This window comes from Jeotgalibacillus salarius (genome assembly GCF_004405125.1).
GTDB lineage: Bacteria > Bacillota > Bacilli > Bacillales > Jeotgalibacillaceae > Jeotgalibacillus > Jeotgalibacillus salarius.
Genome location: NZ_SORX01000001.1, coordinates 181,560 through 239,230, shown reverse-complemented (window position 1 = coordinate 239,230; position 57,671 = coordinate 181,560). Strand labels below are relative to the sequence as shown.

Sequence of the window (57,671 nt, the reverse complement as noted above, 5' to 3'; positions counted from 1 at the left end):
ACACTCATTGATAAAGCGGATATTGCAATGTATGAAGCGAAGAAAAAGCAGTCAGCTAAAGCGGTTATGTACGACCCTGTTATGCATGAAAGTGTATCAAGAGATATGATCATCCAGCAGGAGCTGAAAAAAGTTATTGAACGCGGAGAACTGCAATTTGTGTATCAGCCTCAGATAGATGCAACGAAAAACTGGATTACCGGCGTTGAAGTCCTGACACGCTGGACGCACCCCGTACTCGGTCCTGTTTCACCAGCTGAGTTTATTCCAATTGCAGAAACTTCAGGCATGATGGAAAAGCTGACGCGTCATCAGCTGGACTGGTGCCTTAAAAAGTTTACCGAATGGCGTAAAAGATTCAGCTTTACCGGTGTGATCGCATTTAACATTTCATCCGGTCTGTTTCGTAACAAGAATTTCATTGCATACCTGGAACAGGTCATACGTGATCATCACATTCCATTTAACCAGATTGAACTCGAGATTACTGAAAATATTCAGCTGTTTTCTCACAGGGAAAGTGTTCAGACACTTGAAAGACTGCGCGAGCTCGGTATCAGAGTGGCGATTGATGATTTTGGAACGGGGTATTCGACACTTTCGTATTTAAATCAGTTTCCGGTCGATAAAATTAAAGTCGATAAGCACTTTACCGATCAGATTCACCATGATGCAAAAGGAGAAGCAATCCTGGTTTCAATTATTAAACTCGCGAACAGCCTGGACCTTGATGTACTGGCAGAAGGCGTTGAGACACTGTCTCAGAGCGAATATCTGCAGAGAAACGGCTGTGATTATATGCAGGGATATTATTATTTTAAACCGATGACGCTTGAAGAGTGCGAGCAGTTTTATTATGAGAAGGTTTTGAAGCAGAGAGTGCCTGAGTAGGCGCTCTTTTTTTGGTTGTGGCGTAGAAGCGGGTCTGTCCCGGGTCTACGTGTCCGGACGGTGGAGAAGGTAGACCCGGGACAGACCCGGGTCTACCTTTTAAGCCTTCCAAATAACCGATTTTGGAATCCCTAAAATTCGGGATAGTTGTGTGGCATTAAGGCAATTAATTTGTTTAAGGTTTCTGATAATCATGTTTCGTTGTTTGCATGGGAGTTTTTTTATTTGTGGAATGCTAATGTGTGAGATGTGCTGCTGGATGAGGTTTACAGCCTGGGTGTCAGGGAGTTCTTTTAGTTTTGAGGGGTTCTTCCAGGGTAGTTCATAAACGGATTCGGTGTACTGGATGAAGTGTTGTATAGATTTTTCGGGATGAGTACTGAATAACTTCAGAATACTTGCGATGTTTGTTAATGCTGAAAAATTAGTAGGCATATCATAGTATTTCTGGCAACTGCTCCATTTGTATTCTGAAGGTGTTGAAACGATGGAGCTTCTTACCGGATTTTGATGTGTATAGCGGATTACGGTGCGGAGATAGGAAATCGTTTCGATCGGTGTACTGTAAAAACGTCCATCATAAATTGTGCCACTTCCATCATACTTTTTATTCATATAAATCGTGTAACTGGCATTTAATCGCTGCATTATTTTTGAAACAGAGACTTCCTTTTCTTTTATAACGAGATGAATATGATTGCCCATGAGGCACCAGGCATATAAACTAAACCCTGTTTCTGACTTAAGCCGTAACATTCGGTTCAACAAAAACATCCGATCTGCATCATCATAAAACATCAGCTGTCTGTTCACACCTCTGATCGTGACATGGTAAATACCTGATTTACTAACTTTTCTGGGGGTCCTTGGCATAGCATTGCTCCTTTCATTTTTATATATTGTAGACCTGGGACAGGCCCGTGTCTACTTGGACAGGCCCGTGTCTACTTTCTTCACCACTGGGGCAGGTAGAAGCGGGACAGACCCGGGTCTACGCAAAAACTATTTCTCAAATTAGATGCACTTACCCGACAAGTAAGATAAAATAGAACATGACAAGTGTCATATATAAGGATCCATTTTGATGGAAATGTAAAAATAGATAGGATGATTCAATGAGAACGGCTGTGGTTACAGATAGTACGGCTTATTTGCCGAAGGAGTTGCGCGAGTTGTACGATATTCACATGGTGCCGCTTTGTGTCATCATGAATGGTGAGACATATGAGGAAGAAGTAGATCTCTCTACTGATGCATTTTACGATGAGGTCCGTAATGGCGGTGATTTGCCGAAGACATCGCAGCCAGCGGTTGGTACGTTCGCTTCTTTATTTGAAGAGCTTGGCGAAGATCATGATGAAGTTGTTACGATTCATTTATCGAGCGGGATCAGCGGTACATATTCGGGTGCGGTGCAGGCTGGTGAGATGGTTGATAATGTAAAAGTTTTTCCGTTTGATTCAGAAATTTCGTGCATGGTGCAGGGCATGTTTGTGATTGAAGCGGCAGTGATGGCGAAGGATGGTGCAACTGCTGAAGAAATCCTTGCACGTCTAAATGATTTGAAAGAAACAACTCGCGCATACTTTATGGTTGATAATTTAGGTCATCTGCAGCGTGGCGGCCGTCTTTCAAATGCACAGGCGATTATTGGCAGTATGCTTCAGGTAAAGCCATTGCTGCATTTTGTGGATACGAAGATTGAGGCTTTTGAAAAGATTCGTACGCGTAAAAAGGCGATGAAGCGCATTGTGGATATGTTAAAAGAAGATGCGGAGAAATACGATGAAGTTCAGGCTGTGATTATCCATGCCAATCGCGAGGAAGATGCGGTTCAGTGGAAGAATGAGATCAGCAGTGAACTCCCGAATGTTTCATTCCGGATCAGCCATTTCGGACCCGTAATCGGCACGCACCTTGGTGAAGGCTCGATGGGGCTTGGGTGGATGAAGAAGTAGATTGAGCACAAAAGCTTGTCCGTTTACCTGCGCTTCAGGCGGATGCTTTCCGGACGGCGGTCGCTAAGCCTACTCGGCTTTGCCTGCGGGGTCTCAGCTATCCCGCTTATCGTCCCGGAGTCCCCGCCATACGCTACGGACAACTGGGCGCAAGTACATAAATATCCTTCCATCTAGTCTATATTTCAATTGCATATAGACTTCCTTTTTATTTTAAGCAACAAACCAATACGATCTTAGTCATTGTTGTTTTAAAATTATAATCCTCACAGTTAATTCGTATTCAAATAAGAAGGCCACTCTTAGAAAACCTAAACCCTCTTCCATTAATTGTTTGCCGTAAACAATGTAGACTCTCATTTCACAAAAGATTTAACTACCTTTTCTTCATTCACTCTGTTAATTATCTCTTCTATTTCAATGGATTTTATGTTTGTGGATTATCGTCATTGCTACTTTTCGATACCGCAACACTAGCTGACTCTTGTAGTGGAGGGCGAAGACTCCCGCCCCGAAAAGGGACAGGTGAGACCCCACAGAGCGAAGCTCGAGGAGGCTCACCGCCCGGGGGCAGGAAAGCGCAGCCCTCCACGGAAAGGGGCAGCGTTTTATATAGATAAATAATTTCATAAAAGGAGACCCCAAATGACTACTCCCCAACAATTCCTCTCTGGAAGACAGTTTTTACTCTCTGAAGTCCTTAATGTATTTGCATTAAAACAATTCGAAAATCAGGTTGAATGTATCCCTGCGGTTGAAAAAAATCATTGTAATCGCTGTGGCAATCGCAAGCGGTATTTGTTTGCGTGGCATGATTGCGGTAGGTGCGGAAAGCATTGTACTTATTGCCGCAATTGTATTCAGATGGGTAAGGCGTCTGAGTGTGGGCAGGTGGTGCTGTGGAAGGGGCCGGCGTTTAATCAATCACCGCCTGCTGATCCGGTGCTGCAGTGGGAAGGCAGTTTGTCTGAGCCGCAGCAGAAAGCTTCTGATTGTCTGGTTGAATCTTTGGCTTCAAAAAAATCCACGCTTGTTCATGCGGTTTGCGGAGCGGGTAAGACGGAAATTTTGTTTAAGGCAGTTGAAGTGGCGCTTTTAAAAGGACTGCGTGTTTGTATTGCAACGCCAAGGCGGGATGTGGTGCAGGAACTGGCTCCCCGTTTTAAAAAAGCGTTCCCGACAACAATAATTGAATCGCTTTATGGCGGCAGTGAAGACAGGCTTCCATTTGCTCACCTGACGATTGCGACGACGCACCAGCTGATCAGATTCAAAGAGGCATTTGATGTGATGGTCATTGATGAGGTCGATGCATTTCCGTTTTCGGCTGATGCTGCGCTTCAACGATCTTCACATAACGCCCGCAAGAAAAACTCCACACTCATTTACCTCAGTGCAACGCCCTCCCGTAAAATCAAAACAGAACAGACGTTTAAAATTCCCGCAAGATTTCACAGGTTTCCGTTGCCCGTTCCTGAAACGAAATGGCTTGGGAATTGGCGCAAAGGTCTCTTAAAAAACAAGATAGATCCTGCGGTTTTAAAATGGCTTGCTGCTCATCCGAAAGCGTTAATTTTTATGCCGGATATTGAATCAATGGAAGCATATTCGAAAATTTTGGATCTGCCTTCTGTCCATTCAGCGGATCCTGACCGTAGTGAAAAGGTGATGCAATTCAGAGAAGGTAAATTCAACGTTTTACTGACGACCACCATTTTAGAAAGAGGGGTGACGTTTTCGGGTGTTGAAGTAGCTATAGTTGGTGCGGATGATTCCGTTTTTACAGAAGGAGCGCTCGTTCAGATTGCGGGGAGAGTCGGGCGGGATCCGAAAAAACATGATGGCAATGTTACCTTTTTTCACAACGGGCTGACCGATGCAATTGTGAGAGCTCAGCGGCATATTGTGCTAATGAACAAGGAAGCGGGAAAGCTTGGATATATCAGGGGTGTGCTGTCATGAGATGCTTGTACTGTCATGCGGTGATTCATGAAGAAATGAGCTGGAGTGATCTGCTTTTTAAACGAATAGAAGATCCATTTTGTGGTATATGTAAGAGTGGTCTTCTTGAAATTAAAAAAGAAAATAGCTGCAGTGTCTGTTCGGGAAAGATGGAGGGATCAGGCACGTGTGGAGATTGCCTGATATGGAATGAGCATCAAATGTATCACGATGTTTTACATTCAAATCGATCGTTATACGAATATAACCAATTGCTGAAGGAAATGATCAAGCGTTTTAAATATAACGGTGACTATGCGGTTGCAGGGTGCTTCCGAAAGAAAATAATAGAAGAGGTTAAAAAACTTCCCCGTCAAACATTGCTCGTGCCTGTGCCGGTGAGTGAAGAGCGGTTACAAACGAGAGGATTTAATCAGACAGAGGCGCTATTAGTGATGGCAGGCTTAAAATTTGAATGCTTACTGACAAGAAAAAATGAAGAGGTCTCCCAGGCTAAGAAATTAAAACATGACAGGCATAGCGGGGAAAATCCATTTAAAGCAATTCAACAATTAAACGGTGAAAATATTTTATTGATGGATGATCTTTATACGACCGGTACGACAATCAGACGGGCAGCTCACATTTTAAAAGAAGCGGGAGCTGGTGAAGTCAGGTCGTTGACTATAGGTAGATAGTGCTTTTGACCAATTTAGACGCATAAAGGCCTATATATTATCTTTCATTTATCTCAGTTTCGTTTTATACTATAGAAAACGACTGAGGAGGACATGGCAAATGGCTGAATTACGAAATTGTCCTAAATGCGATGCGATATTTAACTTTAACGGATTACGGGACGTGTGCCCGAAGTGTCATAAAGAAGAAGAGGAATTATTTGAAGAGGTATACCGCTTTTTAAGAAAAAGAGAAAATAGAGCGGCGTCAATCGAAAGAATCACTGAAGTAACCGGCGCATCAGCGGGACTGCTCCACAAGTGGGTTCGCAAGCGCAGACTGCACCCGGCACAGTTCCCTGGTTTAGGTTATCCGTGTGACAACTGTGGCTCGCTTATAGTACAGGGAAAGATTTGCCGTAGCTGCACAGAAAATATCCAAAGTGACTTGAAACAGCATGAATCCAACATGGAATTCCGCAAAGCAGTTTCAGATCAAAACAAGAAAACCTATCTCTCATCCAGAGACAGATAACATACAGACGCATGGGACTTTTATTCTAAATTTCCCTTGCGTCTTTAATTTTTGTTCGGACTGCCGATATAATGGGTAATACAATAATATCGCATGAAGAAAGCAGGTGAGAGCTTTGAAAATTAATCCTATTCAACAAAATCCCATCAATCCTTATAAACGGCAGGAAGCGAAAGTGGAACAGACAGAACTTCAAAAGCAGAAAACCGCTGATAAGGTAGAGATTTCATCAGAAGCAAAGGAAATGCAGAGCTTGAATAAGCTGCAGGAAGGCCGACAGGAGAGAATTGATCAGCTGAAAGCAGCGGTAGAAAACGGAACGTATAAACCGGACGCTACTCAAACAGCCGATAATCTGTTGAAATTCTATCGTCAATCCTGATAAAAAATTGCTCATTTGATGGGCAATTTTTTGTGTATAAATGGGAGGTGCAAGACAAGTGCAAATTAAAATGGATCCGTCAGTCAGCAGTCAGCCAAACAGTCAAAAGGAAGTTTCTCTGAAGCAGGGAGATTTATTTTCAGCCACTGTCAAAAGTAAAAATGGCAGCGAGGCAACGCTCCAGGTCAGAGGGCAGGAAGTCAAGGTGAAAACGGATGGAACGCTTCCTGCTTCTGGACGAGTCCAGCTTGAGGTTTCAGGTACGAAAGATGGTCTTCCTGTTGTCAGGCAAGCTCAGCAAAACAACTCTGCTCAGGCACCTGACTATGTGAAAATGAATAATGGTAAGCCTGTGTCACCGGAGTTAAAAACCGCTTTACAGCATTTATCAGATAAAGGTGTAAAAGTGGATCCAGCCTTAGTGAAGGAATTGAATCAATTTTTAACTAAAACAGATGGTTCTCCCAATCAGAAAATGGAAACCATTCAGGCGGCTGTATCAAAAAACCTTGAATTGACTGCAAATAAACTGACGGCCATACATTCCGCATTGCACGGACCTCCGATTAGTAAGGCAGTTACAGATCTTTTGAAATCTGCAGGGGTAGATGTTTCTTCCGGTCAAAAGCATTCGGCAAGTCAGATTCACCAGGCGTCAAAAAACCAGCTTATGCAGGCATTAAATATGCTCGCGAAAGATGCTCCTGCTGAAGTAAAAGAAATGATCAAACAGCTTGAGTCAACAGGTGATGTGAAATCAGTTGCTTCAGAGGTTCAAAGAGTTCTTAGTTCATTGCTGAAAGAGAATCCTGAGGCATCTAAACTGATTCAAAATGCAATGAAGCTTGATTCACTTGTTCAGCCGTTTGTACAGTCACGGACGATTGATCAGTCAAAAGCATTGCTCGTGCAGGAGGTTAAATCTTCCATTCAGAAGATGCCGGACATTTCAAAAGTGATGGATCAGTTTTCAGCTCTGGCTAACAATTCTGCGTTGAATGATGAGATCAGACAGGCACTTCAGCAAGCTGCAGTGAAAGCAGATCAGTTTGTGCAAAACGGACAGGAACTGCAGGCGCGTCAGGCAATGATGCAGGGAATCTACCAGGCTACAGCTGCTTATCCGTTAAAAGCTGCTTCAGAGCAGTATTTACTTTCAGAAGAACTGACTTCACAAATTCCGATGCAGTCAAGAGACGTGATTGTGACGCGGATCAGCGAAAAAATGTCGCAGGCAGCCATCGATTTTAAAGGCATTCAGAAAGATATGACAAGAAATCTGAGTCAGATCGAATCTGCCACAAATCGCCAACAGTCGGTTCAGCAGGCAAAGCCTTTACTTGAATCGACAATCAGAATGCTGGATAAAGCCATTTTAAAAGGTGATTTCATGCTCTATACGAATATGGAGACAGAGAAAAACCTATTGAAAGCAAGCGGTCAGCTGGCTGAAGCTTCAAAACTTTTGGCAAAAGGTGAGGTCGCGCAGGCAGCCCGTATTACTTCTGAAGTAAAAGCGATGATGGAGAAAATAGAATTTAAACCGTCTGATGTCAAAGTGCAGCACTTTGTTTCAAAGGAAGTGATGCAGCTTGAACAGCCTTCAATCCAGAAAACAACAGCGCAAAACCTGCAGCACTCTATGCAGCTTTTACGTAATGAACCTTCAGCGCGTCACGCGTTCGAACACGTGCGGGCGATGGGCATGACGTTTGAAAATGATCAGGCACATTCATTGCTGAATAAAAGTCAGGAGCAGGCTGCGTCTTTAAAAGCGATGCTCATGAAAATGTCAGCTGGCGAAGGAAAATCTGATCAGACACTTTCCCAGCTGACGGGTCAACAATTACTGAGCAAAACGGATTCTGGCGGATTGCAAAGCATGGTCATGACGCTTCCGTTTATTCTTCAGGAGAAGGTTGAAAACTTTAAAGTATATATGCAGTCTAAAAATGGCAGTCAAAAAGTAGACTGGGAAAACTGTAATCTGTATTTTCTTTTTGATACGAAAAAGATGGGTGAAATCGGCGTCTCGTTGAATGTTTCAGAACGAAATCTTTCTATTAAAATGAAGAATGACCAGCCTGATTTTGAAAATAAAATGGAACCAATTACCTCACTTGCGAAAGACCGACTCGAACAGATTGGTTACAGTGTTCAGCAGCTACAGTTTGACAGACTGAATGTTGAGGAGCAGGCTGCGTCTGCTGATGAGCCGAAACAGGCTGTGCCTATCATGACGGAGAAAGGGTATGATTTTTCGATATGAGACCGAATTATTTTAACCCTGGTGCCAGAAGGAAACTGAATGGGCCAACTGCCACTGTGATCCGCTATGATGACAAAGATGATTCACCTCACGTAGTGGCGCAGGGGAGCGGTGCGCTTGCTGAAAAGATTCTGGAACTCGCCAAGCAGCATAATGTTCATCTTGAAGAAGATAACAGTCTACTCGCTGATCTGTTGGATATTGATCTCGGAGATACGATTCCGCCGCAGCTTTATGCGGTGATTGCAGAGATTTTGCTTCTGATTGAGGAGATGGAGAAGACGTATTAGGTTGTGTGCAATTAATAACGCTGATGATTTCCGCTCCGGATGAGACGCTTTTCGCAGGGCGGGCGCCAAGCCTCCTCGACACTTCGTGTCTGCGGGGTCTCGCCTAACCCGCTTCTCCTGCTGGAGTCGCCCATCCTACGCTCCAATCATCAGCTGAGTGTTTTCTTAAGTAATTGGGGTCAGATCCTGCACTTCGCTTATGCCTGAAGGTGTTTCTATACACTTTCGGGCATTTTTTATATATAAATGAGGATTTACCTATTAATCATTTTCTATTTTCCCCGATAAAGATAGTAGCAGGAGGGGAAAAAATGGACTTTTTATCAAAAGAACTGTTATATCAGAAATCACCTCAGGAGCTGACTTCTTTATTGTACGAAGCAGCGATTACGAAACTAGAAAAAGCAATTCAGGAGACAAAGGAAGAAAATTATATAGAAGCAAATCAATCTTACCAGCGTGTGAACGACATTTTTCACCGCCTTGGTGCCGGATTGAATTATGACAGTGGGATTATCGCGGATCAGTTGGATGTGGTGTATAACTTTATGGCAGATGAAATTCTGATGGCGAATTTGAAAAAAGATGTTTCGCGTGCTGAGGAAGTACTCTCGATGTTAAAAGACATCAGCAGCTCGTGGAGTCAAGCAATGAAGAATCACCCAGTTAAACGACCTTCAAAAGCAAACGCGTATGAACAGCACATCAAAGTAGAAAATAGTGAAGTCAATTCAAACAAAATGGAAGCGGGGAAATAGACAATGAGAATTAACCATAATATTCAGGCGCTAAATGCCTACCGTAACTTAAATCAGACAATGAATGATACATCGAAGAGTCTTGAAAAACTTTCTTCAGGTTTACGTATCAACCGTGCTGCCGATGACGCAGCTGGCCTTGCGATTTCAGAAAAAATGCGATCACAAATCCGCGGACTTGATATGGCTGAACGTAATGCGCTGGATGGAATTTCACTCATACAGACAGCTGAAGGAGCATTGGCTTCTACACACGACATTTTACAACGGATGAGAGAGCTTTCAGTTCAGGCTTCAAATGGAACACTTGAAGATTCGGACAGAGAAGCAGTGCAGGAGGAAGTTGATGCACTGATCAGTGAAATTGATAGAATTGCAGAAAATACACAATTTAATAGTAAAGAATTATTGAATGGAGAATCTGGTGCTACTGGAACTAGCTTAAGTTTAATGCTGCAAATTGGAGCTAACGAAGACGAAGATATTAATTTTGATATTAGTTTGATGAATTCAGAAGCATTGGGAATAGAAGGTCTGTCAGTCTCTAATGAAGATGACGCAAAAGATGCAATTACCGCTATTTCTGATGCAATAAACACTGTCTCCAAAGAACGAAGTAACCTAGGAGCCTTCCAAAATCGCCTCGAGCACACAGTTACTAACCTTCAGTCAGCAAATGAAAACCTGACTGCGGCTGAATCTAGAATCCGTGACCTTGACATGGCTAAAGAAATGTCACAGTTCACTAGAAACAATATCCTGAACCAGGCAGGTCAGGCAATGTTAGCACAGGCAAACCAACTGCCTCAGGGCATTCTGCAGCTGCTTCAATAATGTTACAATCAATGGAGGAGTAGATTATCTGCTCCTCCATTTAATATATTTTGAACTATTAACTATTCACAACCCAAGTTTCCCGGAGCGTAAGTCGGCGACTCAAGCAGGAGAAGACTCATGGCCGTTTCAGCGTAAAGCGACCGCCTGAAGCACAGGGAAACGATTCCAATAATAATCAACCTTATGGAGGGAATCTGTATGGACGTACAACGCGTAGGCAGAGCAACTGAAACAAATAAATCTCAGAAGAAAGAACAGATCGCAAAAGAATCTGTTTCTTTTCAGGACGTCATGTCAAAAAAACGTTCAACTACATTAATTGATAAACTCACAGCAATGAGCGCAGAAATCGAGGATCAAGGTAAGAAGCTTGGAGATTCCCGAACAGTGGAAGACCTGCGGAAATACAAAGGTCTTGTAAAGAAATTCATGGAAGAAGCTATAAACAATGGCCTTCAGCTCGAAGACCAGCGAGGATTCAACCGCAGAGGCCGTACGAAAGTATACAAAATCGTAAAAGAAATCGATTCGAAACTGATTGACCTCACAAACCAGGTGCTCGATAAAGAAAAGAAAGGCCTCGATATCTTGGGTACAATTGGGGAGATTCAGGGTCTCATCATAAATGTGTACTCTTAAGTCTTTATAAATGTACAAACCATCCGATATATAATATGACGATTATTGAAGCAGAGGGTCTGACCCTTTTCTTCACAAAAATTGGGGGATTCAAATGCCCGAGCAATCAATTGAAACAATACTAAACCAGCAAATCACTTTGCATAAAAGCCTTCTCGAACTGGCAAAGCGCAAAACGGCTGTAATTAAAGAAAATAACCTTGAACAGCTGAATCAGCTGATTAAAGATGAGCAGAAGCATATTCAGGGAATTAATGCTTTAGAAATCAAACGACAGCAGGTTACGGCTGATGAAGATATCCAGTCAGTAAAAAAAGAGCTGCTGCAGGTCATACTAGAGCTGAAAGCAGTGAATGAACTGAATCAGGATTTGTTAACGCAATCCATGCAGTTCGTATCACTCAACCTCGACCTGCTGATGCCACAGTCTGATTCAATGAATTATTCAAAAGAAGATAGTGAAGACGATCAGCCTGTCAGATCAATGTTTGATTCACAGGCGTAAAGCAGGGAGGAACAAAGATGGGTTCTACATTTATGGGGCTGGAAACAGCAAAACGCGCGCTCTTTACGCAGCAAAGCGCATTACACACTACCGGACACAATATTGCGAATGCAAACACACCAGGCTATTCAAGACAACGGGTGAATTTTGGTACAACCACACCTTTCGCACCAGCTGCAATGAACCAACCGCAAATTCCTGGTCAAATGGGAACAGGTGTTGAAGCAAGTTCAATTCAGCGTGTAAGGGATTCATTTCTTGATATCCAGTATCGCCAGGAAACGAATAAGCTTGGATACTGGGATGCGAAATCAAATGCGATCAGTGAAATGGAAAATATCATTAATGAGCCAACAACAAATGGTCTTAGCGCAGTAATGGGTGAATTTTGGCAGTCACTTCAGGATTTATCTGTCTATCCGGAAAATGATGGCGCGCGTAATGTCGTACTTGAGCGCGGACAATCTGTAGTGGATACATTCCATTATCTGAATGACTCCCTGAATCAAATCAACGATAATATTGGAAATGAAATCGGTGTATCACTGGATAGTGTGAATTCACTGCTGCAGCAAATTTCAAGCGTGAACAGTCAAATCAGTGATGTAGAACCGCATGGCAATATTCCAAATGACCTTTACGACCGCCGTGACAACCTGGTTGATGAACTGTCAGGCTATATTGATATTCGTGTGACAGCTACAAAATCAGAAGGTGATCCTGCCCCGGAAGCTGAAGGTCTTTACAACATCAGCATTATTGGTGCAAATGGCAAAGAAGAAATTCTTGTTTCTAAAGATAATCACTATCAGCTCGGCTTTTCAAATGGTAGTGGAAATCTTTCTACAACAACACCGGATGACATCAGCCAGCTTGCTATTTTCTCAAGTGAAGGAAAAGAAATCGTATCTAAAAAACTTCCTATAGCAGATGAAAATGGCAATCCGCTATTTTCACAGGGTGGACTCAGAGGATTGATTGAGTCTTACGGATACAGTTATGAGGATGATGCAGGAAATACTCAGGAAAAAGGTACCTTCCCTGAGATGCTGGACAACCTTGACCGTCTTGCATTTTCATTCTCCCAGACTTTTAATTCAGTACATGAAAAGGGGATTGACCTTCAGGGGGATACAGGACAGTCATTCTTTACAAATCTCGGTGGGAATCATCAAAATGCTTCAAAACTCATCTCGATGAGTGATATTACATCAAAAGAAATTGCTGCATCAACCACTACAAATGCTGACGGTGATGTAAACGCTGGTGATGGGAAAAATGCTGTAAATCTATCAAACATTCAAAACTGGCTGATGAATGACACTGCTGTTGACCTTGAAGGTTACGATGGAGACGAAACATTAGACGTTACGGGATTTAACCGTTTGGGATCAGCTTCCATGAACTCTTTCTATGAAGGTGTCATTGGTAAACTCGGTGTTCAAGGCCTTCAGGCAAACCGTCTGGCAGGAAATAGCGAAGTGCTCCAGCAGTCAGTTGACGAAAAGAGAATGTCAGTCAGTTCAGTTTCGCTGGACGAAGAAATGACTAACATGATTCAGTTCCAGCATGCATATAACGCAGCTGCAAGAAACATTACAATGGTCGATGAAATGCTAGATAAAATCATTAACGGCATGGGCTTAGTCGGCAGATAAGGAGTGAACTAAATGCGTGTAACACAATCAATGCTTTCAAGTAACATGCTGCGCAACCTGACGCAGAGCTATGACAAAATGGGCAAGCAGCAGGAACAGATCGCGACGCAGAAAAAGATTTCACGTCCTTCTGACGACCCTGTTGTCGCAATGAAAGGTGTTCTCTACCGCAGAAACCTGACAGAAGTAGAACAGTATAAACGTAACTTCTCAGAAGCTTATAATTGGGTAGAAAATGCAGACTCATCACTTGATAAAGCAAACCAGGCAATGCAACGTCTGCGTGAACTGCTCGTTCAAACTTCTAACGATACCTACGATGCTGATCAGAGAAAAACGACACGTGCCGAAATTGAGCAGTTAAAAGAACATATTGAAGAAATTGGAAATACGAAATTTGGTGACAAATATTTATTCAATGGTACAGATACAACGTCTAAGCCGCTAGACGTGGCGAATGGTGAGTATCCAGTTAATAATGAAGCGGTTGAAATTGAATTATCAAAAGGTGTTCATATTAAAGTGAATATTGACGGGCCCGCTGTTTTTTCTCAGGAAATGTTTGATGACATTGACAACATTCTTGCAACATTAGATGATGAAAACTCCACTGGTGACGATATCAATGATTATTTAACAAACATGGACACACATATGACGAACCTATCGAACGAGCGTTCATCACTAGGTGCGAGATACAACCGTATCGAACTGATGGACTCACGTGTAAGCGAGCAGGAAGTGATTGCAACACGAGTCATGTCTGATAATGAAGATATTGATTTTGAGAAAGTTATCACTGATATGAAAGTTCAGGAAAGCGTGCACCGTGCAGCGCTCTCAGTTGGATCACGTATTATCCAGCCTTCGTTAATGGATTTTCTACGTTAAATTTACGCTATTTGGATGCAACTTGAATTACAAAAGTTTGTCAGTTTATTAGTAAGTAAATACAATTGTTTCATTATTGCATTATTATGGGATATTCAAAGCTTTATACAAAGCGGTAGATCGGAGTGGAAGGCGGAGCCTCCAGCGTGAGAAGCCGGACAGGTGAGACCCCGCAGACACGAAGCGTTGGGGAGGCTCCCCGCCGTCCACGCGGAAAGCATCCGCCTGCAACAGAGATCGGACGCCAAGCTAATAAGTAAATCAACAGCGATTCCCAGAACGATGGAGGGGGAATAACCAATGCAAATTCCTCAAATACAAATAGATCAAACCCAAGCGAAGATCGGAATGACGTCTTCGCAGGGACAGCAACAAATAGAGCAGCCACAGGCAGTGCTAAACCTGAAGCAGACTCCTTCAAAAATGAGCATCTCTACAACAAAAGGCTGGCTCTCAATTGACCAGACGGAAGCTTGGGCATCAATGGATATCAAACCGATTTCCCGACGCATCCGTGAATGGGCCGCTGAAGGGAATCAGGAAGTGCTAAAAGGGATGCAGCGCGTTGCTTCAGAAGGTGATGCACTGATGAGAATTGAAAATGGCGGTGATCCGATTAAGTCAATCGCCAAAAGTAACTATGAAGGTCCACCACCATCATTCAATATCGGCTTCGTCCCTCCGCCTTTCAGTGTGAAAATGGATTATCGTCCAGGCACAACTGATATTCAGTTTTCAAAAGGCGGCGTAGAAAACAATTCTCGTGTACAAAAACCAAGAATCAGTTATACGCCACAGGAAGTAAAATTTCATATGCAACAACTGAACTCAATCAGATTCAGCGTTGTAAATCAGGAAATCTAAACTAGGAGCTGTTCGTTCCATGAAGATTGAAACGAAATACCATGGTCAGATCGAAATTGACGAAAATAGTATATGGCATTTTGAAAAAGGAATTCCCGGATTTGAGGATGAAAAACATTTCACGCTTCTTTCATTTAAAGACAACGACATCTTTTTCGTCCTTCAGTCCACATTGACCCCTTCACTTGGATTTATTATCAGTAATCCATTTTCATTTTTCCAAGAGTACGAAATTAAACTTGATGAAGCAGTTACTCATGCACTTGAGCTTGAAAAACCTGAAGATTCGATTGTCTATGTTATTTTGACAGTCAGAGAGCATTTCAGTGACTCAACTGCTAACCTGCAGGCACCACTTGTGTTTAACCTGAAAAATAAAAAAGCCAAGCAAATTATTCTTCAGGACTACTCCAGAAAACAGCCAGTCACAGCGGCTGCTGTGAAGGAGTGATCAGATGTTAGTGCTAACAAGAAAAACAGGCGAAGCAATCAGAATTGGTGATGACATCGAAATCACAGTGCTTTCAGTTCAAGGAGATCAGGTGAAACTCGGAATTGATGCACCGAAGCATGTTGAGATACATAGAAAAGAAATCTTTATCGCTATCAAGGAAGAGAATGAAGCGGCCAACAGAACAATTGATTTATCAAAACTATTTACAAAAGACTAATTCGCTAAATAAAGCGGATTAGTCTTTTGTAATGCCAGGGGAGTTTACCAACTTGACGGTGAAAGTCCGTTATAGCCGTTGAGATAGGCGAACGATTAGTCAAAGGGAAGGGGTATTCCTTGTGACTGGTGACGTGAAAACTGAAGGAAGCCACAGAATAATAGTAGTTAGGAGGTTAACGAATCAAATCCGAGGTTTATAACTTAGGACGATTTTGCAAAAAATAAAGTCCATAATATCTCCGGATGGGATAGGAATAAGTATGACGGATAGATTAAGGGAAAGAATCTCATGAAATTACACCTGACATCAGTTATAAATTGAAGAAATTAATTTTGCTAAAAGTGAAAGAATGTAAGAAAGTAATGATCAAGTACTACAGAAAATTGAAGGTGTAAAAGTTCTATAGTATATCATGGATAATGCCAATATCCGTAATGGCCACGTGCTTCTATTGAAAACCGCTATTATTCATTTAGTGTTATACAATAAATACTTGCAACTAATAGGGTTAAAAAACATATCCGTTGTAATCTTATAAAATTTTGAACGTCCTTATATGGCTTCGTCCTTACGGTGGTGTAAGAGAAGAAAGTTATTCCCCCCTCCTACTCGATTACCAAACAGTTAAAGTACACCAAATAAATATTTTTTAAAAGATTTTTTAATAAACTATAAACATCTACTGGACACCACCGATATAACTAGTAAGCAAGTTAAGAAGCGGCGCCGCTTCTCTCTTGCCCAAAATACTCATCGCAAACAAGGACGTTTGCGACACATTCAGGGAGGAAATATAAAATGATTATCAATAATAACATTCCAGCAATGAACACACACCGACAAATGGGAATTAACCAAGGAAATATGCAATCTTCTATGGAGAAGCTATCTTCTGGTATGCGTATCAATAAAGCTGGGGACGATGCAGCAGGTCTTGCAATTTCTGAAAAAATGCGTGCTCAAATCAGTGGTCTTGATCAAGCAAGCCGTAACTCTCAAGATGGTATTTCAATGATCCAAACTGCAGAGGGTGCTCTTGATGAGACTCATAGCATTCTTCAACGTATGCGTGAACTAGCTGTTCAATCTTCAAATGATACTAACGTAACTCAAGATCGTGATGCATTACAAAATGAATTTGAAGAACTAGGTAATGAACTTGAAAGAATCAAAGACAATACACAGTTCAACAAACAAACCCTCTTAGACGGTACTGCAGGTCAAAGTGGAACTGTGAGCATACAGGTAGGTGCAAATGCAACAGAATTAACAGAAATTGATTTCGGAACTGCAGGTGTTGATTTGACAACGATTGTTTCTGGTGCTCAAGGTGAAGATATTTCTACATTTAGTGGAGCGCAGTCTGCTATTACAGAAATTGAATCGCAAATCAAAACAGTGTCTGAAGGACGTTCTTATCTTGGTGCGATGCAAAATCGTTTAGAGCACACAATATCTAACCTAGACAATGCTTCTGAGAACCTTTCAGCTGCAGAATCACGTGTAAGAGATGTTGACATGGCAAAAGAAATGATGGAGATGACAAAGTCAAATATACTTTCTCAAGCTTCTCAATCAATGCTAGCGCAAGCTAATCAACAACCTCAATCTGTTTTACAATTACTAGGATAAGCATAATTAAAAAGGCTCTAGCCCTGCTAGAGCCTTTTTAATTAAATTTTCCACTAAATTTATTATGATATTATCAGTTTTTTTATATTTAAAAATAACAAATAGATGGGTGTTGAAAAATGAGACATTTAATTATTGATACTAAAGTATCCTTGATAGAATATATTCCAAGATTAATACAAGCTTCTGAAAAAATAGGGGAGTATCTACAAGCTGGTGAACAATATCGAGGAATGAAGCTATTACCGGACTTATTCGAAGGAATTCAATGGGTCACAAATGCTATAAAAGGCATAGAAAAAAATCATATTTCACTTGATCTAAACACTGAAGATATAAATAAATATTTAATTGAAATCGAACAAACACTTAAAAATCAAGACTTTGTATTACTCGCTGATCTATTAGAATATGAAATCTCACCGATATTAGAAAGTTGGTTAAATAAAATAGAGTCATTTGAGGTGTAAAATAGTAATATGAAGTGGAATTTATGTGAAACAAAAAATGGACAAATTTCCGTTGAAATTGATAATGGTCAAAAAGTTCAGTTACATAGCTGTTATAATCCAGTGAAAGAATCAAAACGCTGGGTGGAAGGGTTAGCAATTAATATAGTTATCACTAAACTTATTGTGGTTGGAATGGGGATGGGATACCATATACTTGCATTAAGAGAAAGGTATCCTCATATTGAGATTGAAGTATGGGAATTTAATAACGAGTATAAAAATTGGATTGAAGCCAACTTAGAAAATAAGATATTAAATGATAAAAAAATTTATTACTATTCTTCTGAATCTGTTGAAGAGATTAAGAAAAACTTTCTTGCAAAACTAGAACAGAATGAGGTGGAATTATTAATTCATTTGCCATCTTTAAATGTAATTTCAGACTCGCTTGATCCTTTACGTGAAAAATTAGTAGATATAGACTATATGAATCGTTCGTACCTATCTAAAAAAGAAACCTTAGAAGAAAATTTCAACTGTAATCTCACTCTAAACGATACTGGTATCAATAACTTTATTAATAACTATATAAAAAGACCATTTATTTTAGTATCTGCTGGACCATCTTTGACAAAGCAGTTACCCCTTTTAAAAAAAATTAAGCAAAATACAAACGTGATTCTAGGGTGCGTTGGAACAGCACTTAAACCTTTATTAGAAAATGAAATTAAACCCGATTTTTTAATGGTTTCAGATCCTAATGACCAAATTTCCGCACAAACAGATGGTGTATTTACGAATAATTTAACACTTTTTTATCTTTCAACTGCCAATCATAAGATGATATCTGCATTTAATGGTAAAAGATATATTGTTTGGCAAAATGGATATAAATACGCTGAAGAACAAAGCAAATATAAAAATGAACCTTTGATTAATACTGGAGGTTCAGTCGCTACATGCCTACTAGATTTAATGGTCAAGATGGGAGCTTCAAGAATTGCGCTTGTTGGTCAAGATTTGGCTTTTACAGATGGTAAAAGTCATGCAATATCAACTTCAGACTTAAGAACAGTGAATACAGAATACACAACTATTGAAGTGGATAATTTTCACTTAACAAATAAGGTTTCAACATCTAGAAATTTATCTATTTATTTAAAATGGTTTGAATCATATGTGAAGAAAAATGATTCAAAAGTGGATTTGTGGAATTGCACAGAGGGCGGAGCTTATATTAAAGGATGGTTTCACCAATCTCTCAAAACTTATTATGAAACAATTAAATGATAAGAAAGATGGTGATGAAATGCTCATACAGAATATTAATTTTTTAAGGAAGAGTAACCGGAATTTAAGAGATATCTTGAAACAATATGAACAAGAAGAAAATAGAGACTCCTCTGTGGAAGTACTTTTATCAAAAAAAGGTTTACCCACAATTAAATATCATGATGGACATACTTCACTCTTTTTACATAGTAAGTATGACCCGTTAAAAGAAAGCGATCAGATATTTAATAAATATAATTCAAGTATTAATGAGTGTAAGAATATTATATTCTTTGGAGTAGGAATGGGATATCATATTAAATTAATCATGGAAAAATATCCAGATCGTAATTATTTTTTATATGAGCCGAACCCAACTATCTTGTATCATTTTTTATCTGTTCATGCTTTAAATGATACATTTTCCGCAAAAAGATATAAGTTATACACTGCGGAAAATAAAGGTGAACTTAAAAATGTAATTAAGGAAATCACTAAGTATATTAGTGGTAGCGTATTTTTAATTTCGCATCCTAGTTATGAACGGGTTTTTAAAGAAGAGCATAACTCTTTTCTAGCAAGTTACAATGAAGAGTTAAAAGCTGAGATTACAAATGTTAAAGTTAGTCTATCTTTTCAAAGACAATGGTTATTGAACAGTATTAAAAACTTTAAACATACTTTAAATACTCCGAATATCTTGGATATAGACAATAACTTCTTTAAAGAAAAACCTGTTATAATAGTATCAGCTGGGCCGTCACTATCGGATGAAATAGAATCACTTCAGAAGATAAAAAGGGAGGGCTTAGGATATATTTTTGCTGTTGGTTCAGCTAATAAAGTGTTAATTAATAATAACATTGAGCCAGATGCAGTTTGTACTTATGATCCACAAATGCACAATCACGAAGTTTTTAAAGAAATGATAGATAATAATATTGAGCATATTCCAATGATTTATGGGACAACTGTTGGTTATCCAACCTTAGAGAAATATAAGGGACCAAAACTTCATATGGTTATTTCTCAAGATAATGTAACCCCATATTTATTGAACAACCCACGAGAAAAAGTTGGGGGCGTAGATGATGCCCCTTCTATTGCTATTGTAATACTTCAGTTACTTAACAAAATTGAAGCATCCCCAATTATATTAGCGGGACAAAATTTTGCTTATAGAGATCAAGATTTTTATGCAAAAGGGATTGAATACAATAATCGAGCACAAAAATTGTCTCAAAATGACTATGAAAAAATGGTCACGGTAAAGAGTGTTTCAGGACAAGATATTTACACTAGTGAGGGTTTTTTACGTATGAAAGAGACAATGGAAAAATATTTAAGACTCTGGAATAGAACGGATGTAATAAATACTACCGTGGGTGGAGCAAATATCGAAGGTACCACATATATCCCATTTGAAGATGTTATCACTGAATTCTTAACGGAGTCTGTTGTTAATAAAAAATGGAGTACCCAACGAACACAGTCGTCACTAACAGCTTATAATCTACATAGTAAATTTAAGAAGCTAGAAAGATGTCACTCAATTCATGTAAATACAATAAAAGAAATTAAAAGGACTATAAATGAGATTGATATAAATAATGGTAAAAGTTATATTCTACCTGAAAAACAATTTGCGAAATTGGATAATTTAATTACAAAGCTTGAAGGTAACGATTTCCATAAGGTTTTTATAAAGCCTATCGTAAGAGTTGAACATGAACAAATTATCATGTTAAGTAAAGAGATAAGTTATATAAATAATGCAAGGGAAAAATCAACTAAGGTTGTTGAAGGTTTTGGTAAGTTTATTAACTCAGTCGATGTTAATACTTCATTTATTGAGCCTGCATTTTTTGAATTAAAAGCAAATCTCGGGGTGTGAAAAATGGATCTTTCAGGTAAAAGTATTCTGGTGACTGGTGGAACAGGCTCATTCGGAAAAATGTTTGTAAAACGAGCACTACAATATAATGTGAAAAAAATTATTATATTTAGCCGTGATGAACTAAAGCAATATGAAATGGCTCAAGAGTTTACAGATGAAAGAGTACGATTCTTCATTGGAGATGTAAGAGATAAGGAACGATTGTATCGTGCATTTGCAGGAGTCGATATTGTAATACATGCGGCTGCTATGAAACATGTTGGGGCATGTGAATATAACCCATTTGAGGCAGTGAAAACAAATGTTTATGGCGCGCAGAATGTAATTGACGCTGCCATTGATTGTGGTGTTGAAAAAGTTATTGCTCTAAGCACTGATAAAGCAGCGAACCCTGTAAATTTATATGGTGCAACAAAACTTGCATCTGATAAATTATTTGTTGCTGCAAATTCATACGTAGGTGAGAAAAAAACAAAGTTCGCTGTAGTACGCTATGGTAATGTAGTTGGTAGTAGAGGGAGTGTGGTTCCTTTCTTTAAGAAGGTTCGTTCAACAGGTACTCTACCAATTACTGATGAGAGAATGACTCGTTTCTGGATTACCTTAGATAAAGGTGTACAATTTGTTATAGATAAACTAAGTTTAATGAAGGGTGGAGAAATATTTATCCCTAAAATTCCTAGTATGAAGATGACTGACTTAGCGAATGCAATCGCTCCAGAATGTAAAATTGAAATAATAGGGATTCGCCCTGGGGAGAAACTCCATGAGGCAATGATTACTGAAGATGATGCTAGACAAACAATTGAATTTGATAATTACTATATTATTCAACCAGAATTCCCATGGTGGACTAATGATCACGCAACTGATGGAAGAAGACTTGAAAATGGTTTTAAATATACAAGTGACAATAACACTCAGTGGCTTACAGTGGAAGAATTACGCACACTAATTGAAGAAATGTAGCTATTGAGCTACATTTTTTTATTTTAGCAAAGTTTATCTCAAACGAGTGTTTAAAAAATTACTCTATAAGATTGGCTTTGGTTCCGAGTGGTATTTAATGAAGAATAGTAATATTTAGAGGGGTTGCGTAATTTATTTAAAAGTAGTAAAGGTGAGTGAGTCAATAAGATGAAACATCCTTTTATTCCATACGGACGACAATCAATTGATGAAGATGACATAGAAGCAGTTATAGAGGTATTAAAAAGTGATTATTTAACTACAGGACCAACGGTGGAGATCTTTGAAAAAAAAGTTGCAGATTATGTAGAAGCAAAATACGCAGTAGCATTTTCCAATGGAACAGCTGCGTTACATGGTGCTTGTTTTGCAGCAGGAATTGGGAATGGTGATGAAGTAATAACAACACCAATGACTTTTGTTGCTAGTGCTAATTGTGTTCTATACCAAGGTGGGAAGCCAATATTTGCTGATATTGATCCAGAAACTTACAATATAGATCCTCACGAGGTTAGGAAAAGAATCACTAAAAAGACCAAAGCGATAATTCCCGTAGATTTTACAGGGCAACCAGTGAACATGAATGAAATCATGAAAATTGCAAAAGAAAATAATTTATTAGTTATAGAAGATGCCGCTCACGCAATAGGTGCTACTTATAATGATTCAAAAGTTGGTTCTATCGCGGATATGACAATGTTCAGCTTTCATCCTGTAAAACATATTACCACGGGCGAAGGTGGAATTATTACTACAAATAATAAGGTTCTATATGAAAAGTTAATTCAGTTTCGTTCACATGGAATTACACGAGATAGATCCTTGTTAAATAAAAGTGAAGGCCCATGGTATTATGAAATGCAGTATCTTGGATATAATTATCGAATGACTGATATACAAGCTGCATTAGGCACTAGTCAAATTGTGAAATTAGATCAGTTTATTGAAAGACGTAGGGATATTGTTAAGCAGTATAATAACGAGTTTAGTTCTTTGAAAGAATTAATAACCCCTTTTCAGCATCCAGATGGTAACTCTAGTTGGCATTTATATGTAATCAAATTAAAAGAAGAGTTATTAACTATTGACCGAAAACAGTTTTTTATAAAATTAAGAAAAGCTAGGATAGGTGTGAACGTTCATTATATTCCAGTACATTTACAGCCATATTATCAGGAGTTTGGTCATCAAAAAGGTGATTATCCACATGCTGAAAAATTATACGATCGTATTCTTACTCTACCGTTATTTCCCGAAATGACTGATGTCGATATTCAGTATGTAGCTGATACAGTGAAAGCAATAATTAATGAACATAAAGTGAAGTAGGTGGAGAAGTGAAAGTTGTAGCGATTATTCAAGCTCGTATGGGATCTAGTAGACTTCCAGCAAAAGTAATGAAAAGGGTGTTAGATAAGTCTTTGTTAGAATATCAGTTAGAAAGAGTTAAACGGACCATGCTAATTGATGAAATTGTGATTGCGACAACTACAAGAGATTCTGAGCAGCCAATAGTAGATTTATGCGAAAAACTTTCTATAGCTCTTTATAGAGGGTCAGAAGACGATGTGCTCTCACGTTATTATGAAGCAGCCAGAGAATTTAAAGCTGATATCGTTGTGCGACTAACTTCTGATTGCCCTATTATTGACCCTAATATAATTGATAATATCATCGAACAGTTTATAAATAATAAGTGTGACTATGTATCAAATACTCTAAAACGAACATATCCCAGAGGTTACGATACAGAGGTTTTTTCTTTTGAAACTTTAGAGTCTGCTTATTTAAATGGTAAATCCAATTTTGAAAGAGAACATGTTACACCATACATTTACCAAAATCAATCTTCATTCAATATAGAACAAATGTTAGGTGAGACCGATAACAGTCACTATAGGCTAACGGTCGATACAATTGAGGATTTCATATTAATAGAGAAAATAATTTCAACATTATATGTAAAAAACAATAATTTTACTAACGGTGATGTTATGGAACTTTTAAAAAGAAATAAAGATTGGAAACAAATAAATTCAGATATAAATCAAAAGAAAAATTAAGGGTGTAGTTATAATGCTTGAATTCAATAGTTACTTACGCTCCGTTACAGAAGAGGATTTACAATTAATTTATACATGGAGAAATAGTCCTGAAATTCGTCAACTGATGTTTAATAATGAAGAAATTGAGTGGAATTCACATATAAAGTGGTTTGATTATTTGGATTCTGATGAAAACAGTGAAATTAAAATATTTATTGAGGATAAAAAACCAAGAGGTATAGTTCAGATTAATAAAATTAATACTTATCATCAAACTGCAGAATGGGGATTCTATATTGGTGATAGGTACAAAAAAGGATTGGGTTCCTTATTAGCTTACCACGCCTTAAATTATATATTTGATGAATTAAATATTAGAAAATTATCTGCCCAAGTGTTGAGTATTAATGATATATCTCTTAAGTATCATAATAAAATTGGTTTTAAACAAGAAGGGTTATTGTTTCAGCATATTTTAAGAGAAGATAAGTTAATAGATGTTTATTTATTTGCCCAGTTCAAAAAAAATTGGAAATATAATAAGCAAGTATTATTGGAGGCTTTTACAAATGGATAAAGATATACGTATTGCTGATTGTTTAATTGGCCCAGGACATAAACCATTTATAATTGCAGAAATGTCTGGTAATCATAACCAATCACTAGACAGAGCATTAGAGATTGTCGAGGCTGTTGCTAGAACAGGTGCAGATTCTTTAAAGATACAAACTTATACCGCAGATACTTTAACCTTGAAAGTGAAAAGTGGAGATTTTGTAATAAAAGATCCCAATAGTTTGTGGAATGGTGAGTCTTTGTATGAATTATATAGTAAAGCCTATACCCCTTGGGAGTGGCATGAGCCCATATTTACACGTGCAAAAGAGCTTGGACTAATTCCCTTTAGTACACCTTTTGATGAAACGGCAGTTGATTTTCTAGAGGATTTAGATGTACCATTTTATAAGATAGCATCCTTCGAAAATAACGATATACCATTAATTGAAAAAGTAGCATCAACAGGTAAACCTATGATTATTTCTACAGGTATGGCATCTGTAGCAGAGCTTGATGAGACTGTTCGTGCAGCAAGAGGGGCTGGTTGTAATGACATCGTTCTTTTAAAATGTACAAGTACTTATCCTGCTACCCCAGAGAATACTAATATTTCTACAATTCCTCATATGAGAGAATTATTTAATTGTCATGTTGGTTTATCGGATCATACAATGGGAACTGGTGTGTCTGTAGCAAGTGTCGCATTAGGAGCAACTGTTATTGAGAAACATTTTGTGATTGACCGTTCTGAAGGAGGAGTAGATGCTGCGTTTTCTATGGAACCAGGTGAGATGAAGGCGCTTGTAGAAGAAACCGAAAGAGCTTGGAAGTCACTAGGTACTGTGAAATACGGTCCTACAAAAGCTGAAGAGAACTCATTGCAATTTAGACGTTCGATATACGCTGCAAAAGATATCAAAAAGGGTGATAGATATACTCCCGAGAATATTCGTGTAGTTCGACCAGGATTTGGAATGAAGCCTAAATACTACAAAAATCTATTGGGTAAAGAAGCAGAGAAAGATTTTAACTTTGGGGATCCTATTAAATTTTTATAGTTTCAATCAATCACCCGATGAATAAAGTATCATTACTCATCGGGTGTTTTTTATAGAGATAAGTATTTTGAAACTCTTTTTTTTCCATTACCATCTACTATTTTTCTAGCTTTATCACTTAATTTAGTAATGTCGTTTATATTTAAAAAAGATTCTACTGCTGTTTTAATACTATCTGATGATATAGAATCATGTACACCAATGTACTGATCGATTCCCAATTCATGAACATTTTCACAGAGCTCAATTTGGTTGTATGCAACCGCCGTTAAAACGGCAGGGGTTCCAAGGCAATATCTTTCCCATGTTGTACTGCCACCGGCGCATATGGCAAAGTCAGCTAGAAGCATTAACTTTGCCATGTAATTTATATTATAATGAAAAGTCATGTTTTTATTAATGCATAATTCTTCAATCTTTTCTTTATTTTGATTAGTAGGACCTACTACAACGTGTACAGTAAGATCAAAACTCTCTATTGCGTTTATAGCTTTTATAGTATCATTTGTAGGATCACTACCACCATAAAAAATTAAAACAGTTTTATGTTTACTGTTTAACTTAGTTGATTCATGAAGTTTAATAAACTCTTCTCTTAGTAGTGCATATTCTGGCCCTAATAATAATTTACAATTTTTAGGAATTAGACCATAATAACGTTCGTAAGCATTAGAATAATAATTTTGATCTAATAATATGTCACACACATGCTCACGATCCGCAAGGTCATCTATAACCAAAATATTCGGGACAAGTTCTTTTATTTTTTGCTCCCAAGATTTATCGATTGCATAATGATCTATTATCATCCAATCAAATTGTACTTCACAGGAGAGCAATACTTTCTTCGTTTCTAGTGCGTCTTGTTCGATTGAAGTACCTAACCATGATCCATGTTTGATTTGATTAGGGGATATATATTTTTTTTCATAATTTTTAAGCGTGTAAATAAAGAAACCTTTTTCTGCAATTAGATGACTTAAATTCCCATGATGCAATCTGCAAACAAAATATATTGTATGACCACTTTCCCTTAGTTCTTCAGCAAAGGTTAGACAACGCATTATATGACCTGTACCTATATTAGTGGATGCATCAACGCGGAAACATATGTTCATGTATGTACACCTATTTCTATAAAAATTTATTTTATTTCTGTGTTTATACTATTTAATATCTAAATCATTTCTTATTATACAGTACATTGTTTTTAATAATTAAATATAATTAGAATGAGGATATGTTTTTCCACAAGTATGTAAATATAAATTTCTTAATATTTACAACTGCAAAAAAAAAGAGCTTAACTTGTTCATGTTTGGTAGGTTAAAATTCTCTAAGTATTAGTAGAATACACTTTACGACTACACTTAATAAAAAGAACTGTTTAATTGATAATTCGAAATCTACTAGGAATTGGAAATTTAATATTAAAATTATAAAAAAGATTAACCGACAATATCCTTGAACATCCATAGCTACTATTTGATATATAAGTATTTTAATTCATACATTGCCACGTTGATTGTAATTTTTATATTATTTGGATATTAAAAAGTAGCATTCTACTTTTATAACATCGCATTACTAAAAATTTATCTATTCCTATTATTCAGAACCTCTACTGAAAGCCGATATAAAGGGAAATATGTGAAGTGAGGGATGGGTATGAAAATTCAAGTGGCATCTAATGCTTCGATTAATCCAGAATTGTTGAACAAAATTGTGCAGGAAAGAGAACCGTTTAAAGCACCAGGGATTAAAGAGGGTCGTGTGGACCAAGTAGGTGAGGCAATTGAAAGAGGAAAACTGAATAACAATGGTTTGGAAACGGCACAGGAAATTCAACGTAAGGTGGATCAAACGAATAAGTTATTTGAAGTGAATTATACCTCTGTGAAGTTCAGTGTGCATGAAGGTACAGAACGTATGATGATCAGGGTTGTGGATCAACAAACAGATGAGGTCATACGTGAAATTCCTTCTGAAGACTTTCTGGATATGGTTTCTAAAATGGTAGATTATATGGGATTGATGGTAGATAAAAAAATTTAATGGATCAGTCCTTCATTACGGTTCTTTCTAAAGCCGTGTTGGTGGGCTGTATTTTTTATGAGTGATTCTTCACAAGATAATAACATGGAATTATTAACAACTATCAAATTTCACAACTTATTAGGTGTTTCACATGCAATAATTTAACTTTATTACTAACATGCCGATATATATTTAAAGAGGTTAAGTTTGGTAACAGTAGGTAGAAATTAACTTTTTGTAAACTGACGGCCAGAAAAACATATATAATAAAGAAAATTTTCTATGTAATGTTCATAAATAAACTATATTGGATGTGATCTAAATGAGAATTGGTGGATTAGCAAGTGGGATGGATACAGATTCGATGATCAAAGAGATGATGGCAGCGCATCGGATTCCACTCGATAAAATTGTTCAACAAAAACAATATATGGAATATCAAAGAGATGATTACCGTGATCTAAATCGTAAAATGAATGATTTTAGTAACCTAACGTTTGACACGATTTTGAGACCTTCTACGTATTCACAAAAAACGATTTCCAGTAGTTCTAGTGCCTTGTCGATTAAGAGTGTGTCAGCAACTAGTGATGTGAGTGGATCAATCGATGTAACACAAGTTGCTGAAGCTGCGAGTATGAGAAGTAAAAGTGAATTAGCAGGTGTTGATCCAAATGCTAAGCTTGATCCTAACTATGATCATGAAGCCAATGGAGATAAATCAATCACAATTCAAGCAATTCAAGCCGACGGAACACTCGGGGAACCTCAAACGATCGATTATAATCCTGCTGAAGAAACAATGAATACGCTCATTTCGAAAATTAACAAAACAGGTACAGTTGACATGTTCTTTGATTCTTTTACTGGGAAAGTGTCAATGTCTGCTAAACATACTGGTGACGCTGTTGATGCGAACGGTAATGATGTTGCAGAGATCAACCTTATCGGTGACTTCTTTACAAACACGTTAAAACTCGATGAGGATAACGTAACTGCCGCAAATCTTGCAGATCCAGCTAATAGTAATGGTTCAATCGGCAAAAATGCAAAGTTCACTTATAATGGTTTAGAAACCGAACGTTCTTCTAACACATTTCGAATTAATGGTTTCGAGTTTACAGTTAACGATGAAACAAATGGTGATGTGAAATTTAGCTCTTCTCCAAATACAGAGAATATTTTAGAATCCATCGTCAAATTTACGGATGAATACAATAAGTTAATTGCAGAAATAAAAGGAAAAACGTCGGAAACCAAGTATCGTGATTTCCCTCCTTTAACAGACGAACAGCGATCCGAACTAACTGAAAAAGAAGCAGAGTTATGGGATGAAAAAGCGATGAGCGGCACACTCCGTGGAGATTCTACTTTAAATAGAGCTTTAGATACAATGAGACGGGATTTGGGTAGCATGGTAGGAGGGCTAGCAGGGGCCAATCGTCTAGCTGAATTCGGAATAACCACTTCGAAAGATTATCGTGAAAATGGCAAACTAGTTATCGATGAAGCAAAACTTAGAACTGCCATTACTACAGACCCTAATGGGATTTATGAGTTATTTGCCAATGATAGCGACAATCCTGAAGAAAAAGGGCTTGGAAGAAGACTGAGAGAAACAATATCAACAACGAGAGAGCAAATTATTGAACGTGCAGGGAGAGATACAAGTGTTGGAAATACGTTTACACTTGGACGGGGCATCTCGAATAAGGACGACCAGATCGAGCGATTTGAAGATCGTTTAAATATGATGGAAAACCGTTATCATCAGCAGTTTGCTGCTATGGAAGCTGCCATTCAAAAAGCAAACCAGCAATCAACATATCTTATGAATGCTTTTGGTGGCGGGCAACAAATGTAAAGTAAGAAAGTATTAACATAATTAAGGAGTGTTTAAATGGCTGTAAAAAATCCCTACGCTGCCTATCAACAAAATAGTGTTACAACAAAAAGTCCTGGAGAGTTAACTCTTATGCTCTATAACGGTTGTATCAAATTTATCAATCAAGCAAAAGTTGCTATTGATGATCGTAATATTGAAAAAAGAAACGAATTCATTCAAAAAGCTCATAATATTATTCGAGAATTCATGGTGACGTTGAATATGGATATTGCCGTCTCTAAAGACTTGATGGTAATGTATGACTATATTAATAACAGATTAACTGAAGCGAACGTAAAGAATGATGTGGTTATCCTAGATGAAGTTGAAGATTTGGTTACTCAGCTTCGTGATACATGGAAGACTGTTATACAGACCCAACGACAAAAACAATTTGGTGCAGGAAACCAAGCATGAGCGTGGTAGAAAAATGTCTGAACATCACAAAGTCTATTTATAACATCATACTTGATGGGTCAGAGGAAACACGTGACGATTGGACAAGTGAAGTAAATCAATTATTAGATGAACGTGAAAAGATATTGCCTTTGATTAAAGAACCTTTTACGACAGAAGAACGTGAAATGTCAAATCAAATTATGCAAATTAACAATAAGATAGAAGAAGGTTTAGTTAAAAATCGAGCGGTCATTCAAGACAACATTCATGGGCTGCGTGCGAAGAAAACAAACGTAAAAAAATATATTGACCCGTATGATCAGGTAAACCGTGATGGTACTTTTTATGACAAACGAAAATAGTAAAGACATATGTGGTAAAGGATCTGTTCAGCGGAATTAAATCGTTTGAACAGATTTTTTTGAATGATTTTGAAGAAAGTATTACTCAAGAATTTTTAATTCATATATTAAATTGTGATTTAGTAGAAAGGAGAATAAAAGATGGATATTGCTTTATTGTCTATGGCGATGAGTCAGGGGCAACTGCAGCAGGGAGCATCAGTTGCTTTAATGAAAAAGAGTATGGGGAATATGGATCAGCAGGCAGAGGGATTACAGAAATTACTGAGTTCATCAAGCGCAACGGCGATTCAACAGGCAGCACAACCACATCTAGGTGGTTCGATCGATATAAAATTGTAAGAATAGCCTCTAGATTTGTAGTATTTGACTTCAGTAACAGCTGTAACATGATGTGCGGTAGTAAAGTTAGCGATGAGAAGTAATAATATTTAATTAATCACGTTACAATGAGAAAATTGAGGGTGGGGGGGTGTAAGAGTGATGTTGAATTTTTATTCGAGTGGTATGGTTGCACATCGTCATTTTTCTATGCAGTCGATGCTATTAGATCAGTCGATTGAAAAGTTATCGACTGGTCTTCGAATTAATCGAGCCGGAGATGATCCAGCAGGACTTGCTATATCTGAAAAGATGCGTGCTCAAATTCGTGGGTTGGACCAGGCGTCTAGAAACGCACAGGATGGCATTTCTATGATTCAGACCGCTGAAGGTGGATTGAATGAAACACATGCGATTATTCAAAGGATGAGAGAGCTAGCTGTTCAAGCATCTAATGACACGTATATAGTAAGCGATCGAGAAGCGATGCAAAGCGAAATGTATCAATTAGCTGCAGAGATCGATCGTATAGGAAATTCAACTGAATTTAATACAAAAAAATTGCTGAATGGATCAAGTACTAGCGTATCGTTACAAATTGGTGCAAATCAAGGGCAGCAAATGAATATTTCATTTCAAGATATGCGGACTAATGCTTTAGGAGTAGATGCAATTGATCTGACTTCTCATGACAATGCCACGGATGCAATTAATCAATTGGATCAAGCACTGAGCAAAGTTTCATCTGAACGTTCTCGCATGGGTTCCTATCAAAATAGATTAGGTCATACCATTTCAAATTTAACAAACTCTTCACTGAACCTCACCTCTGCAGAGTCACGAATACGAGATGTTGACATGGCAAAAGAAATGATGGAAATGACCAAACGCTCCCTGCTATCGCAGGTCGCATTGGCAATGATCGCTCAAGCCAATCAGCAGTCACAGTTTGTGTTGAGATTGTTGCAGCCATAGAGAGTGGACCAATTATAGAATCTGTCTAACCATTGAGTTTTGAATTGGTTTGACAGTTTTTTTGTAGATTAACAATCTATTATTATAGTCTATTATTTAGTTTGAATCATGCGTAATATAAGATTATAATAACTAAAAAGGGAGGTGAATAAGATGGATCATAAAGTCATGGGTTTTCTTGTTGAGATGAAAGCAGACATTATGATACGCCTTGATGCGATGCAAAATCGCCTTGAAAATGTGGAACTTGATACGAAGGAAATGAATACGCATATGAGTCAGACCAATCAACGTCTTGAATTCATCGACAACAGGCTTGATGGTATTGGGGGACAGTTTGAGATGATGACTTCTCAGAAGATTGAACAGACCCGTAAGACTGAGGAGGACCTGACGTTTGTGATCAGTAAGGTAGCAAACCTTGAAAGGGAAGTTTATCATTTGAAAAAACAACAGTAATTCTCTCTAAAAATAAAAACCTCAATCAGACCACTGAATTTTTCATTTAGTTACTCCACAAATTTATTAACATCAAATCAAATGAAATCTATTTAATCGAAACTTTTACAAATGAGTGGGCTGTTCTATATTGATTGGAATGGCTTTTTAGATTAACATAAGTCACTATGCTAATCGTTAATTTACTAAGAATAATACAGCACCCAGCGCGGGATGGATGGCGCGTTTTATGATAATAAGAAGTAAGCACTCTGCCGGTGGTGGGGTGTTTTCTCTTTTGCTTACTAGTGTAGAACTCTTAGATTCAGTGGTGGATGAACAATATTAGCTTATGAGTGCACTGTTTCGGGAATTGGATGCTCTGAATGCATTTAAGAAACAGTCTTTTAATGTCTTAAAAGCATCAAGAGCGGCCTGTACTGCAACCGAGATGGCGGATAGAACTATCGCAGGCGGTGTCAGGACGGTTGCCGCCGCTTATACTGCAGTCAACCCGGGTGTATCATACCATCAGGGGCGGGAACATGACTTTCGCTGGGCATGATATGACAGTCGCCGAGTAGACCCGAGACAGACCCACTTCTACTTTTTCACACAACTTTATTACCAATATCTATTCACAAATAAGCCTTTATACCCCATAATAAAAATATACATACACAACGTTTGATGGAGGTTAAGGCTTTGAAGATCAAAGGAAAACTGATTGTTTCTTATCTAATAATAGCTGGAATGCTTCTTGTGCTTGGATTTGCCAGTGTGATGGCAGTGGGAAATGTGAATGATAATGGGAAACGGATGTACGAAGAGCGTGTCCGCGCGCTTGATATCGTGTCTGAAATGACGAGACTGTCTGAAAATACGCGTGTGCAGATGACGAGCGCTGTCATTCAGCAGAGTCCGAGACTGACAGATTCAGCTCTAAATAATATTGATGAGGTGGACAGGCTGATTGAAGAATTTCAGTCGACTAACCCCGGTGCGCAGAGTAGCGAATATATGACGAGTTTTGAGGAGAATTGGGCTGTTTATAAGCAATCACTTCAAACAAATATTGAGCAGATTCAAGCAAATGATTATGATGAGGCAGCCGGTGGAATTGGTGCTTCAGGTACGCTTTTTGCGATGGCGCAGGGAGATCTTGCGAATCTAAAAGCACGCGCAGTGGAGATGGCGGATGAATTGAATAATCAGAACGAGTCCACATTTAACACGAGCCGTACTTTGATTTTGGTGATCAGCGCCATCGCTCTGATCGCGGCAGTTGCGATTGGGGTCACGATGGGGCAGGCAATCGGCGGTCCATTGAAGCGCGTGGCTTCACGCATGGAAAGAGTGTCTGACGGTGATTTGACACGCGAACTGCTTGTGTCTAAACGTAAGGACGAAATTGGTACGCTTGTTGCGGCAACGAATAAAATGCAGGATGATCTAAAGGCTGTTGTGAGTAAAATTGCAGTAGCTACGGATCACGTTTCCGCGCAGAGTGAAGAACTGACGCAGTCTGCGAATGAAGTGCGTGAAGGCAGTGAGCAGATTGCGGTGACGATGCAGGAGTTGGCGTCAGGATCAGAAGCGCAAGCAACAAATGCAGGTGCGCTTTCAGAAACGATGGATGGTTTTGCCGTGAAGATTCAGGAAACGAATCAGCAGAGTCAAGACATTTCAACGCGGTCTCGCGATGTGATGAATAGTGCTGAGGAAGGGTCTCAGATGATGGAATCCTCAATCCAGCAAATGATGGTCATTGATCAGGTGATGACTGAAGCGGTAGGTAAAGTGCGTGGACTTGATGAGCAAACGAATGAGATCACAAAACTTGTCGGCGTGATCCGCGAAATTGCCGAGCAGACAAACCTTTTAGCGTTAAATGCAGCAATTGAAGCAGCGCGTGCCGGTGAGCAGGGTAAGGGATTTGCAGTGGTTGCGGATGAAGTGAGGAAGCTTGCTGAACAGGTCGCGAATTCCGTCAATGACATCACCGGTTTTGTAAATGGGATCCAGACTGAATCACGCAGCGTCGTTGGCTCCCTCGAACAGGGGTATGAAGAAGTCAATGAAGGCACAAGACAGATTGCAGTAACAGGTGAACGTTTCAATGAAATCAATGGTTCGATCAGGGATATGATCAAAATGGTCGATCAAATTACCGGCAACCTTCAGGATATTTCACAGGACAGCCAGACGATGAATGCATCAGTCCAGGAAATCGCATCCATTTCACAGGAATCAGCAGCAGGTGTTGAAGAAACAGCCGCATCAAGCGAGCAGTCACTAAGCACCATGGAGACGATTTCGGCGAGTGCAGATGAACTTGCTGGGCTTGCTGAAGAGCTGAGTGGTGAGGTTAGGAAATTTAAATTGAATGTATAATTTGGATCCGGGCCAGGATGTGGCTTCGGATTTTTTGATGGCGTAGACCCGGGACAGACCCGCTTCTACGTGAGTTGTGGCTGTTCTGGCGGGAGTGGTAGCGATTCGTGTGCAGGTCGTAGCGATTCACCCGTGAGCTTGTAGCAATCGTCCGCGTGTCCGGTAGCGATTACGTGTTTTGAATGTCATAACTGTACAAGAAATCACCTTACACGTAGACCCGTCTGCTATTAATGAGTATACATTTAAACATACCCCTCCACCCTAAATGTGACAAAATATAAAACTATTTTATTGAAGCTAAGATAAAATTTTCCTTCTCCTATTAATTGAAGGATTTTTCTCCCGATAATTAACTCAGAAAGATAAAAATCAGGGGGTCTTGGGTTGAAAATCAAGGGGAAATTAATTGTCTCGTATCTTATTATAGCCGCATTATTAGTGGGGTTAGCGGCTGTCAGTCTATTGTCGATGCGTGAAGTAAACAATAATAGTAATGACTTGTATGATCATCGTCTTATTCCGGTATCAATTTTGGTGGAAGTAGGAAGATTGACTGAGAACACAACTGTACAAATTTTAACATCGGTGATTGGTAATGATCCGGAGTTAACAGATATTGCATTGAATAATGTTGATCAGATTGATCAGCTTATAGTGGACATGCGTCAAACTCAGCCGGGTAACAGAACGCTTGAGCTATTAGATGCGTTTGAAGCAGAATGGGATCAATTTTCGGAAGCTGTAACAACAACTTCTGCGCTGATTGAAGATGGAGAATATGAAACGGCTGTGACCAGTTTAGGGGAAGCGGGAGTCGTTTTCGCAAATACACAAGCCCGTTTATCTGAACTAAAAGAACATACACTGGGAGAAGCTGAAAAGCTGAAAGAAGCAAATAATTCTGCCTATCAGATTAATCGTGTGCTGATTTATGGATTTGGTATAGTTGCGCTTCTTGCGGCAATTGGAATCGGCATCGGAATGGGCCAGGCAATCGGTGGTCCGCTGAAACGGGTGGCTTCCCGCATGGGTTTATTAGCAGATGGTGATTTGACCAACGAACCGCTTACATCTAAACGCAAAGATGAAATCGGAACGCTCTTTACAGCTACAAATAAAATGCAGGATGACCTGAAAGTGATCCTCAGTAAAATTGCTGCAGCAACAGATCACGTTTCCACGCAAAGCGAAGAACTGACGCAATCTGCAAATGAGGTGCGTGAAGGCAGCGAGCAGATCGCGGTAACGATGCAGGAGCTGGCTTCTGGGTCTGAGGCGCAGGCGACAAATGCAGGTGCGCTTTCAGAGACGATGGATGAATTCGCGGTAAAAATTCAGGATACAAACCAGCAGAGTCAGGAAATCTCTACCCGTTCACGTCACGTCATGGAAAGTGCAGAAGGCGGTTCTAAAATGATGGAATCTTCCGTTCAGCAAATGATGGTTATTGATCAGGTGATGACGGACGCTGTGAGCAAAGTCCGCGGACTTGATGAACAGACGAATGAAATTTCAAAACTTGTGAATGTGATCAGTGACATCGCAGCACAGACAAATCTTTTAGCATTAAATGCTGCAATTGAAGCAGCGCGTGCCGGCGAACAGGGTAAAGGGTTTGCCGTAGTTGCGGATGAAGTGCGGAAACTTGCTGAACAGGTATCGAACTCAGTTAATGACATTACAGGATTTGTAAATGGTATCCAGACTGAATCACGTACAGTCGTTGATTCACTCGAAAAAGGATACGGGGAAGTAAACGAAGGAACGAAACAGATTTCATTAACCGGTGAAAAGTTTGGTGAAATTAATGGTTTTATTTATGAAATGATTCAAATGGTTGACCGCATTACTGAGAATCTGGAAGATATCTCACGCGGCAGTCAGACAATGAATGCATCCGTTCAGGAAATCGCATCTATTTCCGAGGAGTCAGCAGCAGGTGTTGAAGAAACAGCTGCTTCAAGCGAGCAGTCACTGAGCACGATGGAGACGATTTCAGCAAGTGCTGATGAACTGGCAGGGCTTGCTGAAGAGCTGAGTGGTGAGGTTAGGAAGTTTAAATTGAATGTTTGATTTGGATCCGGAGCCAGGGTGTGGCTCCGGATTTTTTAGTGAGTTGTCGCTATTTTGGCTGAAGTGGTAGCGATTCGCATTAAGGTCGTAGCGATACACCTGGGAACTCGTAGCAATCACCCGGCCAAGTCGTAGCAATCGCACGTTTCTGATGTTGTAAGTGCATACGAAGTTGCAGCCTCCCACACACTTCATGCCCTTGAGAAACTAAGATCCTTTTTCCGAAGGGTATCCAGTGCGGCTTCGCTGTGTTTGAGCGTCGTGTAGACCCGGGACAGACCCGGGTCTACGCAATCCCCTCCTTTTATCACAAAAATTCTGAACTTTCGCACGACAATTCTCCCTATTTTCTAACAAATGGATTATAATGATCATAAGTACAGGAAGGGGGTATCGCGATGGGGTTTTTTGACCGTTTGAAAAAAGGGGATGAATCTGAAGAAGCGGCAGCTGCAACTGAAATGGGTCAGCCATTTAGTATTCATCAAGAGCATATTGATGAGCTTGGTGCTTTTGCAAAAACGGCGCTTTGGGCTATTGATATTCAAACGGGTCTCGTGACCAGCTGTACGAATAGTATTGAAAATATCTCAGGTTATGCTGCAGATGTTTTTTTAGCTGATGAACTGAAATGGGAGCATTTGATTTTAAAAGAATTCCATCATCTATACATAGAAAATCAGAAAGATCTCAAAGCTGGTAAACCCGTTCGAAGTCAGTACCAGATCAGAGATAAGTCAGGCGATCTGCGGTGGATCAGTGATAAGGTTGTGCCGGAGTTGAATGAGCAGGGTGAACTGATCGGCATTTATGGCATGCTAATGGATGTCACGGATGAGAAAAACCGTGAGCTGAAGGATGCATATGATGCTGAACATGAAGAGTTGACGGGCCTTCCGAATCAGAAAAAACTGATGAAGGATCTGAGCCTGAAAATGAAAGAGGATAAACCGTTTACGATTCTCAGTCTGAAACTTGACCGGATGACGCTTGTGTCTGATTTAATCGGGCGGCGTACAGGGAAAAAAGCGGTGCAGAAAATGGCTCAGCTTCTTGAACTGTTGAATCAGGAGAAGGCTGGTATTTATCATGTGAGAAAAAACGAGTTTGTTTATGTATATAATGATAAGCTGAGCGATGAAGAAGCTGTGGCACAGAGCCGCGAGCTGATTGACGGGATTCAGTATCCAATTATTATTGATAAACTGGAGCTGTATTTTACAGGGTTTGTTGGAGCGGCTGCGTTTCCGGAGGATGGAAAATCACCATCAGGACTTCTGCAAAATGTGCATAAAGCGCTTTATTATGCAATTGAATCCGGTGTGAATTCCTATATGATTCACACTGAAGATATTAGTCTGGATACTTACAAACGGATTTCGCTTGATCGTGATCTTTTTAAAGCGATAAACGAAAAGCAATTTGAACTGAAGTTTCAGCCAATTGTGGATCCTGAGCGGAATATGGTTTCTGGTGCTGAGGCACTGATCAGATGGAATCACCCTGACTGGGGGCTTCTGTCACCAGATGAATTCCTGAAAATCGCTGAAAATAATGGTTTGATTTCTGATATTGATAACTGGGTGCTGGAAGAGGTTTGCCGTAACATTGACTTATGGCGGCGTCAAAAAGTACCGCTTGTTCCTGTTGCCGTCAATCGTTCTGCTAAAAGCTTTCTTCAGTATGACACGCTGGAAAAAATGTTTGCGCCTATGCGTACATATAATATAGATCCCTCATTCATTCATTTTGAGCTGACGGAGTCTTCACTTGTTGAGAACTACGACAGGGTGGCTGAGGTGATCGAACATTTGAAGGAAAAAGGCTGCCAAATTTCACTTGATGACTTTGGCACAGGATTCTCATCCCTTTTTCATCTAAAAGAGTTTCCTGTCAATACGTTGAAAATTGACCGTACATTTATCGGCAGCCTGCTGGAAGAACCGGAAAATATGGCCATTACGAATGCAATTATTCAAATGGCTAAAGATTTAAATTTAAAGGTAACAGCAGAAGGCGTGGAGGAGCCGCACACGCTCAGATGGCTGCAGGAACGCGGTTGTGATTATATCCAGGGGTACATTTACAGTAAGCCCGTCTCTGTAGAAAACATGAGAAAAATGTTTGCAAAGCGCATTTTAAAGCCGGTCTATGCTGGAGGTTCACAGGCTGTAGAAAACAGAAGGGTTTACTTCAGAGTCAAGCTGCCATACAAAATGACCGGTGCAATGACCATCACACAGCTTTCAGGCAAGCCGCTGGCGATTGGCAACACACCGATTCTGATCGAAGACATCGGTGGAGGCGGCCTGTCATTCACTGGAAAAATGGAGCTGCCAATCCGTCAGGACGTCATGATGAAATTCTACTTTGAAATCAACGGAAAACAATTTGAAGTCAACGGCCAGTGCAGAAGAAAAGATGAGTTAAAAAATCAGCTGTACAAATACGGCGTCGAGTTCCTCATAAAAGAAAAAGACCGGGACAAACTGATCTCAACACTGAATGACCTGCAGCTTCACCTGAAAGAACACCCGTATAACCCGCTCTATCCTTACTTTGAAGAAGCGGACAGTGAATATTTTTACGCGAGGAAATGACCTGTGGGTTGTTTCTTTTTTTTCAGTTAAAGAGGGGGAGTCGGATGCACCGTTTTTCGAGCTGAGTGCACTGTTTCGGCTGGCGAGTGTACGACACACCCGGGTTGAGTGCACAAAATCCCGCAGCGAGTGCACAACTCGCCGAATCCGATGTCCGATCCGCCCACTTCGGTAGTCCGCCCACCCCACTTCATGCCCTTGAGAAACCAAGACCCTGTTTCCGAAGTACATCTAGAGCTGCTTCGTTGTACCCAGGCACCGGCTGCACTGTTTTTCGTATTGAGTGCACTATTTCGACTGGTGAGTGCACGACACACCCGGATTGAGTGCACAGGATACAGTGGTGAGTGCGCAACCCGCCGAATCGGATGTCCTATCCACTCACTCCGGCACCCACTTCATGCCCTTAAGACATCAAAAGTTCTCGCTTTTCTTCACTGGAATCAATATAATAAATCTAATTTTAGAAAGGGAGTGAATCTTTGTATTCAAACACACGTTTACCATCTGTGAAGCACCAGACATTTCAGGCGTTGGCAAGGCGAACGCATCCTCAGCACCATGCTTATCCACAAATCCTCCAAAAACTCTCCATTGAAGATGCCGGCTACCACGGTGAACAATACTTCGACCAGGTTGCAGCTAAGCTGTTATCCCCTCATTGCTCACAGCTTAAAAACCTTCTCCTATCACAATTTAAAGAAACCTTCCAAATCGACTCCATCATAATTACGCCCAATTTTATATTAATATGTGAAATCAAAAATATGGTTGGTAACCTTCATTTTGATCAAAGAGGTGGAACGCTGACCAGGGTGCTAAATAATCAAAAAGAATATTTCACCTGTCCGATTTTTCAGGTTTCACGCCACAGTGAATGCATCAGCCATCTGTTAAAACAGATGAAAATAAAAGTACCTGTATATGATCTGGTGATTTATACAAATCAAAGAGTTGAATTTTCAGTTAAAGATTCTGAAACAGAGATTTATGAAAAAATTCATCGAATTGAACAGTTTACTTACTATTTTAGAAAAATGCTCCATGCGAACGCTCAACACTATTTATCTTCTCCGCAAATAAAATTTATTTATCAGTTTCTATTAAAAAAAGATGTTTTTCCATTTTGGAGAAGTTATTTAAATGACATTGATATCAGACATACAGATTTTATAAAAGGGTTTATCTGTATAGAATGTAATCGCCCCGCTCAATCGATCAGAGGGGGCTGGCGATGTGATTGTTGTATGAAACGGCGTGATGGTATGTTATATCAGAATATAATAGATTTTTTTCTTCTTCACGGACCAAGTGCGACTGCTGAAGAAATCAGAGCGTTTCTTAACATGTCTAACAAAAGACAGGTCATACATTATCTGAAAAAGTTAGGGTTCGAACCGGTGCAGGCTGGTAATCATTATGTGTTTCACAGTCCAATTCATGAGAGTACTTTAAAGAATAAATAGTCGTAGTTTCCAAAGTGCACCAAGTGCGGCTTCGCTGTGCCCGGACATACGATGCACAGTTTCGGGTGTTGAGTGCACAACATCGGTCAGTGAGTGCACGACACACCCGGGTTGAGTGCACAAGATCCCACCGTGAGTACGCCACCCGCCAAAACGGATGCGCAAGCTCCAAACTTGAGTTCAGCACCCATCCCACTTCATGCTCTTGAGAAACTAAGATCCCGTTTCCAAAGTGCACCAAGTGCGGCTTCGCTGTGCCCAAGCGACGGATGCACAGTTTCGGGTGTTGAGTGCACAACATCGGCCAGTGAGTGCGCGATACACCCGGGTTGAATGCACAAGATCCCGCCGTGAGTGCGCAACCCGCCAAAACGGATGCACAAGCTCCAAACTTGAGTTCAGCACCTATTCCACTTCATGCCCTTGAGAAACCAAGATCCCGTTTCCAAAGTGCATCAATTGCTGCTTCGCTGTGCTGGGCATCGGTTGCACAGTTTCGTGTGTTGAGTGCACAACATCGGCCAGCGAGTGCGCGATACACCCGGGTTGAGTGCACAAGATCCCGCCGTGAGTGCGCAACCTGCCGAATCGGATGCACAACCCTCCAAATCACTTGCATCCTACCTCCGCATACCCTGTAATTTCCAGTTCTCTCCTATTCCTCAATTCCGAGACTTTTGGTACAGTAAATAAAAAATGGTTGGAGGCGGATGCCTTGTTGAATCGTTTGAGGCGTTATAATACGCTGCGGAACCAGATTCTGATCGTGTTTCTTTTGGTGATGACGATCGTGCTGGCGTTTGTGGCAGTATCTACATATCATTTTGGTGGGCAGATTTTAAGGGATAATGCTGAACGTCAGCTGAAGCAGACGGCTGTTCAGGCTTCGGGTAAGACGGATACGCTGTATGGCCAGATCGATCTTTTGACAAATCAGGTAGCGACAAATCAGTCTGTGCAGCAGCTTTTAACGAGGCTGTACGATGGGGAGGAAGCGACCTTTCAGCAGAGACAGTCGCTTTTGACGATTGGTAATACATTTCAGGCATACTCTGACGGCATTCAGTCCTTTGAGATGTACAGTGCTGAAAATCAGCGTCTTTTCCCGCTAGACGATACGTTTTTATATGACAGAATCGCACCTATTTGGGTGGAGAGAGCGGAAGAAGAGAAGGGACGTCAGGTTTGGGTCGGGCAGGATCCGAACTATTTGAATTCATTGCTTGCAATCAGGCGCATCAGTCTGGTGGACCGCAGCTTTGCGAGCGGGGGTTACCTGGTGATCAGAATAGATCCGAATTATTTCAGTTTCTCAGACGGGGATAGGGCAGAAGACCGCGATGTAAAGGTGCTTGCTGACGAAAATAATCGGATTATTACGACAAACACTGAATTTGCCGCTGTTCTAACTGAAAGTAGTGATGAAAAACGCATTATGGTTGATGGTGAAGAGCACATTTTGGTAAAAGAAACGTCTGATGTTACCGGCTGGACAACTTATATTGCAACACCGATGACCGCACTTGCATCAGGTGCAAGCGTGCTTGGACTGATCATACTGCTGTCGGCATTTTTAGGATTAATCATCTTCGGTGCGGCGTCATTCGGTTTCTCAACCGCGATCACGAAGCCGATTTTTAAATTGACTGAAACAATGAAAAAAGCACGTGAAGGACAGCTGCAAAAAAATAAAATAGCTTCATCTTCAATTGAGATTAATGAGCTGAATCAAACGTATAACCAAATGGTTGAACAAACGAACCATCTCATTCAAGTAGTTTATGAAAAAGAAATTATACAGAACCGGGCAGAATTGAAAGCGCTTCAGGCGCAGATTAACCCTCACTTTTTATTTAACACACTGAATGCACTGTACTGGCTTTTAGAAGAAAAAGATGAAAGTGAGCTGGCAGATCACGTGGTGACGATGTCTGAACTGTTCCGCTATACGATATCAAACGGAGAGAAAAAGAATGAGTGGGTTACGCTTCATGAAGAGCTGGAGCACGCAGAGCGATACATGTCTGTCATGAAAATGCGCTTTGGTGACAGGCTGACGTGGAACATTACGCTTCCTGAATCAGCGAAAGATATACAAATTCCTAAACTGATGATCCAGCCGCTCGTTGAAAATGCAATTTTGCATGGTATAGAAAGCAGGGTGAAGCCTGGTGAAATTAAAATTGAAGTTGCACAGACTGAGCCTAATCGTGTCATCGTGATGATCAGCGACGATGGACCGGGGATGTCAAAAAAACTTTTACAACAGGTGACAGAAGCGATGCAGTCAGAAGGCATTTCCTCGAAAAAAGGAAATGGTGTTGCACTAGCGAATGTGCATCACAGACTGCTGCTCCATTTCGCAGGGCATGAAACAGGAGGACTGCAGATCGAAAGCGTGGAAGGTAGAGGAACCATGGCATATTTTGAATTGCCATATTATGAAAATAAGGGTGAGCGTTTTGGATAAAGAGAAAACAATTTTACTTGTTGATGATGAAGAAACAACGCTGCGTGTCCTGACAAAATCGCTCGAAGTCTGGGCGGACGGCAGATACAAAATCCGCTCAGCTGCTTCGGCACAGCAAGCGATCAGGACGGCTCAGAAGGAAAAAGTACATGTGGTCGTGACAGATATTTGCATGCCGGAGATGACCGGTCTTGAACTGATTGAAGAAATGCAGAAAATGGGACAGTTGCCTGTGTCGCTCATTATTTCAGGGCATTCGGAATTCGAATATGCACAGACCGCAATCCGGCTCGGTGTACTGAATTACCTGGTGAAGCCTGTACAGAAACAGAAACTCATTCAGTCCGTTGAAGAGGCGCTTGCTAAAGAATTTACGCAGGAACGTGCAGGTATTATGCAAAAAGCTGCAGATCACTCCCTTACCGAGCTGGAACAGGATCAGAAGCAAATGACTTCACCAGTGCAGGCTGGAAAAGATTTTATTGATCGGCATATTAACAGACAGATGACACTGAAAGAAGTAGCGGAGCATATTCATTTGAACCCGAGTTATTTTAGTGTCATTTTTAAGGATCAGACAGGTCTGACATTTAGTGAATATGTCACGAGAAAGAGAATTCAAAAAGCGAAGCAGCTGCTTTTGACCACGACTATGCCTGTTGCTGAAATTGCAGAAACAGCTGGTTATCAAACGGCAAAATACTTTAATAAAATTTTTAAAGAGTACGAGGGTTTGACACCCGGAAAATATAGAAAGAACCACAAATAACAGAAAATTCTATCTAATCAAAGTGGAATTTTCCCCAATCAGTGTGACCTACCGGACAAAAAAATGCGGTGCTACACTTAAGTCAGCTTCAAACAAACAAAGGGGGAACACAACACATGAAAAAGAAAGCGTTAACATTTTCTGCCGCTGCACTATCTGCTGCACTGATTATGGGGGGATGTTCATCAGGTGAAGAAACAAGCGGTACGGCAGGTGACAGTGAAAAAGTTGTTAAGTTCATGCACCTCTGGCCAACTGGAAGTTCAAAGCAGCACAATATGATTGCTGCAGATATCATTGCTGAATATGAAGAAAATAATCCGGGTGTGACGGTGGAAACAGAAGTACTTGAGAATGAACAATATAAAAATAAAATTAAAGTTTTATCTTCATCAAATGATTTGCCTGATGTTGGTGTAACGTGGGCTGCCGGATACTTACAGCCGTTTGTCGAAGGTGAATTATTCGCGCCGCTTGATGATGTGCTCGACGATGGTCTGCAGGATCAATTTGTAGCAGGCACGACGGAGGCATATGCCATTGATGATCAGACTTACGGACTGCCGCTTGAATTGAATATTGCACCTATTTATTACAATAAAGCGATTTTTGAAGAGCACGGTGTGGAAGTGCCAGAGACATATGAAGAATTTAAAGAAGTAGTTGAGACGCTTGAAGCTGCGGGTGTACCGCCAATCGCGCTTGGGAACAAAGACCGCTGGACAGGCTCACTTTGGTACATGTATCTGGCTGACCGTTTCGGGGGACCTGAAGTGCTGACAAAGGCCATCAATCGTGAGGAATCATTTGAAGATCCGGCGCTTGAAAAGGCAGCAGAAGAAATTCAGTGGCTTGTGGATGCAAACGCATTTAACAAAGGGTTTAACGGACTTTCAAATGAAGAAGGAAAATCTGAATTTATGAATGGAAATGCCGCAATGTACTTAATGGGTACATGGGAGCTGCCAAACTATACAACGAATGAAGACGTACCGCAGGAGTTTCGCGATAGCATCGGTTTCTTCAAATTCCCTGAAGTTGAAGACGGAGCAGGAGATATCGACAGCTGGGTTGGCGGACCTGGTGTAGGATTATTCGTTTCTGAAAACTCTGAGGTAAAAGATGAAGCAAAAGAATTTGTTAAGTTTTTCGTTGAAAAGTGGGGAGAGCGTTCTGTAACGGATGCAGGAGTTATCCCGGCAACTGTTGTGGACACAGGTGCAGTTGATTTACCGGAGATGTACATTGACGTACTGGATGAGCTCGGAAACGCAAGTAACCTGACACTGTTTGCGGATGTGCAGATGAGTGCCAATGTTGCTGAAACACACTTGAATCTGATTCAGTCACTTTACGGAAACGAAGTCACACCTGCTGACTTTGTCAAACAGCACGAAGAAGCGCTTGCCGCCGAGTAAGCTTCTGACGCTGACAATAGAAAGAGACATATCGCCAAATGGGTATGTCTTTTCTTTTTCGCAAAAATGGCTGATTTTGAGGATTCTGCTGAGATTTGTACATGAATTTTAGCGATATCTCAGTTTTAGCAAACGAATGAACGCACTGAAACGCGCCAGACGTTTAAAGCAACAACTGTTTTAAATGATGAAAGGAATGATTCATATGGATCAGGCTTTATCGAGTAAAAAAATCATCGCGCTCTATCTATCGCCAGGATTGCTTCTGCTTCTGGCACTTGTCTACATACCGATTTTCCAGACAGGTTATTTTGGTCTGATGGAATGGAACGGTATTAGTCAAATGTCTTTTGTTGGACTTGAAAACTATGCGCTGCTGATCAGAGACGCTGCGTTTTGGGACAGCGCCTGGCACTCACTGCTGCTTGCCGTATTTTCAGCACTCAGTCTGATCGGCTATCTGCTGATTTCACTCGTGCTTGCAGGGAAAATTAAGGGTGCGAATTTCCTGAGAAAGATTTATTTAATACCCATGCTGCTTGCTTCCGTTGCGATTGCGCAGCTGTGGATGAAAATTTATCACCCAACTAACGGAATTCTGAACACAATGCTGATGGCAATTGGAATTTCAGACCCGCCGGCATGGCTTGCGGAACCATCTCTTGCACTGTTTGCAATTTTTATCCCGATCATTTGGCAATATGCCGGCTTTTACATTCTGATTTTCTATGCTGCGTTAAAAAATATTCCTGAGTCTCTCGTTGAATCAGCAAAAATTGATGGTGCGAGTGCATGGGATATCGCTTGGAAAATCAAAGTACCACTCATAATGAATGTGATAAAAGTAACGATTGTCCTTGCAGTTGTCGGATCACTGAAATATTTTGATCTGATTTATGTGATGACCAATGGCGGTCCAAATGGCGCAAGTGAAGTGATGGCATCTTATATGTATGGTCAGGCTTTCAGCAGATTTGATTTCGGTTATGCCAGTGCCATCGGATTTTTCCTGTTAGTCATCTGTCTAATGATTACATGGCTGATCCGGAAAGTAACGGTTACAGATGAAGATATTCAATATTAAGGAGGCTGCTTTATGCGAAATGAAGCATTGACTGAAAAGCAAACCGCATTAGCACGCCGGAAAGCTGCGGAACAGAGCAAGGGGAAAGTCAGACACAAAATTAGTATGACGCTGCTTTATATCGTACTTGCAATCGTCGGTGTATTTCAGATTTTCCCGCTTGTTTGGCTTGTACTATTTTCACTTAAAAATAATCAGGAAGTTTTTGAGCTTTCACCTTTCGCACTGCCGGCAACACCTCGCTGGGAAAATTACGTCAGAGTATGGACAGAAGGCAATATCAGCCTGTACTTCTTTAACAGTGTGATTTATACGGGTTCTGCTGTGATTCTGACTCTATTATTTGCGAGCATGGCGACATTTGCTTTAACAAGAATGAAATTTAAAAAGAAGAGCCTGTTTCTCGGGTTGTTCATGGTTGGACTGATGATTCCAGTCCATTCAACACTAATCCCACTGTTCGATACATTTTCAAAACTCGATCTGATCAATCATCCACTGTCGATCATTATCACGTATACAGCATTTAATTTACCGATCACCATTATGATTTTATACGGCTTTTATCAGGTGCTGCCACATGAAGTGGAAGAGGCAGCCATTATGGATGGAGCGTCGGTACACCGTATTTTCTTTCGGATCACGCTCCCGATGACTGCACCAGTGCTTGCGACTGCGGCGATTATCAACATGATTTACAACTGGAATGAATTTGTGTTTATAAACACTTTCATCAGCGCGGATAATTTTAAAACGCTGACGGTCGGAATTCAGAACTTCATCGGTCAGTATTCAACAGACTGGGGCGCGATCGGAGCAACACTCGTCATTAGTATTCTGCCGATTCTGATTGCTTTTATTTTCCTGAGTGACCGGATTGTTGAGGGGATTTCGGCCGGGTCTGTGAAAGGGTAGGAGCGGGTTTGTGACGTGACTGCGCATAGGTTGTGCATCCGATTAGTGGGATTGTGCACTCACGCGGCGATCTTGTGCACTGAATCCGGGTGTGTCGCGCGCTCACCGGCCAAACTTGTGCACTCACCACATAAAACAGTGCATCCGATGCCCGGGCACAGCGAAGCAGCACTGGGTGCCCTTCGGAAACAGGCTGTTAGTGTCTCAAGGGCATGAAGAGGGTTGGGCGGACAACTAAAGTGTGCGGGTTGTGCATCGGATTTGCAGGGTTGTGCACTCACGCGGCGATCTTGTGCACTGAACCCTGGTGTGTCGCGCACTCACCACACAAAACAGTGCACCCAACGCAATAAACCGGATCAATTAATCCAATACAGATTTCCAGACAGAAAGGACGCGAACATCATGAATCAATTTTTCAATGCGCATCACTCTCCAATCGGAGCGTTTTCAAGTTTTACACTGGGATTTCCCGGTGCAGGTGGCGGAATGGATGTTGAGTTGGGAAGATCTCCAGCTCAAAATGTATTTATCGGTTTTGAACAAGCCAAAGAAAAGGGTCATTATGATGCTTTTCCATTTTTCCATCAACTGACTGAAGAAGAAAGTAAGCGTTATGATATTGAAAATATGGATCCTGATCCTGATAAACCGAAAATTTTACATCAATATGACCAGAATGAAATCACACGTGAATTTAATCTTGGGACAGATACGTTTAAAGCAGGAGATATGACATTCACTATTTATTCGAAAGCAGAGAGCGTGCCGGATCCTGAAATGACGGATGAGGCTGAGCTGAAAAAGGTCATTGTACCAAGTGTGCTGGCGACGCTCACGCTGGATAATACAGCAGGAACTTCCACAAGACGCGCATTTTTTGGCTATCAGGGAACGGACCCCTATACATCTGTCAGAAAGCTGGATGACACGATGGATGCCAAAGGATTTGGACAGGGTACGTTTACGGCTGTGACGACGAAAGATCCTGATGCATCTTCTGCCATGCATTTCAGTCTTGAAAATATTCTGACAGATCCTCACGTGGAAAACTGGGCGTTCGGCCTCGGCACAGTTGGAACACTGTTGGTGGATGTTCCGGCTGGTGAGAAGAAGACGCTTGAGATTGTAATCAGTTTTTACAGGGACGGCAATATCACTGCCGGAATGAACAGCAGCTATTATTATACGAAGCTTTTCGATTCGATTGAAGAGGTGGCGGATTATTCGCATGATCATTTTGTTGAATTGAAACAGCGGGCTGAAGGTGCGAACAAACTGACAGAGGCTGCTCATTTAACAGAGGATCAGCGGTTTATGATGAATCATGCGATTAGAAGTTATTACGGCTGCACACAGTTTCTGGAGCAGGATGGCAAACCTTTGTGGGTTGTGAATGAAGGTGAGTATCGCATGATGAATACGTTTGATCTGACAGTGGATCAGCTGTTTTTTGAAATGAAAATGAATCCATGGACCGTTAGAAATGAGCTGGATCTTTTTATTGAACGCTACAGCTACAGGGATGAAGTCAGGTTTCCTGGTGAAGAAAAGACTTATCCCGGCGGCATCAGCTTTACGCATGATATGGGCGTTGCCAATACGTTTTCAAGACCAGGATACTCCTCGTATGAATTGTACGGAATTGATGGCTGCTTCTCTCATATGACGCACGAGCAGCTTGTGAATTGGGTGCTGACGGCTGCTGTATATGTAAAGCAGTCAGGGGACCATGAGTGGCTGAAGCAAAACGATTCGATCGTAAAAGACTGTCTTGAAAGTCTTGTGAATCGTGATCATCCCGATCCAGATCAGCGTAACGGGATCATGGCGCTTGATTCAACAAGAACGATGGGCGGTGCGGAAATTACGACTTATGACAGCCTTGATGTGTCACTTGGACAGGCGAGAAATAACCTGTATCTTGCAGGGAAAACGTGGGCAGCGTATCTGGCTCTTGAGCAAATGCTGAGTAGTGATCCCGAATTAGCTGAAACTGCCTATGCACAGGCTGAAAAAGCAGCTGCAACAATGGTTTCGTATGTGACTCCTGCGGGCTACATACCGGCTGTCATGGGCGAAAATAATGATTCAAAGATTATTCCTGCAATAGAAGGCTTAATATTTCCTTACGTACTTGAAATTGAAAAAGCGCTTGATCAGGATGGTCCATTTAAACATTATCTTGAAGCGCTCCAAACCCATTATTATGCTGTTCTGAAGAAAGGGATTTGTCTGTTTGAGGATGATGGCTGGAAGTTGTCCTCCACGAGCGGAAATTCCTGGCTAAGTAAAATTTATCTGTGCCAGTTTATTGCCCGGGAAATTATGGGGAATGAAGTCGATTCATCGGCTGACCGTGCACATGTTGAATGGCTGACCCACCCTGAGCTGTCATTCTGGAGCTGGAGCGATCAGATTATTAACGGAGAAATTGCCGGAAGTAAATATTATCCGCGGGGTGTAACAAGCATTTTATGGCTTGATGAAACTAAAGGAGATGAGGTTCATGGAAAAAACCATGAACGGACTTTACACACTTTGTGAATGGATTGCAAAAGGCGCATGGCTGAACCTGATCTGGCTCGGCTACCTGCTTGGCGGACTGGTCTTGTTTTCGGCAGTTCCGGCGGCGTTCGCGGCGTTTACTGTCATCAGGAAGTGGCTGCGAGGAGAGACGGATTTGAAAACGTGGCAAACGTTTCATCAGGCATTTACGCAGGCATGCAGGAAATCATGGAAGCCGATGACTTTGTTTACAGTTGTGCTTTTATTGGTGGCAGCGCAGTTCATCTACTTCGCAATGCAGGAAGTCATTCATCCGGTTCAGTTCACTGCAGGTGTCTTTTTCATCATATTGATCGGCGTCATCGTGCTGTATTTATTTCCGGTGTGGGTGCATTATGATCTTACATTTATTCAAATGGTCAAACAAGCAGCGCTCATTGCATTGATCAGCCCACTCCATACACTTTTCATGGCGTTCAGCAGTGCAGCACTCATCCTTGTGTTTCTTGCTATGCCTGCACTATTCCCATTTTTCGGCCTGGTGACATTCGCTGCAGCAACAATGGTACCAGCGTATCACCGCTTTGTTCAAATCAGCAGGACAAAGGACGTACATCAAACCGGAATCGTTTCATGAAGTAAAACAGTTAATAAAATTAAAGGAGGAGATTATATGACACATTTTACAAAAGGACCAATCCAATTTGAGGGAGCGGGTTCTAAGAATCCACTCGCATTTAAATATTATAAAGCTGAAGAGACAATAAACGGGAAAACAATGGCCGAGTGGATGCGTTTTTCAGTTGCGTATTGGCACACATTTACCGCGGATGGAACGGATCCGTTCGGTGCGCCGACTATGATTCGTTCATGGGACCGTTATAGCGGTATGGACCTTGCAAAAGCACGTGTGGAAGCTGCATTCGAGTTTTTTGAAAAGCTGGGTGTTCCGTATTTCTGTTTTCACGATGTGGATGTGGCGCCTGAAGGCAGTACGTTAAAAGAGTCTTTCAAAAATTTTGATGAAATCGCGGACTTAATTGAATCAAATATGAAAACATCGAAGACGAAGCTGCTTTGGAATACAGCGAATCTTTTCACACATCCACGGTACGTTCATGGAGGTGCGACGACTAATCATGCAGACGTATTTGCGTATGCAGCTGCTCAGGTAAAAAAAGGACTTGATACTGCCAAACGGCTCGGTGCTGAAAACTATGTTTTCTGGGGCGGACGTGAAGGATATGAAACACTGTTAAATACTGATATGAAGCTTGAAATGGATAATATGGCGCGCTTTTTTCATATGGCTGTGGATTATGCAAAGGAAATCGGCTTCACTGGTCAGTTTCTTATTGAACCGAAGCCAAAAGAGCCGACGAAGCACCAGTATGATTTTGATGTAGCAACGAGTTTGTCATTCCTGCAGAAGTATGACCTTGCTGATCATTTTAAATTTAATATTGAAGCAAATCATGCAACGCTTGCAGGCCACACATTTGAACACGAACTGCGTCTTGCAAGAATCAACGGCATGCTCGGATCAGTTGATGCGAATCAGGGAGACACTTTACTCGGCTGGGATACAGATGAATTCCCAACAGATCTGTATGCTGCGACGCTTGCTATGGTTGAGGTTTTCCAAAATGGAGGGCTTGGATCAGGAGGATTAAATTTTGATGCGAAAGTCAGACGTGCTTCATTTGCTCAGGAAGATTTGATTGAAGCACATATTGCCGGGATGGATAGCTTTGCAATCGGTGCAAAGGTAGCGGCGAAGCTCATTGAAGACCGTGTTTTCGATCAAGTGATTGAAAACCGTTACAAATCATTTACTGAAGGTGTCGGACTTGAAATTGTAAATGGCACTGCAGACTTAAAATCACTTGAACAGTACGCACTGTCACTGGATTCGATACAAAACGAATCTGGCAGACAGGAGCGACTGAAGGGAATGTTAAATCAATATTTGCTTGAGACATTGTCAGAAGTACGCGTATAAATCAAATATCCCCCGGACATCAGCGTTCGGGGGAATTACATATGTAAAATGACAGAGGAGGAAACATAGATGAGCTATGTAATCGGTGTTGATCTGGGAACAAGTGCGGTCAAGGTATTATTGGTGAATCAAAATGGAGAGGTTGTCAAGGAGGCTTCTGCTGAATATCCAGTCATGCATGAAAAGTCAGGGTACAGTGAACAGCATCCGGAAGACTGGGTGAAAGGTACATTTCAGGCACTTCAAGCAGTTACCTCTCATCTAAAAGAAGGAGAAAAGGTCGAAGGAATCAGTTTTGCGGGACAAATGCATGGACTTGTAATGGTCGATGAGTCAGGTGAAGTGATCAGACCGGCTATTCTGTGGAACGATACACGCACGACAGCTGAGTGTCAGGAAATTGTTGAGACAGTTGGCCAGAAAAGGCTGCTTCATTTAACAAAAAATCCCGCATTAGAAGGTTTCACGCTTCCTAAAATCATCTGGGTGAAAAAGCATGAGCCACAAAATTGGGAGCGGCTTCACCAATTTATGCTGCCAAAGGATTATGTGCGTTACCGTATGACAGGGAAGATGGCGATGGACCTGTCGGATGCTGCGGGGACACTGCTGCTTGATGTTGAACATGGCGTGTGGAGCAAAGAAATGCTTGATGCTTTTACTATAGAAGAAACACAGTGTCCGCAGCTGCTTAAATCTGTGGATGAGGCAGGTGAAATAATGCCTGAAGTCGCCAGGGAAACTGGTTTACAACCTGATACAAAAGTATTTGCCGGCGGAGCAGATAATGCCTGCGGTGCGATTGGGTCAGGGGTGTTAAAAGAAGGCATGAGCATGTGCAGCATTGGAACGTCGGGTGTTATTTTATCATATGAAAATCGAGGAAACCTTGATTTTAATGGAAAGGTTCACTACTTTAATCATGGGGTGCCAAATGCGTATTATACAATGGGTGTTACGCTTGCAGCCGGTGACAGCCTTGCATGGTATAAAAAGAATTTTGGCGGGGAATTGTCCTTTGATGAGCTGATAAAAGAAGCTGCACTGACACCTCCGGGAGCTGAAGGATTACTGTTTACCCCTTATATATCAGGAGAGCGTACCCCTCATGCGGATGCTTATATCAGAGGCAGCTTTACTGGGATGGATCAGCGTCATACGAGAGGTCACTTCACCCGAGCAGTTATTGAAGGGGTCACATTTTCTCTCAATGAATCACTGACGATTTTCCGTGAGAATGGTAAAAAAATTGATCGGATCGTTTCGATTGGCGGAGGTGCGAAAAGTGATTTCTGGCTTCAGCTTCAAGCAGATATATTTAATGCTGAAGTCGTAAAGCTGAACTCTGAACAGGGCCCCGGCATGGGTGCAGCTATGCTGGCATCGGTTGGATCAGGATGGTTCGGCAGTCTTGAGCAGTGTTCAGCAGTATTTTTAAAAGAAGAACGTACTTATAAGCCGCAAAATAATGAATATTACAAAAGTTTGTTTTCCATCTACCAACAGGTGTACAATCAAACTAAACAATTGAGTCGATTACTGGCTGATATAAGGGAGCGTGAAATTGAATGAAATACCGTCAATTAGGCAACACAGATTTACGGGTCAGTGAAATCAGTTTTGGAACGTGGGCGATTGGTGGTGCCTGGGGTAAGTCGGATGATCAGGAGGCGCTTCGTTCTTTAGGTTATGCGATTGATCGTGGTGTGAATTTCTTTGATACAGCGGATGTGTATGGTGATGGGCACAGTGAAGAGCTGTTGGCGAAAGCGACAAAAGGTCAGGAAGCGAATATTCATATTGCGAGTAAGTTTTGCCGTGCAGGTGACATTCATGATCCGAAAACATATGAAATGCCACAGGTTGAAGCATATCTGGATAACACTTTGAAAAGACTACAGAGGGAGCGTGTGGATCTGTATCAGATTCATTGTCCGCCAAAAGAAATTTTGGAGGATGGCAGTGTGTTTGGCGTGCTGGATCAGCTGCAGGATAAAGGGAAAATCCGCCATTACGGGGTCAGTGTTGAAACCGTTGAAGAAGGATTGATCTGTCTGCAAAATCCAAATGTGAAAAGTCTTCAGGTGATTTTTAATATTTTCCGTCAAAAACCTTTAGAGGAGCTGTTTGTGGAAGCGAAGAAGAAGGGCGTCGGAATTATTACGCGTCTACCGCTCGCAAGTGGTCTCCTGACGAATAAGTTTTCTCTGGATCATCAGTTTGAAGAGGATGATCACCGCCGTTTTAATGAGAACGGTGAACAGTTTAATGTGGGTGAAACATTTGCAGGCCTTGGTTTTAAAAAGGGTGTGGAGCTGACGAAGGAGCTTGAATGGATCACTGAAGGTAGAGAGAATATGGCGCGCGCTGCGATTCGCTATATTCTGGATCAGGAGGAAGTCACGTGTGCGATTCCCGGCTTTAAAAATCAGGGGCAGATTGAAGAAAACCTTCAGGCATTACACACACCTTCGTTTACGAAAAGTGAGCTGAATCAGCTGCACGATTTTTATGTAAATGAGGTGCATCCGCACATTCGCGGGGCTTATTAGAGAAAGTGTTAGATTATGGCATAAACCCTTTGAAGACGGCAATCGTTTCGACAAAAAATTTAAAAAACTTTTACGATTAAGAAGGAGAAAGCAAGGGTAGAGAAGAAATAGGTAGTATAGCTTTTAAGATTCAAAGGAGGAGTTCACATGTTGAATTATAATATCAGAGGCGAGAATATTGAGGTAACTCCAGCGATCCGCGAATACGTGGAGAAAAAAATCGATAAGCTAGAGCGCTATTTCAACGATACACCTGATGCCAACGTTCACGTTAATCTAAAGGTGTATAACGATAAGCAAACTAAGGCAGAGGTTACAATCCCGATGCCGAGACTGACTCTTCGCGCAGAAGAGCGTCATGAAGATCTGTACGCAGCAGTTGATCTTATTCTTGATAAACTTGAGCGTCAGATTCGTAAGCACAAAACAAAAGTAAATCGTAAATTCCGTGAAAAAACAAATGAACCAGAATTTTTCGCAACGACGGTTGATCCGGAACATGGCATTGAAGAACTGGAGCCGGTGTCTGTCGGTACAGATGAAGATGACAGCGAATTCGACATCGTTCGTACAAAGACATTCAACCTGAAGCCAATGGACAGTGAAGAAGCTGTTCTTCAAATGAACATGCTGGGCCACAACTTCTACGTCTTTACTGACGCTGAATCAGACGGCACAAACATTGTGTACAAGCGTAAAGACGGGAAATACGGATTGATTGAAACTGCAGAATAATTGATCAGAGGCGTCCTGCGGGGCGTCTTTTTTATTGAGGTTGTGGTCTGACCGTCGAGGATGCTGTTATTACCTTCGCTGGAGTTCTGACTGCTGTCGCCGGGTGTTTCACTACGGTCAACCCGGGTGTATCATGCCGTCGCGATCCGGGGTGCTACCGTCACGACGAGATATATGACCGTCGCCAAGAGAAGCGGGGCTAAGCAAGAGAGAAAAAACTTATTTGAAGGAGGATTTTTTTATGAATAGTAAAGTTGCACTGGTAACAGGCGCTTCCAGAGGACTAGGGAAAAGTATGGCGCTAAAACTGGCTGATGCCGGCATCAAGGTGATCATTAATTACAACAGCAATCATGAAAAAGCAGAAACAATTGTTCGAGATATTAAGGATTCCGGTGGAGAGGCTGTTGCCATCAGCGCAAACGTTACAAGTGAAGATGATGTCAAAAAGCTGGTCGCCAGTTCGCGTGAAGCTTTCGGGCAGCCGATTGATATTCTTGTGAACAACGCAACTGGTCCACAGCCCGAGCTTTCGCTGGAAGATGTGACCTGGGAAGATTACCTGGATCAGCTGAACTTTACCGTAAAAGCGTCACTGCTCCTCGCGAAAGAAGTCATCCCGGCCATGAAAGAAAACCAATGGGGTCGCATTATTAATATTGGAAGCGAGGTTGTTGAATTAGGCAATCCGGAGTTTTCAAATTATGTCACGGCAAAGTCTGCAGTGGTTGGCATGACCCGTTCATGGGCAAATGAGCTGGGTAAGCACAACATTACCGTAAATGCTGTGCATCCGGGCTTCATTCCGGTTGAACGTCATGGGGAAGTCACTGAAGATAGTGCAAGCAGCTATATTGAGGGTGTTCCTTTAAAACGTCTCGGAAAACCGGAAGACGTTGCCAGCATGGTACGGTTTTTAGCCAGTGACGAAGCTGATTTTGTTACAGGGCAGAATATTAACGTAAATGGTGGAAAGACGTTCGGGGTTTAACGGATAGGACAGTGGTAACGGGTGATTGCTACGACCTGGTGGAGTGATTGCAACGAGTTGCCGTGTGTATCGCTACGACCTGGGTGCGGATTGCTACCGCTTCGGCGGAGATAGCGACGACTGCCCCCTTTGTCCCTGCATGCACTTTTGCAAAGAGCCTTTTAGTTACTTAAAGGCATGAAGAGGACGTAGTGCAGCAACTTCACGGGTGGATAGTACATCCAAATCGTGTGATTGCTACGACCTGGTGGAGTGATTGCTACGAGTTGCCGGGTGTATCGCTACGTCCCAATTGCGGATTGCTATCGGTTCGGCGAAGATAGCGACAACTGCACCCTCATGGCCCTGCATGCCATTAAGAAATTGGCTGTTTTTTGCGTTCTCGCGGGCTCGTGTTACAATAATGGGTGATTATTTTACAAAGGAAGTGCCGAGATGCAGGAAATTGGACGTAATGAACCTTGCCCGTGTGGCAGTGGTAAGAAATATAAAAAATGTTGTGCAAATAAAGTTGTGAATATCGAAACGATTTTAGTGAAAGATCAGATGGACCTTCAGCTCAGCTTTTTGAATGAAGCGATGGCGCCAAAGCAATCCACATTTAAAAAGGACTATGAGTATGTGCTTCAGGAAGTGCAGGAAGTATTTAATGAGCCGCAGTTTTTAACTGTGTTCTTAACATATATTTTCGGTCTGCACGGGCAGCCTTCTAGCTGGGAACAGTTCCTGGATGAGCGAAAGCCTTCTATAGAAAGAGCGCGTTTACAGGAGATGGTAGAAAATTGGCAGCAGCCGAAGCCTGTTGTGGCTGAAGTGACGCAAATGGAAGAATTAACGCGGGAAGTCGAAATGACGGACCTCATCAGTGGAGAGGTTTACAAGGTAACAATCCCGGAATTCCATTCATGGGCACCGATTGATTACCTGTTTACAATGCTTCTGCCGTTTGAAGATAAGTGGGTGCCATTCGGCTTTATGTTCCCATCTGTTTACACAAAAAAAGAAGCAGCTGCACTGAATTCACGTGTAGAAAAGCTTGCTGAAGACCGCAGTGAATGGATTGTAACTGAAGGCGTAGTTGAAGTCATTAAAGCACTCGTTGCACGTGAGCAGACTTCTGAAAATGAAGGCTGGATCAATCAGATGACTGAACCGCTTCAGTCAGATCAGCAAAAAGAAGCGCTTCATGAGCTTAAGTCGTTCTGGGATGAGCGGGACGAAGATCTGTCTCTATTCGCGTGTCACATTGCATCGGCGTATTTCACGGAGCACGGAGCTAAAGTAAGAAAGCCGGCAACGTACCTTGCGACTTTCTCTTACCTGATGGCGCAGCATGCAACAGAATTGCCGATGACGCAGAAAGAAGCCGGCGAAGCGTTCGATGTGACCGCGTCCAGCGTATCATCAGCGGCTCGTAAGGTGGAAGAGTGGTTTGTTGGAGAGCTTGAGGAATTGAAGAAACAGTCATAAAAGATAGAGCTGTCAGATTTTCAACAACTTGTTGAGGTCTGGCAGTTTTTTGTTTGGAGGAGCGATCGAAGTGTGTGGACAGGACATCGGAATCGGCGGTTTGTGCACTCGCGTGGTGATCTTGTGCACTCGACCCGGGCGTGTCGTGCACT

53 protein-coding genes (1 of these 53 only partly in view) are annotated in these 57,671 nt (G+C 41.1%); 51 read left to right on the top strand and 2 right to left on the bottom strand.

Going from position 1 to position 57,671, the window contains the following annotated elements; genetic code table 11:
* Positions 1 to 891, top strand: the final stretch of a protein-coding gene (locus E2626_RS01130) for a sensor domain-containing protein (protein ID WP_166786683.1). Its footprint begins 1,083 nt before the window's first position; the window shows 891 of its 1,974 coding nt (coding positions 1,084-1,974); its start codon lies off the left edge, out of view; its stop codon occupies positions 889 to 891.
* Positions 892 to 990: 99 nt separating this feature from the next.
* Here E2626_RS01130 and E2626_RS01125 read toward each other — a convergent pair whose 3' ends face one another.
* Positions 991 to 1,764, bottom strand: coding sequence for a transposase (locus tag E2626_RS01125; RefSeq protein WP_134378769.1), 774 nt, complete (start codon positions 1,762 to 1,764; stop codon positions 991 to 993).
* Positions 1,765 to 2,006: 242 nt separating this feature from the next.
* Here E2626_RS01125 and E2626_RS01120 point away from each other — a divergent pair, with 242 nt between their 5' ends.
* From E2626_RS01120 to pseI, 25 genes are all read left to right on the top strand, one after another.
* Positions 2,007 to 2,849, top strand: a complete 843-nt coding sequence (locus tag E2626_RS01120; RefSeq protein WP_134378767.1) for a DegV family protein — start codon at positions 2,007 to 2,009, stop codon at positions 2,847 to 2,849.
* 894 nt (positions 2,850 to 3,743) lie between these two features.
* Positions 3,744 to 4,811: an ATP-dependent helicase ComFA gene (locus E2626_RS01115; RefSeq protein ID WP_244094216.1), complete on the top strand. Its 1,068-nt coding sequence runs from the start codon at positions 3,744 to 3,746 to the stop codon at positions 4,809 to 4,811.
* Positions 4,808 to 5,488: a ComF family protein gene (locus E2626_RS01110; RefSeq protein WP_134378763.1), complete on the top strand. Its 681-nt coding sequence runs from the start codon at positions 4,808 to 4,810 to the stop codon at positions 5,486 to 5,488. The genes E2626_RS01115 and E2626_RS01110 overlap by 4 nt, the downstream gene beginning before the upstream one ends.
* Before the next feature lie 100 nt (positions 5,489 to 5,588).
* Positions 5,589 to 6,002 carry a TIGR03826 family flagellar region protein gene (locus tag E2626_RS01105; RefSeq protein ID WP_134378761.1) on the top strand — a complete coding sequence of 138 codons (414 nt, stop codon included), beginning with the start codon at positions 5,589 to 5,591 and terminating at the stop codon, positions 6,000 to 6,002.
* 115 nt (positions 6,003 to 6,117) lie between these two features.
* Positions 6,118 to 6,384: a flagellar biosynthesis anti-sigma factor FlgM gene (gene flgM, locus E2626_RS01100; RefSeq protein ID WP_166786681.1), complete on the top strand. Its 267-nt coding sequence runs from the start codon at positions 6,118 to 6,120 to the stop codon at positions 6,382 to 6,384.
* 58 nt (positions 6,385 to 6,442) lie between these two features.
* On the top strand, positions 6,443 to 8,653 hold the full coding sequence (locus E2626_RS01095) for a hypothetical protein (RefSeq protein WP_134378757.1): 2,211 nt from the start codon (positions 6,443 to 6,445) through the stop codon (positions 8,651 to 8,653).
* Complete coding sequence (locus E2626_RS01090; protein WP_134378755.1) at positions 8,650 to 8,943, top strand: EscU/YscU/HrcU family type III secretion system export apparatus switch protein; 294 nt, start codon at positions 8,650 to 8,652, stop codon at positions 8,941 to 8,943. The genes E2626_RS01095 and E2626_RS01090 overlap by 4 nt, the downstream gene beginning before the upstream one ends.
* 311 nt (positions 8,944 to 9,254) lie before the next feature.
* Positions 9,255 to 9,701, top strand: a complete 447-nt coding sequence (gene fliS, locus E2626_RS01085) for a flagellar export chaperone FliS (protein WP_134378753.1) — start codon at positions 9,255 to 9,257, stop codon at positions 9,699 to 9,701.
* Positions 9,702 to 9,704: 3 nt separating this feature from the next.
* On the top strand, positions 9,705 to 10,535 hold the full coding sequence (locus E2626_RS01080; protein WP_134378751.1) for a flagellin N-terminal helical domain-containing protein: 831 nt from the start codon (positions 9,705 to 9,707) through the stop codon (positions 10,533 to 10,535).
* Between the two features lie 201 nt (positions 10,536 to 10,736).
* On the top strand, positions 10,737 to 11,177 hold the full coding sequence (locus E2626_RS01075) for a YaaR family protein (RefSeq protein ID WP_134378749.1): 441 nt from the start codon (positions 10,737 to 10,739) through the stop codon (positions 11,175 to 11,177).
* Between the two features lie 94 nt (positions 11,178 to 11,271).
* Positions 11,272 to 11,682 (top strand): flagellar protein FlgN, encoded by a 411-nt coding sequence (locus tag E2626_RS01070; protein ID WP_134378747.1) that lies wholly within the window; start codon positions 11,272 to 11,274, stop codon positions 11,680 to 11,682.
* Positions 11,683 to 11,699: 17 nt separating this feature from the next.
* Positions 11,700 to 13,340, top strand: coding sequence for a flagellar hook-associated protein FlgK (flgK, locus tag E2626_RS01065; protein ID WP_134378745.1), 1,641 nt, complete (start codon positions 11,700 to 11,702; stop codon positions 13,338 to 13,340).
* 12 nt (positions 13,341 to 13,352) lie between these two features.
* Positions 13,353 to 14,231, top strand: a complete 879-nt coding sequence (gene flgL, locus E2626_RS01060; RefSeq protein ID WP_134378743.1) for a flagellar hook-associated protein FlgL — start codon at positions 13,353 to 13,355, stop codon at positions 14,229 to 14,231.
* A 300-nt stretch (positions 14,232 to 14,531) separates the two neighbouring features.
* Entirely contained in the window at positions 14,532 to 15,095 is a 564-nt protein-coding gene (locus E2626_RS01055) for a DUF6470 family protein (RefSeq protein ID WP_134378741.1), read from the top strand.
* A gap of 19 nt (positions 15,096 to 15,114) precedes the next feature.
* Entirely contained in the window at positions 15,115 to 15,546 is a 432-nt protein-coding gene (gene fliW / locus E2626_RS01050; protein WP_134378739.1) for a flagellar assembly protein FliW, read from the top strand.
* A gap of 4 nt (positions 15,547 to 15,550) precedes the next feature.
* On the top strand, positions 15,551 to 15,766 hold the full coding sequence (csrA, locus tag E2626_RS01045) for a carbon storage regulator CsrA (RefSeq protein ID WP_134378737.1): 216 nt from the start codon (positions 15,551 to 15,553) through the stop codon (positions 15,764 to 15,766).
* A gap of 801 nt (positions 15,767 to 16,567) precedes the next feature.
* Positions 16,568 to 17,401 carry a flagellin N-terminal helical domain-containing protein gene (locus E2626_RS01040; RefSeq protein ID WP_134378735.1) on the top strand — a complete coding sequence of 278 codons (834 nt, stop codon included), beginning with the start codon at positions 16,568 to 16,570 and terminating at the stop codon, positions 17,399 to 17,401.
* A 119-nt stretch (positions 17,402 to 17,520) separates the two neighbouring features.
* Positions 17,521 to 17,871, top strand: a complete 351-nt coding sequence (locus E2626_RS01035) for a DUF8042 domain-containing protein (protein WP_134378733.1) — start codon at positions 17,521 to 17,523, stop codon at positions 17,869 to 17,871.
* Between the two features lie 9 nt (positions 17,872 to 17,880).
* Positions 17,881 to 19,143 carry a motility associated factor glycosyltransferase family protein gene (locus E2626_RS01030; protein ID WP_134378731.1) on the top strand — a complete coding sequence of 421 codons (1,263 nt, stop codon included), beginning with the start codon at positions 17,881 to 17,883 and terminating at the stop codon, positions 19,141 to 19,143.
* Complete coding sequence (locus E2626_RS01025) at positions 19,043 to 21,019, top strand: motility associated factor glycosyltransferase family protein (protein ID WP_134378729.1); 1,977 nt, start codon at positions 19,043 to 19,045, stop codon at positions 21,017 to 21,019. Before E2626_RS01030 ends, E2626_RS01025 begins: the two co-directional genes overlap by 101 nt.
* A 3-nt stretch (positions 21,020 to 21,022) precedes the next feature.
* Positions 21,023 to 21,991, top strand: a complete 969-nt coding sequence (pseB, locus tag E2626_RS01020; protein ID WP_134378726.1) for a UDP-N-acetylglucosamine 4,6-dehydratase (inverting) — start codon at positions 21,023 to 21,025, stop codon at positions 21,989 to 21,991.
* Between the two features lie 168 nt (positions 21,992 to 22,159).
* A complete protein-coding gene (gene pseC / locus E2626_RS01015) occupies positions 22,160 to 23,320 on the top strand; it encodes a UDP-4-amino-4,6-dideoxy-N-acetyl-beta-L-altrosamine transaminase (protein WP_134378724.1) in 1,161 nt (386 codons plus the stop codon).
* Between the two features lie 8 nt (positions 23,321 to 23,328).
* Positions 23,329 to 24,054 carry a cytidylyltransferase domain-containing protein gene (locus E2626_RS01010; protein ID WP_134378722.1) on the top strand — a complete coding sequence of 242 codons (726 nt, stop codon included), beginning with the start codon at positions 23,329 to 23,331 and terminating at the stop codon, positions 24,052 to 24,054.
* Positions 24,055 to 24,067: 13 nt separating this feature from the next.
* On the top strand, positions 24,068 to 24,613 hold the full coding sequence (gene pseH / locus E2626_RS01005) for a UDP-4-amino-4,6-dideoxy-N-acetyl-beta-L-altrosamine N-acetyltransferase (RefSeq protein ID WP_134378720.1): 546 nt from the start codon (positions 24,068 to 24,070) through the stop codon (positions 24,611 to 24,613).
* Complete coding sequence (gene pseI / locus E2626_RS01000) at positions 24,606 to 25,652, top strand: pseudaminic acid synthase (RefSeq protein WP_134378718.1); 1,047 nt, start codon at positions 24,606 to 24,608, stop codon at positions 25,650 to 25,652. The genes pseH and pseI overlap by 8 nt, the downstream gene beginning before the upstream one ends.
* 50 nt (positions 25,653 to 25,702) lie before the next feature.
* Here the strand turns inward: pseI and pseG are convergent, their stop codons facing one another.
* A complete protein-coding gene (pseG, locus tag E2626_RS00995) occupies positions 25,703 to 26,770 on the bottom strand; it encodes a UDP-2,4-diacetamido-2,4,6-trideoxy-beta-L-altropyranose hydrolase (RefSeq protein ID WP_134378716.1) in 1,068 nt (355 codons plus the stop codon).
* Positions 26,771 to 27,320: 550 nt separating this feature from the next.
* On the opposite strand from pseG, the gene E2626_RS00990 reads away from it, so the two are divergent.
* The 25 genes from E2626_RS00990 to E2626_RS00870 all read left to right on the top strand — a co-directional run bounded on the left by E2626_RS00990 (position 27,321) and on the right by E2626_RS00870 (position 57,519).
* Positions 27,321 to 27,707 (top strand): flagellar protein FlaG, encoded by a 387-nt coding sequence (locus E2626_RS00990; RefSeq protein ID WP_166786680.1) that lies wholly within the window; start codon positions 27,321 to 27,323, stop codon positions 27,705 to 27,707.
* A gap of 304 nt (positions 27,708 to 28,011) precedes the next feature.
* Positions 28,012 to 29,553: a flagellar hook-associated protein 2 gene (locus tag E2626_RS00985; protein ID WP_134378712.1), complete on the top strand. Its 1,542-nt coding sequence runs from the start codon at positions 28,012 to 28,014 to the stop codon at positions 29,551 to 29,553.
* Between the two features lie 36 nt (positions 29,554 to 29,589).
* Complete coding sequence (fliS, locus tag E2626_RS00980) at positions 29,590 to 29,991, top strand: flagellar export chaperone FliS (protein WP_134378710.1); 402 nt, start codon at positions 29,590 to 29,592, stop codon at positions 29,989 to 29,991.
* Entirely contained in the window at positions 29,988 to 30,335 is a 348-nt protein-coding gene (gene fliT / locus E2626_RS00975; RefSeq protein ID WP_134378708.1) for a flagellar protein FliT, read from the top strand. The genes fliS (E2626_RS00980) and fliT overlap by 4 nt, the downstream gene beginning before the upstream one ends.
* Before the next feature lie 141 nt (positions 30,336 to 30,476).
* Entirely contained in the window at positions 30,477 to 30,677 is a 201-nt protein-coding gene (locus tag E2626_RS00970; RefSeq protein ID WP_134378706.1) for a YjfB family protein, read from the top strand.
* A 138-nt stretch (positions 30,678 to 30,815) separates the two neighbouring features.
* Positions 30,816 to 31,631: a flagellin N-terminal helical domain-containing protein gene (locus E2626_RS00965; RefSeq protein WP_424955107.1), complete on the top strand. Its 816-nt coding sequence runs from the start codon at positions 30,816 to 30,818 to the stop codon at positions 31,629 to 31,631.
* A gap of 153 nt (positions 31,632 to 31,784) precedes the next feature.
* Positions 31,785 to 32,090 carry a hypothetical protein gene (locus tag E2626_RS00960; protein ID WP_134378704.1) on the top strand — a complete coding sequence of 102 codons (306 nt, stop codon included), beginning with the start codon at positions 31,785 to 31,787 and terminating at the stop codon, positions 32,088 to 32,090.
* Positions 32,091 to 32,421: 331 nt separating this feature from the next.
* Complete coding sequence (locus E2626_RS00955) at positions 32,422 to 32,634, top strand: hypothetical protein (RefSeq protein WP_134378702.1); 213 nt, start codon at positions 32,422 to 32,424, stop codon at positions 32,632 to 32,634.
* A 140-nt stretch (positions 32,635 to 32,774) separates the two neighbouring features.
* A complete protein-coding gene (locus E2626_RS00950) occupies positions 32,775 to 34,463 on the top strand; it encodes a methyl-accepting chemotaxis protein (RefSeq protein WP_166786679.1) in 1,689 nt (562 codons plus the stop codon).
* Positions 34,464 to 34,850: 387 nt separating this feature from the next.
* A complete protein-coding gene (locus E2626_RS00945; RefSeq protein WP_134378700.1) occupies positions 34,851 to 36,539 on the top strand; it encodes a methyl-accepting chemotaxis protein in 1,689 nt (562 codons plus the stop codon).
* A 398-nt stretch (positions 36,540 to 36,937) separates the two neighbouring features.
* Entirely contained in the window at positions 36,938 to 39,139 is a 2,202-nt protein-coding gene (locus E2626_RS00940) for a bifunctional diguanylate cyclase/phosphodiesterase (protein ID WP_134378698.1), read from the top strand.
* A gap of 482 nt (positions 39,140 to 39,621) precedes the next feature.
* Positions 39,622 to 40,605 (top strand): nuclease-related domain-containing protein, encoded by a 984-nt coding sequence (locus E2626_RS00935; RefSeq protein ID WP_134378696.1) that lies wholly within the window; start codon positions 39,622 to 39,624, stop codon positions 40,603 to 40,605.
* 715 nt (positions 40,606 to 41,320) lie between these two features.
* Positions 41,321 to 43,075, top strand: coding sequence for a sensor histidine kinase (locus E2626_RS00930; RefSeq protein ID WP_166786678.1), 1,755 nt, complete (start codon positions 41,321 to 41,323; stop codon positions 43,073 to 43,075).
* The gene (locus E2626_RS00925; RefSeq protein ID WP_341785725.1) at positions 43,059 to 43,844 is read left to right on the top strand and encodes a response regulator transcription factor; all 786 of its coding nucleotides are present in this window, start codon (positions 43,059 to 43,061) and stop codon (positions 43,842 to 43,844) included. Before E2626_RS00930 ends, E2626_RS00925 begins: the two co-directional genes overlap by 17 nt.
* A 116-nt stretch (positions 43,845 to 43,960) precedes the next feature.
* Positions 43,961 to 45,262: an extracellular solute-binding protein gene (locus E2626_RS00920; protein WP_134378690.1), complete on the top strand. Its 1,302-nt coding sequence runs from the start codon at positions 43,961 to 43,963 to the stop codon at positions 45,260 to 45,262.
* Positions 45,263 to 45,467: 205 nt separating this feature from the next.
* Positions 45,468 to 46,346: a carbohydrate ABC transporter permease gene (locus E2626_RS00915; RefSeq protein ID WP_134379301.1), complete on the top strand. Its 879-nt coding sequence runs from the start codon at positions 45,468 to 45,470 to the stop codon at positions 46,344 to 46,346.
* A 105-nt stretch (positions 46,347 to 46,451) separates the two neighbouring features.
* Entirely contained in the window at positions 46,452 to 47,261 is an 810-nt protein-coding gene (locus E2626_RS00910; protein ID WP_244094224.1) for a carbohydrate ABC transporter permease, read from the top strand.
* Between the two features lie 405 nt (positions 47,262 to 47,666).
* A complete protein-coding gene (locus E2626_RS00905; RefSeq protein ID WP_134378686.1) occupies positions 47,667 to 49,808 on the top strand; it encodes a glycoside hydrolase family 52 protein in 2,142 nt (713 codons plus the stop codon).
* Positions 49,771 to 50,406, top strand: a complete 636-nt coding sequence (locus E2626_RS00900) for a YesL family protein (protein ID WP_166786677.1) — start codon at positions 49,771 to 49,773, stop codon at positions 50,404 to 50,406. Before E2626_RS00905 ends, E2626_RS00900 begins: the two co-directional genes overlap by 38 nt.
* A gap of 36 nt (positions 50,407 to 50,442) precedes the next feature.
* On the top strand, positions 50,443 to 51,771 hold the full coding sequence (gene xylA / locus E2626_RS00895) for a xylose isomerase (protein ID WP_134378682.1): 1,329 nt from the start codon (positions 50,443 to 50,445) through the stop codon (positions 51,769 to 51,771).
* A 69-nt stretch (positions 51,772 to 51,840) separates the two neighbouring features.
* A complete protein-coding gene (gene xylB, locus E2626_RS00890; RefSeq protein ID WP_134378680.1) occupies positions 51,841 to 53,343 on the top strand; it encodes a xylulokinase in 1,503 nt (500 codons plus the stop codon).
* Positions 53,340 to 54,323 (top strand): aldo/keto reductase, encoded by a 984-nt coding sequence (locus E2626_RS00885; RefSeq protein WP_134378678.1) that lies wholly within the window; start codon positions 53,340 to 53,342, stop codon positions 54,321 to 54,323. Before xylB ends, E2626_RS00885 begins: the two co-directional genes overlap by 4 nt.
* A 147-nt stretch (positions 54,324 to 54,470) precedes the next feature.
* Positions 54,471 to 55,058, top strand: a complete 588-nt coding sequence (gene hpf / locus E2626_RS00880; RefSeq protein ID WP_134378676.1) for a ribosome hibernation-promoting factor, HPF/YfiA family — start codon at positions 54,471 to 54,473, stop codon at positions 55,056 to 55,058.
* A 241-nt stretch (positions 55,059 to 55,299) separates the two neighbouring features.
* A complete protein-coding gene (locus tag E2626_RS00875; protein WP_134378674.1) occupies positions 55,300 to 56,049 on the top strand; it encodes an SDR family NAD(P)-dependent oxidoreductase in 750 nt (249 codons plus the stop codon).
* A gap of 435 nt (positions 56,050 to 56,484) precedes the next feature.
* Positions 56,485 to 57,519 carry a YecA family protein gene (locus E2626_RS00870; RefSeq protein WP_134378672.1) on the top strand — a complete coding sequence of 345 codons (1,035 nt, stop codon included), beginning with the start codon at positions 56,485 to 56,487 and terminating at the stop codon, positions 57,517 to 57,519.
* The last annotated feature ends 152 nt before the right edge of the window (positions 57,520 to 57,671 follow it).

Bases quoted from the DNA above. Each gene is read 5' to 3' on its own strand.
- E2626_RS00960 (WP_134378704.1), top strand. From the start codon at position 31,785: ATGGATCATAAAGTCATGGGTTTTCTTGTTGAGATGAAAGCAGACATT.
- xylA (WP_134378682.1), top strand. From the start codon at position 50,443: ATGACACATTTTACAAAAGGACCAATCCAATTTGAGGGAGCGGGTTCT.
- E2626_RS00910 (WP_244094224.1), top strand. From the start codon at position 46,452: ATGACGCTGCTTTATATCGTACTTGCAATCGTCGGTGTATTTCAGATT.
- fliS (WP_134378753.1), top strand. From the start codon at position 9,255: ATGGACTTTTTATCAAAAGAACTGTTATATCAGAAATCACCTCAGGAG.
- xylB (WP_134378680.1), top strand. From the start codon at position 51,841: ATGAGCTATGTAATCGGTGTTGATCTGGGAACAAGTGCGGTCAAGGTA.
- E2626_RS01125 (WP_134378769.1), bottom strand. From the start codon at position 1,764: ATGCCAAGGACCCCCAGAAAAGTTAGTAAATCAGGTATTTACCATGTC.
- E2626_RS00905 (WP_134378686.1), top strand. From the start codon at position 47,667: ATGAATCAATTTTTCAATGCGCATCACTCTCCAATCGGAGCGTTTTCA.
- E2626_RS00870 (WP_134378672.1), top strand. From the start codon at position 56,485: ATGCAGGAAATTGGACGTAATGAACCTTGCCCGTGTGGCAGTGGTAAG.
- flgK (WP_134378745.1), top strand. From the start codon at position 11,700: ATGGGTTCTACATTTATGGGGCTGGAAACAGCAAAACGCGCGCTCTTT.
- E2626_RS01025 (WP_134378729.1), top strand. From the start codon at position 19,043: ATGATTCAAAAGTGGATTTGTGGAATTGCACAGAGGGCGGAGCTTATA.
- E2626_RS00875 (WP_134378674.1), top strand. From the start codon at position 55,300: ATGAATAGTAAAGTTGCACTGGTAACAGGCGCTTCCAGAGGACTAGGG.
- hpf (WP_134378676.1), top strand. From the start codon at position 54,471: ATGTTGAATTATAATATCAGAGGCGAGAATATTGAGGTAACTCCAGCG.
- fliS (WP_134378710.1), top strand. From the start codon at position 29,590: ATGGCTGTAAAAAATCCCTACGCTGCCTATCAACAAAATAGTGTTACA.
- E2626_RS00885 (WP_134378678.1), top strand. From the start codon at position 53,340: ATGAAATACCGTCAATTAGGCAACACAGATTTACGGGTCAGTGAAATC.
- E2626_RS01070 (WP_134378747.1), top strand. From the start codon at position 11,272: ATGCCCGAGCAATCAATTGAAACAATACTAAACCAGCAAATCACTTTG.
- pseB (WP_134378726.1), top strand. From the start codon at position 21,023: ATGGATCTTTCAGGTAAAAGTATTCTGGTGACTGGTGGAACAGGCTCA.
- E2626_RS00915 (WP_134379301.1), top strand. From the start codon at position 45,468: ATGGATCAGGCTTTATCGAGTAAAAAAATCATCGCGCTCTATCTATCG.
- pseG (WP_134378716.1), bottom strand. From the start codon at position 26,770: ATGAACATATGTTTCCGCGTTGATGCATCCACTAATATAGGTACAGGT.
- fliT (WP_134378708.1), top strand. From the start codon at position 29,988: ATGAGCGTGGTAGAAAAATGTCTGAACATCACAAAGTCTATTTATAAC.
- E2626_RS00985 (WP_134378712.1), top strand. From the start codon at position 28,012: ATGAGAATTGGTGGATTAGCAAGTGGGATGGATACAGATTCGATGATC.
- E2626_RS01110 (WP_134378763.1), top strand. From the start codon at position 4,808: ATGAGATGCTTGTACTGTCATGCGGTGATTCATGAAGAAATGAGCTGG.
- E2626_RS01120 (WP_134378767.1), top strand. From the start codon at position 2,007: ATGAGAACGGCTGTGGTTACAGATAGTACGGCTTATTTGCCGAAGGAG.
- E2626_RS01030 (WP_134378731.1), top strand. From the start codon at position 17,881: ATGAAGTGGAATTTATGTGAAACAAAAAATGGACAAATTTCCGTTGAA.
- E2626_RS00955 (WP_134378702.1), top strand. From the start codon at position 32,422: ATGAGTGCACTGTTTCGGGAATTGGATGCTCTGAATGCATTTAAGAAA.
- flgL (WP_134378743.1), top strand. From the start codon at position 13,353: ATGCGTGTAACACAATCAATGCTTTCAAGTAACATGCTGCGCAACCTG.
- E2626_RS00990 (WP_166786680.1), top strand. From the start codon at position 27,321: ATGAAAATTCAAGTGGCATCTAATGCTTCGATTAATCCAGAATTGTTG.
- pseI (WP_134378718.1), top strand. From the start codon at position 24,606: ATGGATAAAGATATACGTATTGCTGATTGTTTAATTGGCCCAGGACAT.
- E2626_RS00940 (WP_134378698.1), top strand. From the start codon at position 36,938: ATGGGGTTTTTTGACCGTTTGAAAAAAGGGGATGAATCTGAAGAAGCG.
- E2626_RS01105 (WP_134378761.1), top strand. From the start codon at position 5,589: ATGGCTGAATTACGAAATTGTCCTAAATGCGATGCGATATTTAACTTT.
- E2626_RS01055 (WP_134378741.1), top strand. From the start codon at position 14,532: ATGCAAATTCCTCAAATACAAATAGATCAAACCCAAGCGAAGATCGGA.
- E2626_RS01040 (WP_134378735.1), top strand. From the start codon at position 16,568: ATGATTATCAATAATAACATTCCAGCAATGAACACACACCGACAAATG.
- E2626_RS01090 (WP_134378755.1), top strand. From the start codon at position 8,650: ATGAGACCGAATTATTTTAACCCTGGTGCCAGAAGGAAACTGAATGGG.
- pseC (WP_134378724.1), top strand. From the start codon at position 22,160: ATGAAACATCCTTTTATTCCATACGGACGACAATCAATTGATGAAGAT.
- E2626_RS01080 (WP_134378751.1), top strand. From the start codon at position 9,705: ATGAGAATTAACCATAATATTCAGGCGCTAAATGCCTACCGTAACTTA.
- fliW (WP_134378739.1), top strand. From the start codon at position 15,115: ATGAAGATTGAAACGAAATACCATGGTCAGATCGAAATTGACGAAAAT.
- E2626_RS01075 (WP_134378749.1), top strand. From the start codon at position 10,737: ATGGACGTACAACGCGTAGGCAGAGCAACTGAAACAAATAAATCTCAG.
- csrA (WP_134378737.1), top strand. From the start codon at position 15,551: ATGTTAGTGCTAACAAGAAAAACAGGCGAAGCAATCAGAATTGGTGAT.
- E2626_RS00920 (WP_134378690.1), top strand. From the start codon at position 43,961: ATGAAAAAGAAAGCGTTAACATTTTCTGCCGCTGCACTATCTGCTGCA.
- pseH (WP_134378720.1), top strand. From the start codon at position 24,068: ATGCTTGAATTCAATAGTTACTTACGCTCCGTTACAGAAGAGGATTTA.
- E2626_RS01035 (WP_134378733.1), top strand. From the start codon at position 17,521: ATGAGACATTTAATTATTGATACTAAAGTATCCTTGATAGAATATATT.
- E2626_RS00900 (WP_166786677.1), top strand. From the start codon at position 49,771: ATGGAAAAAACCATGAACGGACTTTACACACTTTGTGAATGGATTGCA.
- E2626_RS00970 (WP_134378706.1), top strand. From the start codon at position 30,477: ATGGATATTGCTTTATTGTCTATGGCGATGAGTCAGGGGCAACTGCAG.